This is a genomic window from Endozoicomonas elysicola, assembly GCF_000710775.1.
GTDB classification, from domain to species: domain Bacteria; phylum Pseudomonadota; class Gammaproteobacteria; order Pseudomonadales; family Endozoicomonadaceae; genus Endozoicomonas; species Endozoicomonas elysicola.
Window position 1 is genome coordinate 587,400 of sequence record NZ_JOJP01000001.1, and the last position, 57,671, is coordinate 645,070.

Annotated in this window: 45 protein-coding genes and 2 rRNA genes; 23 read left to right on the forward strand and 24 right to left on the reverse strand. The window is 46.9% G+C overall.

The window, feature by feature from the left end; translation table 11 throughout:
• The 3 genes from GV64_RS24115 (at nucleotide 1) to GV64_RS02560 (ending at nucleotide 3,512) form a co-directional block, all read left to right on the forward strand.
• Nucleotides 1-2,650: ribosomal RNA gene (locus tag GV64_RS24115) — 23S ribosomal RNA — on the forward strand.
• Nucleotides 2,651-2,773: 123 nt separating this feature from the next.
• Nucleotides 2,774-2,889 (forward strand): 5S ribosomal RNA (gene rrf / locus GV64_RS02555).
• Nucleotides 2,890-3,023: 134 nt separating this feature from the next.
• The gene (locus GV64_RS02560) at nucleotides 3,024-3,512 is read left to right on the forward strand and encodes a GNAT family N-acetyltransferase (RefSeq protein WP_020584736.1); all 489 of its coding nucleotides are present in this window, start codon (nucleotides 3,024-3,026) and stop codon (nucleotides 3,510-3,512) included.
• Nucleotides 3,513-3,554: 42 nt separating this feature from the next.
• Here GV64_RS02560 and mscS read toward each other — a convergent pair whose 3' ends face one another.
• From mscS to GV64_RS02580, 4 genes are all read right to left on the reverse strand, one after another.
• Nucleotides 3,555-4,397, reverse strand: coding sequence for a small-conductance mechanosensitive channel MscS (gene mscS / locus GV64_RS02565; RefSeq protein WP_020584735.1), 843 nt, complete (start codon nucleotides 4,395-4,397; stop codon nucleotides 3,555-3,557).
• Between the two features lie 144 nt (nucleotides 4,398-4,541).
• Nucleotides 4,542-5,648, reverse strand: coding sequence for a PilT/PilU family type 4a pilus ATPase (locus tag GV64_RS02570; protein WP_020584734.1), 1,107 nt, complete (start codon nucleotides 5,646-5,648; stop codon nucleotides 4,542-4,544).
• Nucleotides 5,649-5,695: 47 nt separating this feature from the next.
• Entirely contained in the window at nucleotides 5,696-6,181 is a 486-nt protein-coding gene (locus GV64_RS02575; protein WP_026258596.1) for a glutathione peroxidase, read from the reverse strand.
• Nucleotides 6,182-6,231: 50 nt separating this feature from the next.
• Entirely contained in the window at nucleotides 6,232-6,534 is a 303-nt protein-coding gene (locus GV64_RS02580) for a hypothetical protein (RefSeq protein ID WP_020584732.1), read from the reverse strand.
• Between the two features lie 229 nt (nucleotides 6,535-6,763).
• Between GV64_RS02580 and GV64_RS02585 the strand changes: the two genes are divergently transcribed.
• On the forward strand, nucleotides 6,764-7,492 hold the full coding sequence (locus GV64_RS02585; protein WP_033403655.1) for a type 1 glutamine amidotransferase: 729 nt from the start codon (nucleotides 6,764-6,766) through the stop codon (nucleotides 7,490-7,492).
• Here GV64_RS02585 and GV64_RS02590 read toward each other — a convergent pair.
• From GV64_RS02590 to GV64_RS02605, 4 genes are read right to left on the reverse strand one after another with little or no spacing between them, the layout of a single operon-like run.
• Entirely contained in the window at nucleotides 7,481-7,825 is a 345-nt protein-coding gene (locus tag GV64_RS02590; protein ID WP_152553901.1) for a hypothetical protein, read from the reverse strand. The two genes, GV64_RS02585 and GV64_RS02590, sit on opposite strands and share 12 nt — an antisense overlap.
• Nucleotides 7,826-7,878: 53 nt before the next feature.
• Nucleotides 7,879-8,391 (reverse strand): hypothetical protein, encoded by a 513-nt coding sequence (locus GV64_RS02595; protein WP_020584729.1) that lies wholly within the window; start codon nucleotides 8,389-8,391, stop codon nucleotides 7,879-7,881.
• Nucleotides 8,391-10,181, reverse strand: coding sequence for a DEAD/DEAH box helicase (locus GV64_RS02600; RefSeq protein WP_020584728.1), 1,791 nt, complete (start codon nucleotides 10,179-10,181; stop codon nucleotides 8,391-8,393). Before GV64_RS02600 ends, GV64_RS02595 begins: the two co-directional genes overlap by 1 nt.
• A 3-nt stretch (nucleotides 10,182-10,184) precedes the next feature.
• Nucleotides 10,185-10,553 (reverse strand): glutaredoxin family protein, encoded by a 369-nt coding sequence (locus GV64_RS02605; RefSeq protein ID WP_020584727.1) that lies wholly within the window; start codon nucleotides 10,551-10,553, stop codon nucleotides 10,185-10,187.
• Nucleotides 10,554-10,700: 147 nt separating this feature from the next.
• Between GV64_RS02605 and GV64_RS02610 the strand changes: the two genes are divergently transcribed.
• Together GV64_RS02610 and rsgA are read left to right on the forward strand one after the other, a co-directional pair.
• Complete coding sequence (locus tag GV64_RS02610; protein WP_020584726.1) at nucleotides 10,701-11,978, forward strand: O-acetylhomoserine aminocarboxypropyltransferase/cysteine synthase family protein; 1,278 nt, start codon at nucleotides 10,701-10,703, stop codon at nucleotides 11,976-11,978.
• A gap of 551 nt (nucleotides 11,979-12,529) precedes the next feature.
• A complete protein-coding gene (gene rsgA / locus GV64_RS02615; protein WP_020584725.1) occupies nucleotides 12,530-13,573 on the forward strand; it encodes a ribosome small subunit-dependent GTPase A in 1,044 nt (347 codons plus the stop codon).
• 93 nt (nucleotides 13,574-13,666) lie between these two features.
• Here rsgA and GV64_RS02620 read toward each other — a convergent pair whose 3' ends face one another.
• A complete protein-coding gene (locus tag GV64_RS02620; protein ID WP_020584724.1) occupies nucleotides 13,667-14,839 on the reverse strand; it encodes a MalY/PatB family protein in 1,173 nt (390 codons plus the stop codon).
• Between the two features lie 54 nt (nucleotides 14,840-14,893).
• Complete coding sequence (gene nhaC, locus GV64_RS02625) at nucleotides 14,894-16,351, reverse strand: Na+/H+ antiporter NhaC (RefSeq protein WP_020584723.1); 1,458 nt, start codon at nucleotides 16,349-16,351, stop codon at nucleotides 14,894-14,896.
• Nucleotides 16,352-16,491: 140 nt separating this feature from the next.
• On the opposite strand from nhaC, the gene GV64_RS02630 reads away from it, so the two are divergent.
• Nucleotides 16,492-17,487: a LacI family DNA-binding transcriptional regulator gene (locus tag GV64_RS02630; RefSeq protein ID WP_020584722.1), complete on the forward strand. Its 996-nt coding sequence runs from the start codon at nucleotides 16,492-16,494 to the stop codon at nucleotides 17,485-17,487.
• Between the two features lie 151 nt (nucleotides 17,488-17,638).
• A complete protein-coding gene (locus tag GV64_RS02635) occupies nucleotides 17,639-18,478 on the forward strand; it encodes a hypothetical protein (RefSeq protein ID WP_152553902.1) in 840 nt (279 codons plus the stop codon).
• Between the two features lie 109 nt (nucleotides 18,479-18,587).
• Here the strand turns inward: GV64_RS02635 and GV64_RS02640 are convergent, their stop codons facing one another.
• Both GV64_RS02640 and GV64_RS02645 read right to left on the reverse strand, forming a co-directional pair.
• Nucleotides 18,588-19,964, reverse strand: a complete 1,377-nt coding sequence (locus GV64_RS02640) for a TRAP transporter large permease (protein ID WP_020584720.1) — start codon at nucleotides 19,962-19,964, stop codon at nucleotides 18,588-18,590.
• Entirely contained in the window at nucleotides 19,961-20,503 is a 543-nt protein-coding gene (locus GV64_RS02645; RefSeq protein WP_033403629.1) for a TRAP transporter small permease subunit, read from the reverse strand. Before GV64_RS02645 ends, GV64_RS02640 begins: the two co-directional genes overlap by 4 nt.
• 392 nt (nucleotides 20,504-20,895) lie before the next feature.
• On the opposite strand from GV64_RS02645, the gene GV64_RS02650 reads away from it, so the two are divergent.
• Nucleotides 20,896-21,891 carry a PstS family phosphate ABC transporter substrate-binding protein gene (locus tag GV64_RS02650; protein ID WP_020584717.1) on the forward strand — a complete coding sequence of 332 codons (996 nt, stop codon included), beginning with the start codon at nucleotides 20,896-20,898 and terminating at the stop codon, nucleotides 21,889-21,891.
• A gap of 51 nt (nucleotides 21,892-21,942) precedes the next feature.
• On the opposite strand, the gene GV64_RS02655 is transcribed toward GV64_RS02650, so the two are convergent.
• Nucleotides 21,943-23,103 (reverse strand): trans-sulfuration enzyme family protein, encoded by a 1,161-nt coding sequence (locus GV64_RS02655; protein WP_020584716.1) that lies wholly within the window; start codon nucleotides 23,101-23,103, stop codon nucleotides 21,943-21,945.
• Nucleotides 23,100-24,083 (reverse strand): PLP-dependent cysteine synthase family protein, encoded by a 984-nt coding sequence (locus tag GV64_RS02660; protein ID WP_020584715.1) that lies wholly within the window; start codon nucleotides 24,081-24,083, stop codon nucleotides 23,100-23,102. Before GV64_RS02660 ends, GV64_RS02655 begins: the two co-directional genes overlap by 4 nt.
• 433 nt (nucleotides 24,084-24,516) lie before the next feature.
• Here GV64_RS02660 and GV64_RS23540 point away from each other — a divergent pair, with 433 nt between their 5' ends.
• The 3 genes from GV64_RS23540 to GV64_RS02675 all read left to right on the forward strand — a co-directional run bounded on the left by GV64_RS23540 (nucleotide 24,517) and on the right by GV64_RS02675 (nucleotide 26,701).
• Complete coding sequence (locus GV64_RS23540) at nucleotides 24,517-25,074, forward strand: outer membrane beta-barrel protein (RefSeq protein ID WP_020584714.1); 558 nt, start codon at nucleotides 24,517-24,519, stop codon at nucleotides 25,072-25,074.
• Nucleotides 25,075-25,238: 164 nt separating this feature from the next.
• Nucleotides 25,239-25,847 (forward strand): outer membrane beta-barrel protein, encoded by a 609-nt coding sequence (locus GV64_RS02670; protein ID WP_152553903.1) that lies wholly within the window; start codon nucleotides 25,239-25,241, stop codon nucleotides 25,845-25,847.
• 92 nt (nucleotides 25,848-25,939) lie between these two features.
• The gene (locus GV64_RS02675) at nucleotides 25,940-26,701 is read left to right on the forward strand and encodes a hypothetical protein (RefSeq protein ID WP_020584712.1); all 762 of its coding nucleotides are present in this window, start codon (nucleotides 25,940-25,942) and stop codon (nucleotides 26,699-26,701) included.
• Nucleotides 26,702-27,089: 388 nt separating this feature from the next.
• Here GV64_RS02675 and GV64_RS23545 read toward each other — a convergent pair whose 3' ends face one another.
• The 3 genes from GV64_RS23545 to GV64_RS02690 all read right to left on the reverse strand — a co-directional run bounded on the left by GV64_RS23545 (nucleotide 27,090) and on the right by GV64_RS02690 (nucleotide 31,110).
• Nucleotides 27,090-28,211, reverse strand: a complete 1,122-nt coding sequence (locus GV64_RS23545; RefSeq protein ID WP_020584711.1) for a phosphatase PAP2 family protein — start codon at nucleotides 28,209-28,211, stop codon at nucleotides 27,090-27,092.
• A 236-nt stretch (nucleotides 28,212-28,447) separates the two neighbouring features.
• On the reverse strand, nucleotides 28,448-29,746 hold the full coding sequence (locus tag GV64_RS02685; protein ID WP_020584710.1) for a C45 family autoproteolytic acyltransferase/hydolase: 1,299 nt from the start codon (nucleotides 29,744-29,746) through the stop codon (nucleotides 28,448-28,450).
• An 83-nt stretch (nucleotides 29,747-29,829) separates the two neighbouring features.
• Nucleotides 29,830-31,110 (reverse strand): serine hydrolase domain-containing protein, encoded by a 1,281-nt coding sequence (locus GV64_RS02690; RefSeq protein ID WP_020584709.1) that lies wholly within the window; start codon nucleotides 31,108-31,110, stop codon nucleotides 29,830-29,832.
• A 310-nt stretch (nucleotides 31,111-31,420) separates the two neighbouring features.
• Between GV64_RS02690 and GV64_RS02695 the strand changes: the two genes are divergently transcribed.
• The gene (locus GV64_RS02695) at nucleotides 31,421-32,299 is read left to right on the forward strand and encodes a LysR family transcriptional regulator (protein ID WP_020584708.1); all 879 of its coding nucleotides are present in this window, start codon (nucleotides 31,421-31,423) and stop codon (nucleotides 32,297-32,299) included.
• Nucleotides 32,300-32,365: 66 nt separating this feature from the next.
• On the opposite strand, the gene GV64_RS02700 is transcribed toward GV64_RS02695, so the two are convergent.
• Entirely contained in the window at nucleotides 32,366-33,685 is a 1,320-nt protein-coding gene (locus tag GV64_RS02700) for a Na+/H+ antiporter family protein (protein WP_020584707.1), read from the reverse strand.
• An 836-nt stretch (nucleotides 33,686-34,521) separates the two neighbouring features.
• On the opposite strand from GV64_RS02700, the gene GV64_RS02705 reads away from it, so the two are divergent.
• The 6 genes from GV64_RS02705 to GV64_RS02730 all read left to right on the forward strand — a co-directional run bounded on the left by GV64_RS02705 (nucleotide 34,522) and on the right by GV64_RS02730 (nucleotide 44,296).
• The gene (locus GV64_RS02705; RefSeq protein WP_020584706.1) at nucleotides 34,522-36,822 is read left to right on the forward strand and encodes an ABC transporter permease subunit; all 2,301 of its coding nucleotides are present in this window, start codon (nucleotides 34,522-34,524) and stop codon (nucleotides 36,820-36,822) included.
• A gap of 31 nt (nucleotides 36,823-36,853) precedes the next feature.
• On the forward strand, nucleotides 36,854-38,542 hold the full coding sequence (gene pstA, locus GV64_RS02710; RefSeq protein ID WP_020584705.1) for a phosphate ABC transporter permease PstA: 1,689 nt from the start codon (nucleotides 36,854-36,856) through the stop codon (nucleotides 38,540-38,542).
• Between the two features lie 5 nt (nucleotides 38,543-38,547).
• Nucleotides 38,548-39,588, forward strand: coding sequence for a phosphate ABC transporter ATP-binding protein PstB (gene pstB / locus GV64_RS02715; protein ID WP_034843960.1), 1,041 nt, complete (start codon nucleotides 38,548-38,550; stop codon nucleotides 39,586-39,588).
• A 58-nt stretch (nucleotides 39,589-39,646) separates the two neighbouring features.
• Nucleotides 39,647-40,381: a phosphate signaling complex protein PhoU gene (gene phoU / locus GV64_RS02720; protein WP_020584703.1), complete on the forward strand. Its 735-nt coding sequence runs from the start codon at nucleotides 39,647-39,649 to the stop codon at nucleotides 40,379-40,381.
• 273 nt (nucleotides 40,382-40,654) lie between these two features.
• Nucleotides 40,655-42,823, forward strand: a complete 2,169-nt coding sequence (locus GV64_RS02725) for a type I secretion system permease/ATPase (RefSeq protein WP_020584702.1) — start codon at nucleotides 40,655-40,657, stop codon at nucleotides 42,821-42,823.
• A gap of 9 nt (nucleotides 42,824-42,832) precedes the next feature.
• Complete coding sequence (locus GV64_RS02730) at nucleotides 42,833-44,296, forward strand: HlyD family type I secretion periplasmic adaptor subunit (protein ID WP_020584701.1); 1,464 nt, start codon at nucleotides 42,833-42,835, stop codon at nucleotides 44,294-44,296.
• A 30-nt stretch (nucleotides 44,297-44,326) separates the two neighbouring features.
• Here GV64_RS02730 and GV64_RS02735 read toward each other — a convergent pair whose 3' ends face one another.
• The 4 genes from GV64_RS02735 to GV64_RS02750 all read right to left on the reverse strand — a co-directional run bounded on the left by GV64_RS02735 (nucleotide 44,327) and on the right by GV64_RS02750 (nucleotide 49,220).
• Complete coding sequence (locus GV64_RS02735) at nucleotides 44,327-45,490, reverse strand: pentapeptide repeat-containing protein (protein WP_020584700.1); 1,164 nt, start codon at nucleotides 45,488-45,490, stop codon at nucleotides 44,327-44,329.
• A 58-nt stretch (nucleotides 45,491-45,548) separates the two neighbouring features.
• Nucleotides 45,549-47,735: a zinc/cadmium/mercury/lead-transporting ATPase gene (locus GV64_RS02740; RefSeq protein ID WP_201772459.1), complete on the reverse strand. Its 2,187-nt coding sequence runs from the start codon at nucleotides 47,733-47,735 to the stop codon at nucleotides 45,549-45,551.
• A 213-nt stretch (nucleotides 47,736-47,948) separates the two neighbouring features.
• Nucleotides 47,949-48,818: an amidohydrolase family protein gene (locus GV64_RS02745; RefSeq protein ID WP_034843961.1), complete on the reverse strand. Its 870-nt coding sequence runs from the start codon at nucleotides 48,816-48,818 to the stop codon at nucleotides 47,949-47,951.
• Between the two features lie 72 nt (nucleotides 48,819-48,890).
• Nucleotides 48,891-49,220 carry an ArsR/SmtB family transcription factor gene (locus GV64_RS02750; protein WP_020584697.1) on the reverse strand — a complete coding sequence of 110 codons (330 nt, stop codon included), beginning with the start codon at nucleotides 49,218-49,220 and terminating at the stop codon, nucleotides 48,891-48,893.
• Nucleotides 49,221-49,475: 255 nt separating this feature from the next.
• Between GV64_RS02750 and GV64_RS02755 the strand changes: the two genes are divergently transcribed.
• Nucleotides 49,476-50,399, forward strand: coding sequence for a DMT family transporter (locus GV64_RS02755; RefSeq protein WP_020584696.1), 924 nt, complete (start codon nucleotides 49,476-49,478; stop codon nucleotides 50,397-50,399).
• A 56-nt stretch (nucleotides 50,400-50,455) separates the two neighbouring features.
• Here the strand turns inward: GV64_RS02755 and GV64_RS02760 are convergent, their stop codons facing one another.
• The gene (locus GV64_RS02760; RefSeq protein WP_152553904.1) at nucleotides 50,456-50,980 is read right to left on the reverse strand and encodes a hypothetical protein; all 525 of its coding nucleotides are present in this window, start codon (nucleotides 50,978-50,980) and stop codon (nucleotides 50,456-50,458) included.
• A 722-nt stretch (nucleotides 50,981-51,702) separates the two neighbouring features.
• Here GV64_RS02760 and GV64_RS02765 point away from each other — a divergent pair.
• Entirely contained in the window at nucleotides 51,703-53,385 is a 1,683-nt protein-coding gene (locus GV64_RS02765) for an NAD-dependent malic enzyme (RefSeq protein WP_051087858.1), read from the forward strand.
• Nucleotides 53,386-53,874: 489 nt separating this feature from the next.
• Here the strand turns inward: GV64_RS02765 and GV64_RS02770 are convergent, their stop codons facing one another.
• Nucleotides 53,875-54,234: a nuclear transport factor 2 family protein gene (locus GV64_RS02770; protein ID WP_034843964.1), complete on the reverse strand. Its 360-nt coding sequence runs from the start codon at nucleotides 54,232-54,234 to the stop codon at nucleotides 53,875-53,877.
• A 916-nt stretch (nucleotides 54,235-55,150) separates the two neighbouring features.
• Between GV64_RS02770 and gorA the strand changes: the two genes are divergently transcribed.
• Both gorA and GV64_RS23550 read left to right on the forward strand, forming a co-directional pair.
• Nucleotides 55,151-56,518, forward strand: a complete 1,368-nt coding sequence (gorA, locus tag GV64_RS02775) for a glutathione-disulfide reductase (protein WP_020584692.1) — start codon at nucleotides 55,151-55,153, stop codon at nucleotides 56,516-56,518.
• Between the two features lie 228 nt (nucleotides 56,519-56,746).
• The gene (locus tag GV64_RS23550) at nucleotides 56,747-57,646 is read left to right on the forward strand and encodes a LysR family transcriptional regulator (protein ID WP_020584691.1); all 900 of its coding nucleotides are present in this window, start codon (nucleotides 56,747-56,749) and stop codon (nucleotides 57,644-57,646) included.
• Nucleotides 57,647-57,671: the final 25 nt, after the last annotated feature.

The window sequence follows — 57,671 nt, forward strand, 5'->3', positions numbered from 1 at the left end:
AGTAGCGGCGAGCGAACGGGGAGTAGCCCTTAAGCAATTTTTGGTTTAGTGGAAGACTCTGGAAAGTGTCGCCATAGTGGGTGATAGCCCCGTACACGAAAGGCCAATTATTGTGAAATCGAGTAGGACGGGACACGTGAAATCCTGTCTGAACATGGGGGGACCATCCTCCAAGGCTAAATACTCCTGACTGACCGATAGTGAACCAGTACCGTGAGGGAAAGGCGAAAAGAACCCCGTTGAGGGGAGTGAAATAGAACCTGAATCCGTGTACGTACAAGCAGTGGGAGCCTACTTGTTAGGTGACTGCGTACCTTTTGTATAATGGGTCAGCGACTTAATTTCAGTAGCAAGGTTAACCGTATAGGGGAGCCGTAGGGAAACCGAGTCTTAATAGGGCGTTTAGTTGCTGGGATTAGACCCGAAACCGGGCGATCTATCCATGGGCAGGTTGAAGATTGAGTAACATCAATTGGAGGACCGAACCGACTATCGTTGAAAAGCTAGCGGATGACCTGTGGATAGGAGTGAAAGGCTAATCAAGCCCGGAGATAGCTGGTTCTCCTCGAAAGCTATTTAGGTAGCGCCTCGTGTATCACCATTGGGGGTAGAGCACTGTTTGGGCTAGGGGGTCATCCCGACTTACCAACCCCATGCAAACTCCGAATACCAATGAGTGCAATCACGGGAGACACACGGCGGGTGCTAACGTCCGTCGTGGAAAGGGAAACAACCCAGACCGTCAGCTAAGGTCCCAAAGTAACAGTTAAGTGGGAAACGATGTGAGAAGGCCCAGACAGCCAGGAGGTTGGCTTAGAAGCAGCCACCCTTTAAAGAAAGCGTAATAGCTCACTGGTCGAGTCGGCTCGCGCGGAAGATTTAACGGGGCTCAAACTGTTCACCGAAGCTACGGGTACGTAATTTATTACGTGCGGTAGAGGAGCGTTCTGTAAGCCGTTGAAGGTGTATCGGGAGGTATGCTGGAGGTATCAGAAGTGCGAATGCTGACATGAGTAACGACAAGGGGAGTGAGAAGCTCCCCCGCCGGAAGACCAAGGGTTCCTGCGCAACGTTAATCGGCGCAGGGTGAGTCGGCCCCTAAGGTGAGGTCGAAAGACGTAATCGATGGGAAACAGGTCAATATTCCTGTACCCCTTTTGACTGCGACGGAGTGACGGAGAAGGCTAGGTCAGCGCAGCGTTGGTTGTCTGCGTTTAAGATCGTAGGCTGGGGACCCAGGCAAATCCGGGTCCTCAAGGCCGAGAATTGATGACGAGGTTCTAAGGAACTGAAGTGATTGATGCCATGCTTCCAGGAAAAACTTCTAAGCTTCAGGTCAGAAGGGACCGTACCCCAAACCGACACAGGTGGTCAGGTAGAGAATACCAAGGCGCTTGAGAGAACTCGGGTGAAGGAACTAGGCAAAATGGCACCGTAACTTCGGGAGAAGGTGCGCCGGCTTTGGTGATCGGACTTGCTCCGTAAGCTGAGGCTGGTCGAAGATACCAGGTGGCTGCGACTGTTTATTAAAAACACAGCACTGTGCAAACACGAAAGTGGACGTATACGGTGTGACGCCTGCCCGGTGCCGGAAGGTTAATTGATGGGGTTATCTTCGGAGAAGCTCTTGATCGAAGCCCCGGTAAACGGCGGCCGTAACTATAACGGTCCTAAGGTAGCGAAATTCCTTGTCGGGTAAGTTCCGACCTGCACGAATGGCGTAACGATGGCCACGCTGTCTCCACCCGAGACTCAGTGAAATTGAAATCGCTGTTAAGATGCAGCGTATCCGCGGCTAGACGGAAAGACCCCGTGAACCTTTACTACAGCTTCACAGTGGATCTTGATGTTGCTTGTGTAGGATAGGTGGGAGGCTTTGAAGCGTGAACGCCAGTTTGCGTGGAGCCATCCTTGAAATACCACCCTGGCAATATTGAGGTTCTAACCCAGGTCCTGAAACGGGATCGGGGACATTGTGTGGTGGGTAGTTTGACTGGGGCGGTCTCCTCCCAAAGAGTAACGGAGGAGCACGAAGGTTGGCTAAGTACGGTCGGACATCGTACGGTTAGTGTAATGGCACAAGCCAGCTTGACTGCGAGAGGTACATCTCGAGCAGGTACGAAAGTAGGTCATAGTGATCCGGTGGTTCTGAATGGAAGGGCCATCGCTCAACGGATAAAAGGTACTCCGGGGATAACAGGCTGATACCGCCCAAGAGTTCACATCGACGGCGGTGTTTGGCACCTCGATGTCGGCTCATCACATCCTGGGGCTGAAGCCGGTCCCAAGGGTATGGCTGTTCGCCATTTAAAGTGGTACGCGAGCTGGGTTTAGAACGTCGTGAGACAGTTCGGTCCCTATCTGCCGTGGACGTTGGAAGTTTGAGAAGAGCTGCTCCTAGTACGAGAGGACCGGAGTGGACGGACCACTGGTGTTCGGGTTGTGTCGCCAGACGCATTGCCCGGTAGCTATGTTCGGACGGGATAACCGCTGAAAGCATCTAAGCGGGAAGCCCCCTTCAAGATGAGACTTCCCTGGGCACCAGATGCCCCTGAAGAGCCGTTAAAGACTATGACGTTGATAGGTTGGGTGTGTAAGTGCTGTGAGGCATTGAGCTAACCAATACTAATGACTCGTGCGGCTTGACCATATAACGCCAAAGCGATTTAGAGTGTAGAGATACACAGCCATACGCAAGAGTGTGAAGCAAGAAGCAGCTTAAGACAGGATTCCGGAACTGAGAGCCGATAGGCTTTGAGTTCAACCAGTTAAGCCTGGCGACCATAGAAGGTTAGAACCACCTGATCCCATCCCGAACTCAGCAGTGAAATGACCGATCGCCGATGGTAGTGTGGGGCTTCCCCATGTGAGAGTAGGTCATCGCCAGGCACTAATTAGAGAACCCCGATAGAGCAATCTGTCGGGGTTTTTGCTATCTGAAATAATACAAATGATTTTCACGCATATTTCAAATATGCTGCCACTACTTCACTTTATTAAATTCATGGACAGGCAGTATATCAATGATAAGAAAGGCCATTGCAAGCGATTGTGAGCAGATAGCGGATATCTACAACAACTATGTCCTGAACACTACTGTTACCTTTGAAGTTGACCCAGTTACTGCTGAAGAGATTGCCGAAAGACAGAAGAAATCCCTTTGTTTTCTGGTTTATGAACAGGATGGGTGTGTGCTCGGCTACGCTTATGCTGCAAATTATCATTCACGGGCAGCTTATCGCTATACGGCTGAAGGGTCGATTTACCTGAAAAATGGAATTGAAGGCCGTGGAATGGGTACCTTGTTATATGAAGCGTTATTCATTGCTGCAAAAGAGCTCGGTATTCGAGAAATGATTGGTGTGATTGCTCTACCCAATCAGAGTAGTGAGGCGTTGCATCAGAAGTTGGGGTATAGAAAGGTGGGAGTAATGAAGCGCTGTGGCTTTAAGTTTGATCAAGCTGTTGATACATCAATCTGGCAGCGCTCGTTATTGAGAGAGCATGGATAAGTTGTTGTGCAGCAGGCAATTACCTGCCGCACAGTTCCATTCTTAGGCCGCTGCTTCTTTCTGGATAAGATGAACGTCTCTCTGAGGGAATGGGATTTCAATACCTGCTTCATCAAGAGCCATTTTTATATTTTCATGAAGGCTGAAGTATACATCCCAATAGTCACTGGATTTTGCCCATGGGCGAACAGCAAAATTAACTGATGAATCTGCCAGAGCCAAGACTCCAATAGTCCATGCAGGGTCTTTAAGTACTTTATCATTGGATTGAAGTACTTGCTCAATGATGGCCCGAGTCTTTTTTAGGTCGGCTGAGTAGCTGACACCAATAACAAGGTCAATTCTTCTTTGTCCGGTTCTTGTGTAATTGATAATGTTATTACTTAAGACGTTGTTGTTGGGCACAACCACCATTTTGTTGTCTGGTGTTATAAGCACGGTCGTGAAAATCTGAACAGACTCAACAGAGCCGGCCACACCGGAAACTTCAACAAACTCTCCTTTTTTAACTGGGCGGAAGATGATTAATAAAACGCCGGCAGCAAAGTTTGAGAGTGAGCCTTGTAAAGCTAGGCCAATGGCCAAACCTGCGGCACCAATGATGGCAACCAGCGAGGCCGTTTGAATGCCAACACGACTCAGTGCCGCAACAGTGACAAACGCCAATATCAGGTATTTGGTCATGTTGCTGGTGAAGCTGGCAACAATTCCATCGACCTGTTTCTTTAACATAATTTTGTGGAGGGCATTACTGACCATACGGGCAATAACAATACCAATGACCAGTGTCAGAAGCGCTGAGACTATATTTACGAAGTACTCAATAAATAACGACTGGTTATTCTGCAGCCAATCTGCAGACTGGTTGAGAAGATCAACACTCATGTATGACTCCTTATTTAAGCTGGAGGCGAGAAAGAATATTTCGGGTGAAGAGAGTATCAGAAATCTAGGGGACGTCAGTCGTTTTTGACAACTTACCTGAAAATAGGTATGACGAAGTGACTCTCATCAGCAATTGGAAGAGATTCAGTCTGAAGCGATCGTTAACTCAAGGTCATCATCACCACCCTGATGCCCATCCATTTTAATCAGCAGTCGCATATTATTTGAAGAGTCTGCGTACTGCATAGCCTGCTGAGCAGAGATTTTTCCACTTTTGTATAGTTTGAATATCGACTGATCAATGGTTTGCATTCCTGATTCTTTAGAGCGTTCCATTAAATCAGGGATTTCGTCAACCTTACCCTTCTTGATGAGATCTGCCAGTGCCGGTGTATTGAGCAGAATTTCATGAGAAGGGCTGACACTGCTCGCATCTTCAGAGGCAATCAGCTGTTGCCCCATTATGCCATGCAGGCTCAGGGATAAATCCATGAGAATCTCTTCATGCTGTTCCTGGGGGAAAAAGTGAATAACCCTTTCCAGAGCCTGGTAAGCCGTATTTGCATGAAGTGTTGCTATACAAAGATGTCCGGTCTGAACAAACTCAATAGTATGTTTCATCACCTGTGGAGAACGGATTTCCCCGATAACGACAAGGTCTGGAGCTTGACGAAGGGCATTAGAGAGCCCTTCTTCATAAGTTTTTGTATCAAGGCCAACTTCACGCTGGGTAACGATGCAATTATTGTGGGTGTGGATAAACTCAATAGGGTCCTCAATGGTAATGATATGGCCTTTGCCCATTTTATTCCGGTGGTTTACCAGCGACGCCATGGATGTTGTTTTACCTGCTCCAGCGGGGCCTGTGATCAGTATCAAGCCGCGCTCCTGAAGAATCAGGTCGCAAAAAACATCGGGTAGGCCAAGCTCATTAGGCTCAGGTATGTGATGATGGATACGCCTGATCACCATTCCCGGCTCACTCTTCTGAAAAAAAGCACTGATACGAAAACGTCCTGACTCCGGGTTTTGGATAGCGTAGTTACACTCACGGGTTTCGCGGAACTCCTGAAAGCGTTTCACTCCCATCATTTTTTCGAAGATATGATAAGCCTGATCGCTGGTAAGAGCGGCTTTTGCTATGGATACCAGCTGACCATTGACTTTCAGGCAGGGAGGGTAGCCGACCGTTAGAAACAGTTCTGATCCGTTACGGTCAGCCAGTAAAGAGAGCGCTTTATTGATATCCACTGTAATAAGAGTTTCAAGTTGCCGGGACTCTTATTTTGTCGGCTTGATTAGCCCTCTCTTAATGCCTGACAGATATCTTCTTCCATATCTTCTGGCTTGGTTGTTGGGGCATATCGGTCAATAATCTCGCCCTTACGATTGATCAGAAACTTGGTAAAGTTCCATTTTATCTTCTGAGTGCCCAGCAACCCGGGGGCTTCAGATTTTAAATCTTTATAGATTGGAGCTGCAGCATCACCATTAACATCAATTTTTTCAAAGACTGGAAAGGTAACTCCGTAGTTCTTCTGACAGAAAGTACCAATCTCTTCACTGTCTCCAGGTTCCTGGCGACCAAATTGATTACAGGGAAAGCCCAGAATTACCAGCCCCTGATCCTTGTATTTATTGTATAACTCTTCAAGGCTCTGATACTGAGGGGTGAAGCCGCATTTACTGGCGGTATTGACGATTAAAATGACCTTGTTCTCATAGTCAGCGAGTTCTTTTATTTCCCCGCCTAGCAAGGGCATTCTGTACTTCTGTAGTTCCATGGTTGAACCTCGGTAGCGGCTCTTCTTATGATTAGACCCATGCAGCAAAATCACCATACAAACGGTATTGGATGACTAATGCTGTGCTGCACACTCAACAAGTAAATTTTCAGCTTATCAATAATGGACAGAATCTGATCGAGAAACAATAAAAAAACGGCCTGATATTCAGGCCGTAAAGATGAGGATTTGCGAATCACTGGCGTTAGCCAGTTAGTCAGGTCTGAAATTTCGTCGATGGCAGTCCCTCCATAGGTTGGCTGGTTAAGTGCTTGGGATGGCTCAACAAGGGCTTGGGGAGAGTCGGGTTGAGCCGAGAGTTTATTTTTAACCTTAATGAGAATGGTTATCATTCTAGTATTAAAATCCGGAGCAGTGCAAGTAACGAATGCAAATAAAAATGATTTTTGGTTAAAGTTTGTGCTCGGCGTCTTTTTAATACGATGATTTTGTTGGGTGGAAGTGACTTTGCCAGAAATCTCTTCTACTCGATCTAAGGCCTCAGAGGTCTATTTATGGCAAGTCGCCCATGGCTGTGTATGCTTTAAATAATGATGGTTAACAAAAAAACAGTTTATGGAGATGGTTTTGAAAAGGCGGCTGGGTATTTTATTGTGTGATGAGCATCATCCCGATTCCATTAAGAACTATGGTGCTTACGATGACGATTATAAGTCTATGATTGAGGCTGTGATGCCGGGACAGTGGCAGTATTCGGTCTGGCGGTGTTACGAAGGGGACTTCCCACCATCGGTGGATTGCTGCGATGTATGGATTATCAGTGGCAGTAAGTCCGCCGCTTACGACGAGGATCCCTGGATACAGACAATAAAATCTCTGGTTGTCGAACTGGATAAAAGTCAGGCGTTATTGGTTGGCATTTGCTTTGGCCATCAGCTGATTCATCAGGCACTGGGTGGAGAGGTTCAAAAATTTCATGGCGGCTGGGGGTTGGGAGCTTACCCCGTAAAAGCTACTGTAGCATTTGGAGGCTTTCAGCTTGGTGATACCATTCGTATTTTGGCAGTACACCAAGATCAGGTGATAAAGGCGGCTCCTGGTTTCTCGCTATTGGCGACATCTGATTTTTGTGAGAATGCCATTACCCAGAAAAGTTCTAGAATTCTTACATGGCAAGCTCATCCAGAGTTTGTGGATGGCTTTTTCAGGGATGTTTGTTCAAGACTTCGCGAGACCGTTGATAGTAGCTTAATTAGTAAGGCTCTGAATGAAGTTGGTTTACCGGATGATCGTGTGCAGGCAGGTAAGGCTATTGTTCATTTTCTTGCAGGTAATGGTTTAATGCTCTAGCAGCTCAAGTAATGTCAATTTGCCATAAGGATCCCTGTAGAGTTCAGCCTGCCAGTTTTGGCCACTACTCATCTGAAAAGCCAGCATATAACAGGTACCAAGGATATTTTGTATCTTGGCATCCGTTACCTTTAGAACTGAGTCTTGTTGAAAATCTTTGGCCGCAAATTTAGCGAGCTCCAGAACTTCCTGGTTTGGTCTCAATACCTGCCAGCCTCCAGCGTATTTTCTGTGGCCACCGTTTTTGCCTAACCAGTTTCCCGATGTTGAGCTTCCAGCCATACAGGCTGATAGCAGAACTGATAATACGACGATGGTAATCAGTTTGAACATCTTGATGAGCCAGCTGGAAATCATACAATAGAATTGTAGATCAGCTTTGTCACTCAAGAAGAGGTTTTGAGTTTTTTTCCTGCTTTATTGCAGAGTTCATTCAGTAATAGCCCGCAATTACCTTCAGTTACATAATCCCTGGGAATCATTTCGAGCCAACCACTTTTTCCTGATACCACAATAATATTGTCTTCTACCGTGATCATCTTTACTTGCTTATAGGGGCGAAATGCTGGTTTCAGCAATGAAGAGCTGATTTTGATGCCTCTCTCTTCAAGGATAAGGGTTCGGGTTTCCAGATCAAGGTCTGGTTGGTAGTGGAGACTAAAGCGCTTATGAACGGCATACTTGAGACCGAGATTCAGTATCCAGAAGGTAATGAAGGCAGAGCCAAATAGCCCGGAAAGAAGAATGGTACTCAGACTATTCCGAAAAATCAGTAGCGGGAAAAACAGGCAGGCAAGCGAAGCAACCCAGATCACCAAAGTATGCTTCGGGCTGTATTTAAGCATCAACTGATTGATGCGATTCTGGGCTTGCCCGGTAATGTGATAAGTAATATGCATCAGAGCGCTTTGCGGTATTTACCTTCGTAGTCAAACAGCTTATCAATGATCTTCCAGTAATGTTTTTCTTTCTGAGCAATGACAAAGTCAGGTTTGCGAAATTTCTTCCTGCTGTGGATAACATTATCCACAGTTGACGCCCTGAATGGCTCCGCACGATTAATCAAGGCATGCTTGCCAAAATGATGGTAGAAGGCACCTTGTTGGGATGGCGTATCCAGTCTGAAAAATTCATTAATTTCGGCGCCATCTTCATCATGGTAGGTGATCTTGATTCTCTGTTTGCCCTGAGGATCTTTATCAGCACTCATTTCCATACCAGAACACCGGATCACCATGCAGTTCTTAAGGTTCAGAGCCTCTCGAAGTTTTTTATCCGGGTCTACCAGTCCGTTCTGGCAGCTGTGGCACTTTCTGGCAGCAATATCATTTTCAGCACCACACTGATTGCACTCTTTAAAACGGTAGCGGAACTCACATTGTTCTTTTACTTCTCTACCGTTGTCATCCAGAAACGCTTCAAAGCCCTGGCAGCGCCGACCATAGTGTTCAACCAGATCGCCGTCACTATCGGTAACGCCCCAGAAATTATTCTCGTGTCCACAGGCCGGACAGGGAACCGTTACCGGTACAGCTTTGGAGTCCGGTTTGGGTTCACCGACTTCCGGGCTGTATAAACTGAAGCGGTTGCCAGCATAATCAATAATCAGGCAGTCTTTTTTATCGGGCGCGAGACGCAGCCCCCGACCAGCTATCTGCTGATAAAGGCTGACGGACTCTGTTGGACGCAGTATGGCAATCAGGTCAACATGGGGTGCATCAAAGCCTGTAGTGAGTACTGAAACATTCACAAGGAATTTGAGCTGCTGCTGTTTGAAGGCTTCGATCAGGCGATCCCGCTCTTTTGATGGCGTATCACCAATAATCAGAGCGCTCTCATTTTCTGGAAGGTAACCCATGATCTCACGGGCATGGTCTACCGTAGACGCAAACACCATGACGCCTTTACGGGTTGTCGCTTCTCTTTTTACCTGTTCAATGATTTCACGGGTGGCCCGGGTTTTTCCTTTTAATAACTGATTCAGCTCCTGCTCCCCATAACGTCCAAAGCTGTCTCTGGATAGCTGGCTGAAGTCATAGAAAACAATAGGTGCATCAACGACCTCTGGTGTCGTGAGGTAACCATTATCAACCATGTAGGCGAGTGGCAGTTCAAACAGACACTCTTTGAAAAAACGAGGCTCTTCTGTTCTGACAGCCCCTTTGTTCTCAGAGCTTTGGTGATACTGATACAACCAACCCATCCCCAGGCGATAAGGAGTTGCTGTTAAACCGAGAACCTTAAGGTGTGGATTCAGACGTTTAAAGTGTTCAATGACTTTGTGGTAACTGGAGTTTTTTTCCATGGATACCCGGTGGCACTCATCAATAACCAGCAGGGTGAATGTTTTCTCATCCGGCGTGTTTTGAAACTGCTCCAGGTTTCTGACAACGCTTTGCACACTGCCAAATATTACCTGTTCAGAGGCCTCTTTTTGCCCAAGTCCTGCACTGAAGATAGAAGCCTTCAAGTCATAGCTTTCATACTTGGCGTGGTTCTGCTCTACCAGTTCCTTTACATGAGCCAGCACCAGAACACGACCTCGGGCGATACGGGCCAGTTCAGAGATAACAAGGCTCTTTCCTGCTCCTGTGGGCAGTACAAGCAGGGCCGGATCATCGGATTTGCGAAAATGCCGTATCACACTGTGAACGGCATCTTTTTGATAGGGGCGGAGCTGGTAGACCATTAATCAGCCAAATCTCTTTTGAAGATAGTGGCTAATATCGCCGGATTCATACATCCAGGTATCGTCTTTGCCCTCTTCCTGAATACGCAGGCAGGGTACCTGAACCTTACCTCCCATCTGTTGTAGTTCATTACGGGCCTGAGCGTCATTCATGGCATCCTTGGTCTGGATATTCAGGCCCAGTTTGTGAATGGCTCTGCGGGTTTTGATACAGAAAGGACATGCCTTGAACTGGTAGAGCGTCATATTGGCTGTTTGTGCATTCACCTGGGCTTGTTGTTCTGGTGAACGAGCCATCGCTTTAGGGCGGGTAAGCTTATCCGCAGCTGCAATACCGTAGCCTAATACATTACGAATAATTTTTAATAGCATAGGTTTCTAATACCAGTGAAAAAACTCATTGTATCAGCTAAGTCAAAGCTTATGACTGAGAACTATGAGGTTTATACGAAATCGAATACTCGGTGTATGATGTGGCACGGATAATAAATGACAATTAAATTTCTACAAGGAAATGCCATGAAGCCGGAAACCATTGCCCTGCATGCAGGCTATGAGGGGGATCCAACAACCCGTGCTGCCACAACACCCATCTATCAGACGGTATCTTACACCTTTGATGATACCCAGCACGGGGCTGATCTGTTTGATCTGAAGGTTGCGGGCAATATTTACTCGCGAATCATGAACCCAACCAATGCTGTGCTGGAAGCGAGACTGGCAGCTCTGGAAGGCGGAATTGGTGCGCTGACGGTTGCTTCCGGCATGATTGCCATCACCTATGCTCTGCAGACCATTGCGGATGCTGGCAGCAATATTGTTTCTACCAGTCAGCTCTATGGCGGGACTTATAACCTCTTTGCCCACACGTTCCCGCGCCAGGGCATTGAAGTACGTTTTGCTTCCCATGACGACTACGATGGACTGGAAGCGCTGATTGATGAAAACACCCGTGCTGTTTTCTGTGAGTCCATTGGCAACCCTGCCGGTAACATTGTCGACATCCAGAAACTGGCCGAACTGGCGCACCGTCATGGTGTACCGCTGGTGGTGGATAACACGGTTGCAACGCCTATCCTGTGTCGTCCAATCGAGCATGGTGCCGATATTGTGGTGCACTCCCTGACCAAGTACGTGGGTGGCCATGGTACAACGCTAGGGGGTGTGATTATCGACAGTGGCAAGTTTGACTGGGCTGGAAACAAAGAACGTTTTGCCATTCTCAATGAGCCTGACCCTTCTTATCACGGTGTCGTTTATACCGAAGCACTTGGAGAAGCGGCCTTTATCGGCCGTGCCAGAGTGGTTCCATTGCGAAATACGGGTGGAGCACTGGCGGCGCAGAGCGCATTCCAGTTGATGCAGGGGCTGGAAACCCTGGCATTACGGATGGAACGGCACTGTGAAAACGCAGAAAAGGTCGCTGCTTTTCTACAGAGTCACCCTCAGGTCAGCTGGGTCAATTATGCGGGTCTGGATGATAGCCCTTATCGTGCAACGGCGGATAAGATCACCGCTGGTAAGGCTTCCGGAATATTAAGCTTTGGGATTAAAGGTGGAAAAGAAGCGGGAGCCCGCTTTATTGACGCCCTACAGATGGTTCTTCGGCTGGTGAATATTGGCGATGCCAAGTCTCTGGCCTGCCATCCGGCATCCACTACCCACCGACAGCTTAACCCTCAGGAGCTGGAGTCTGCTGGCGTTTCTGAAGATATGGTTCGCCTTTCAATCGGTATTGAACATATCGACGATATTATTGCGGATGTTGATCAGGCGCTGCAGGCCAGCATGGCTTAGGCTCTGTTGACATAAGGTTGCAGGCTTAGCTCAAACCAGAGCACTTGTGGCCAGGCGCGGGAACGCAGGAATACCAACGTCTTTCAAGTTCCTGCAACAACGTCACGGGTGTTCTGGTTTGAGCCCGGAGGGTGGCTCGTATAGCCGCCTTCCAGCTTCGTTGGACTGGTTTGATGTAGAACCACTACACCTGCACCAGTCCGCCTTGTGGAAGACGGCTATACGAGCCACTGAGCCTGCAACCTTATGTCAACAGAGCCTAATGATCCTGTGCCAGACAGGCTCCTGTCTGGTTTTCCCTGCTCAGGCTTTGTACGAATTGCTTGAAGCAATATCGACGTGCTAGCGTTCGGCTTCTTTAAAAACAACGATGGAGGATGGGTTGATGATTGTAGTAACCACTTGCCGGACGCAGATGGAAATAAATCTCTAATCGAGTTTTCTGGTCCGGTCTTTTGTTACCGGGGCCTTACCGCCCTTTGATAAACAATCGTTTACAAGATGATGTCGTTTACTTTGAACCTATAAGTAACGCGTCAGGGCTTTTATTCATGTTGAATTTACTCGCATTAAACCACCTGGGCTGGCGCCCTTTCTTTCAACAGCAGTTATCACTGGATGAACTGGAAGACTGCAGTGTTGCCAGAGTGATGGAGCATCATCGCTCAAGCTATGAGCTGATGAGTGATGAGGGTTATATGGCTTTGCCGGCAAATCCCAACTATCCGGCGATGACGGTTGGTGACTGGGTACTGCTGGATAGAGAGCATCGTCTGATACGGTTATTTGAGCGACAATCACTCTTCAGTCGTAAAGCTGCAGGGTCTAGAGTGACTGCCCAGCTGATCGCTGCCAATGTGGATACCGTATTTATTGTCTGTTCAATGAATCAGGATTTCAGCCTGAATCGAATTGAGCGCTACCTTGCACTGGCACATGAAGCGGATGTAGAACCGGTGATTGTTCTTACCAAGGCGGATCTCTGTGACGAACCTGAACAGTATGTAGAGCAGGTAAGACAGCTGGATTCCCTGCTTATGGTGGAAGCCGTTAATGCACTGGATATATCGAGCGTTGAGGTTCTGATGAGCTGGTGCCGACCAGGGCAGACGGTAGCCTTTCTCGGGTCTTCCGGTGTTGGAAAGTCCACACTATTTAACTCGATCTTCCAGGAGAATAGCCAGCACACCAGCGCTATTCGAGAGGAAGACAGTAAAGGAAGGCATACAACAACATCGAGATCATTGCGGTGTGCAACGGGTGGTTTCCTGCTGATGGATACTCCGGGAATGCGTGAGCTGCAACTGGCAGACTGTGAGCAGGGAGTTGAGCAGACATTTGCTGATATCAGTGAAATTTCCAGTCAATGTCGTTTTTCTGACTGCCAGCATGACGGTGAGCCAGGTTGTGCCATCAATGCTGCCATTACCAATGGTAAGCTTGATCCTCGCCGGTTGAGCAGTTACCAGAAGCTGATGAGAGAGCAGGCCATCAATGGAGCCAGTATTGCAGAACGACGAGCAGCGGATAAGCAGTTTGTGAAAATGTGTAAGACCATCCAGTCAGGAAAAAAGGCAAGAAAGCATGAGATGTAAATAAGGCTTTCTTGGGACAGGGAGTAGAGTCTGAGTAACTGCTCAGACTCTACTCGTTTGTTTCAGCAGATCCGTGATAAGCCTGACAGGCTTCTATATTCTCAATGCCGTTTTTAAACGTGTCAGTTTTTCTTCCAGAATGCTCTTTGGGCAGCCAAGGTTCAGACGAATAAAACCACGGCCATCCTCACCAAAACAATACCCCATGCTTGGAATGACGCCAGCGGTGTGAACTCTCTTTTCCAGATCTTCATCGCTTAACTTTAACGTTCGGCAATCAAGCCAGGCAAGGTAAGTGGACTCTTGTGGGCGATACTGAATATGCGGCAATTCTTTTTTGATAAATTGCTCAAGAATACGACTGTTTTCGTGCAGGTAGGCAACGGTTTGATCAACCCATTCAGCTCCTTCTCGATAGGCTGCCTGGTTGGCTGCCAGACTGAAGGCACTGTAAACATCAATCCCGTATGCCTGAAGCTTGTTCTTCAGCCCGGTTGATTCCTGTTCATTAGGAATCATGGTGTTGGTCAGACGCAGTGAAGGCAGGCCAAAGGTTTTGGTACCGGCAATGCAAACCGCCATTTTCTGCTGGTGTTCTTCTCGGGTTCGAAGGCAGCTGAAGAAACGGTGTTCAGAGAAATCGATATCTGCCCAGATCTCGTCAGAGATCAGGTAAACGCCGTATTGATGGCAAAGCTCACAGACACGGGAAATTTCCCCTTCAGTCCATACCCTGCCAACCGGGTTGTGTGGGTTGCAGAAGATCATCACTTTGACGCCACTGCGGAATTTACTTTCCAGATCATCAAAGTCGATGGTGTAGTAACCGTTGTCGTTGATCAGCGAAGAAGTGGCCAGTGTTCTCTGAGTATTGGTGATGGTTCGGAAAAAAGCATGATACACCGGAGTTAATACCAGTACCTGATCACCGGGCTGGCTCCAGCTTTCGACCAACATGGCGATGGCAGGCAGGCTGCCGGGTGTTGTGTGAAACCATTCTTTCTGCAGGTGTACCTGATGCCGTTCACGCCACCAGTCAGTCAGTGATGAGAAATACTCGTCACTGCGCTCAGAGTAGCCAAAGATGCCATGATCCAGACGTTCCTGAAGAGGTTTCAGGATAAAGTCCGGTGCCTTGAAATCCCAGTCAGACACCCAGCTTGGCAGTGCTTCGCCCTTGGGGACACCCAGCCACTTTTCCATATAGTCCCACTTCAGGCAGTCCGTACCATAGCGGTTGATCACAGCATCCAGTTCAGGGTGCATAAATATACCTCAGTAAGAAAGCCCCTGCGGGGGCTTTCCTTTCACTAGCAATTGTTAAGCGGTGGCGGGGTTGGCTTTTAAACCTGGCTCTTTGGCATCGTTGTTAAGTCTGGCGATACCGATATTCATGGTGGCCAGAATCATGGCAAAGATCACGCCAGCGTAGTTCTGAATAGCCCATGGCAGGTAATCGAGGGTCGATACGCCCAGTGTGGCGGCCATGAACACACCGGCGTTTGTCCATGGGACCAGAGGCTCGATAACGGTTCCGGCATCTTCAATGGTGCGGGACAGGTTTTTGGCATCCAGTCCCATGCGCTTATAAGTATCACGAAGCAGTTCAGAAGGAATCAGTAGAGCCAGCTTGCCATCAGATGTTGTACATACCACGGTAAAGGTGGTGGCAATGGTTGCAGCAATCAGGCTGGCGGTGCCTTTGATGCCTTTTGCCAGCATGCCTACCATAACCTTCAGGCCACCGGTCAGTGCCAGGGTACCGGCGAATGAAAAGGCGCAGAACACCAGCAGAACCATGCCCATCATGGAGAACAGGCCGCCGCGGTTTACCAGAGTCATAACATCACTGATGACAGTGATATTGCCCAGACCCGCATCAGCAAACATGCTGCTGTTGAAGCCGTTCAGCATGGCGCTGAGTGCCGTTGCCAGACTGAAGCCCTGAATAGCAACCGCATTGATAATACCAACGATAATGGCTGCGATCATCAGAGGTATGGTTGGCAGCTTGCGGATAGCACCCCACAGGATAATAACCGGTGGCAGCAGCAGGAAAATATTCAGGGTAAAGAGCTGATCCAGGTTGGCCAGAATATGAATTACCTTTTCCGGGGTTTCTGAAGAAACACCGCTGGTGCCCGAGAAGAAGAACACCGTTGCTGCCAGTATGAATGCAGGCAGTGTCGTCCACAACATGTGCTGAATGTGAGAGTAAAGGTCCGTTCCTGCAACGACCGGGGCAAAGTTGGTACTGTCCGACAGTGGCGAAATCTTGTCACCAAAATAAGCACCGGAAACCACAGCACCAGCAACAGCAGCAAGGTTGGCATCCATTCCAGCGGCAACCCCCATCAGGGCAACACCGACGGTACCTGCAGAACCCCAGGAGGTGCCGGTGCAGAGAGAGACCAGACAGGTAACGAGGAAGGATGTCAGCAGAAGGTATTCCGGGCTGATAATTTTCAGGCCGTAATACACCAGCATGGGGATAGTACCACCAATCATCCAACTGCCAATCAGGCCACCAACCAGCACCAGAATGAAAACCGCTGGCAGTGTTTTTGCCAGTCGTTCAACAATGGCTTCCTGAATGTCATCCCAGCTGTAACCCTGTTTCCAGGCAACACCGGCAGCAATAATGGCAGAAGTGAGCAGCAGTGCTTCAATGGGCAACCCGTAAACACCATAGCCAACCATCAGCAACAGCAGCATGGAAAATATGGGAACAAGGGCCAGGCCCGCAGAGGTTTCTTTAACCGTTTGTGAAGTACTCATGTAATTTACACCGCCAGATGATCACTATTTCACAGATGCGCGCATCATATTCGCAATGTTGATCCCGTTTTATGATGTAAATCAATGAAATAATGTGAGGGGATTTGATGTAATTTACATAAGAAGTAGAGAGTATCTCCATGTCGACCATTAACGATGTTGCGAAAGCCGCCGGTGTTTCAACCGCTACGGTGTCCCGGGTCATCAACCGTTCCCCAAGTGTTCTGCCAGAAACCATTGCCCGTGTTGAACAGGCTATGATGCAGTTGGGTTATCAAACGAAAGATAATCGTCGTCTGTCCATAAATCAGGGCGGAGATACGATCGGTCTGATTCTCAGTAACTTCAACTCACCATTCTTTGGTTTGCTGACCCAGGGCGTAGAGAAAGTGGCCCGGAAATACGGACGTAAGTTAATTGTTGCCAGTGGCCAGTATGATCCTGAGCTGGAAGAGGAGGCACTGAATTATCTGTTGAACAAAGGCTGTCGCAATATTGTGATGCACAGTAAAGCGATGAGTGACGATCAACTGATACGAGTTGCCAGCAAGCTCCCAGGATTTGTCATTGTTAACCGCTATGTGCCGGGTATGGAAGAGCAGTGCGTCTGGCTGGAGAATCGCAAGGGCACGTATCTGGCAACCAAGCATTTGCTGGATCATGGTCATCGCAACATCGCGTATATCAGCTGTGAGCTTGAAATCGACGATAAGGCTGAGCGCTTTTTCGGGTACCAGAAGGCTTTGGAGGAGGCTGGAATTAGCGTGAACCCTGACTGGGTGGAAGAAGTGCCTTTTGGTGAGCATGGTGGTGCGTTGGCTGCAACCAACTTGCTAAATAAAGGACTTCCAGTGACTGCACTGGTTGCTTACAACGACTTTTTTGCTGCTGCAGCTATCCAGGTGTTTGCAGATCACGGCATTTCAGTACCGGACAGATTGTCTGTGGTGGGCTTTGACGATGTTCTGCCCCAGTGTTACTTCACACCCAGATTAACCACTGTTCGCAGCCCGATTGAGAGTATGGCAATTCATGCGGCAAGGTTGTGTGTGGAAGGTTTTGAAAGTGGAGTCTCAACAAGGTTTCAGCCATTGCTGGTGCGACGAGACTCTGTGGCTCAGGCAGTATCAACTTAAACAAAGCAACGGTTGAGGTTGATGAAGACTATTTAATTTGCACTTCTATTTATCGACTACCAGCAGCAGTTGCTTGGAACCAATGGTTTGAGCATGTGTCTATCGAGAGGAGCTCTATATTTATCTCTATCCAAATTCTTGGAGGTTAGCAATGTCTGTTGGATCACCTACTATTTCAGGCCCACCACCGGAATGGGGAAAAACAACAGAAAGTAAGCAAGATAATTCAGCGATACCCCAGAGTGCAGAAAGATTTTCTATCATGGACGCAGGGAGGGGAATGCTTTCATCATTACTGGGATATTTATATGCTCCAGTTGACTTAGTTACTCGCAAAGTTGTTTGTACAGAACCTATAACCAGTTTCCTTTTAAAGGGATATGTGCAAAAGCAACAACCTGAAAACATAAAGTGGATGATTGATCAGGGCATGACCTTTGACAAGCTTCATGAGCATGTAATGCCTCAATGTGAGCCATTAGTGATTAAAGCTGTCAAGGGAGGAGATTATGATTCATTGAAAATGCTGGTTGAGCATGGCGCACCTTTTAATGGTGGTTCTTTCTGGACCGGTGGGGAGTTACTGAGAGATGCATTCAATGCGAAAAAAAATCAGTCCGAGATAGTTGAATTCCTTCTAGATAGAAGTGTCTTCTCAGCAGAGAAATCGGTAAATCTTATTGATGATCCAGTGGCACAAGAGGATGTCCGAAGTGCACGGCAAGTGGCTTTAAATGATGCCATAAATGCGAGATGCAGCGACCATATACTTTGTCTTATGCTAAGAGAGGTCGGAGCCAGCGGAGTTGATAGGCCAGAGTTTACTGATGAGAAATGTAAGTCTCTATACGACAAAGGACTTGAGTTAGAACTTTTTGAAGTTTCTGAAGACTCCGGGGACTCAGAGGATGCCAAAAAGATCCTGAGGATTGCTGTTGATAAAGCACACAATAAGCTTGAAGATACACGATTAGAAAACCGGCAGTTTTGACCTTCTAAGGTTTAACTTCTCGTTACCAGAGAGGATAGCTAAGTCAGTTTCAAGCTTTCCTCCTTGGTGGTCTCCAAGACTAATAATTATTCATAGCATTAAGACATTGTCAGCCATATATCTTATCCGGTAACCAGGTTGCCAGTTCTGGCCATACAGCTAACGCACACAAAACAAGCAATTGGATGATAATGAATGGAATCACTCCTTTGTAGATATCGGAGGTAGCCACTTCTGGCGGCGCAACTCCGCGTAAATAGAAAAGAGCAAAACCGAAAGGCGGTGTCAGGAAAGAGGTTTGCAGATTGACTGCAATCATAATCCCCAGCCATACCGGGTCCAGTCCCATAGCCAGCAGCACCGGTGCAACCATGGGCACGACGACAAAGGTGATCTCGATAAAATCGAGAATAAAGCCCAGCAGAAACATCACCAGCATCACTATCAATAGGGCAGTAAATACTCCACCGGGCATGGCCTCAAAATAACTGTGAATCAGCTCTTCTCCATTAAAACCTCGAAAAACCAGGGAAAATATGGAGGCTCCAATCAGAATCAGGAAGACCATGCAGGTGACCTGTGTCGTTGATCGAACCACTGCTCTCAATGTTTTGATACTGAGCTGTCTGCGTAGAATCGCCAGCAGAATTGCGCCCACTGCACCGACACTGGCAGCTTCTGTCGGTGTTGCAGCTCCCGCCAGTATTGAGCCCAGAACAGCGACAATCAACAACAGAGGTGGTAACAGACTGAACAAGAGAGAGCTGTTACTGCTCATGGCTTCCAAGTCATCATCAGTCAGTGCCGGTGCAGCATCAGGTTTGACGCGGGCAACAATGATCAGATAAACGACATAACAAAAAACCAGCAGTAAGCCGGGAATGATGGCGCCGACAAACAGATCACCAACTGAAACCGTATCCGGTGAGAAGATGCCCATTTTGATCTGCGATTGCTGATACGCACTGGATAAGACATCGCCCAGCAGAACCAGGGCAATGGAGGGAGGAATGATCTGCCCAAGGCTACCCGTTGCACAGATAGTTCCTGTCGCCAGCGCGGGGGAATATCCCCGACGCAGCATGGTTGGCAGAGATAACAGCCCCATGGTGACGACTGTGGCTCCGACTATTCCGGTACTGGCGGCCAGCAGCATGCCAACAACGGTGACCGAGAGGCCAAGCCCCCCCCGGGTTTTACCAAACAGCCGGGCCATGCTTTCCAGGAGGCTCTCTGCCACTTTGGATTTTTCCAGCATCACCCCCATAAAGACAAACAACGGTACAGCGATCAGCGTCTGGTTGGTGATGACACCAAACAGCCGGCTAGGCAGGGCATTCATTAACGAGAGATCAAATACGCCAAACAGTGATCCAGCTCCGGCAAACAGCAGGGCCGTCCCTGCCAGTGAAAACGCTACGGGATAACCAGCCAGCAGTACCAGGCAGACGGTGGCAAACATCAGAAAAGGAATGGCATCCATCATGATCTGTCCTCCTGACCGACTTCATTATTGGTGAGGATCATCAGAGAACGCATCAGTTCGGCAACGCCCTGCAGCAGAAGGGAAACCACCATCACCAGCAGAAGGCTTTTCAGCAGATAGATAAAAGGGAGCCCACCGGGGTCCTGGGATCGCTCCAGAATTTGCCAGGAACGTGCGATATAATCCCAGCTCATGACGCCAATAAACAAACAGACTGGTATCAGCATGAAAACCGTGCCCAGGCTGTTAACCAGTGCCTGCTTTTTTGGGCTCATGGTTCGATAGAAAACATCAACCCGGACATGGCCATTGTGCTTGAGTGTGTAAGCGCTGGCTCCCAGGAAGACCATTGAGTGCAGATACATGGCCGACTCCTGCATGGCGATGGAGCCGATATTTAACAGGTAGCGCAGAACCACTACGGTACAGACGACAAATACCAGCAGTAATGTTAGCCAGCTGATCAATCTTCCGGTGTGTTCTGTGAATTGGTCGATAGTGGCTACCACTGACCTAGCGTATTTCCAGGTGGGATTCATACTGTCTTTCCCCCGGCAGCCACAGCATCGAATGTGGGCTACTTGTTATTATCATTATTTGTTGGTGTTCTGGTGCTGAAAGCTGTTCTGGCTGATTTGAACTTTAAAAACTGGGTTAAAGGATGAATTTACTGAAAAAACTACAGTAATCAGAAGGCTTTGAGCGATGCCATTATAGGCTTCCCAGTGACGGTGGATCAATTTAGCTATCTTTCTTCATGCAGCTTATCCAGATAATTCTTCTGCCTTCATAGAATTGTCATATTAGAACTCTATATTTGTTTTCCAGAAGTCAAGCAAGGAGGCTCACGCCTCAGATCAATCTTTGATAGCCCTGAATTATTAGAAGGTGCTGTTTATCGAACAGGGCGTGCAAGCCTGGAGGGCAAAAGATGAAAATAAAAAAACTCATAACTGCGCTGTCTGCTACTGCAGCGCTGGCTGGTGGCTCTGCAATGGCCAGCCAGTTGGATCCATCCCTGCCAACGTATAATAAGTCCAGTGGTGTATCCGGTAATCTGTCATCCGTTGGTTCTGACACTCTGGCTAACTTGATGACGCTTTGGGCCGAAGACTTCAAGCGTATTTATCCCAGTGTGAATGTTCAGATTCAGGCTGCGGGCTCATCCACTGCACCTCCCGCCCTGACAGAAAGTACCTCTAATTTTGGTCCCATGAGCCGGAAAATGAAGGACAAAGAGCTGGCAGCTTTTGAGAAGAAGCACGGTTACAAACCAACGCCAATTCCGGTTGCTATTGATGCTCTGGCTGTCTTTGTGAACAAAGACAACCCCATCAAAGGGCTGACCATGGCTGAAGTAGATGCGATTTTCTCATCCACCCGTAAGTGTGGCGCCAATAGTGAAATGAAGACTTGGGGTGACATCGGCCTGAGTGGTTCCTGGACCAATCGATCAGTGCAGCTCTATGGGCGTAACTCGGTATCCGGCACTTATGGCTATTTTAAGAAGAAGGCTCTGTGCAAGGGTGACTTCAAAAACAGTGTGAATGAGCAGCCTGGCTCCGCCTCTGTTGTTCAGTCAGTTTCTGCATCATTGAATGGTATCGGTTATTCCGGTATTGGCTACAAAACCTCCAGTGTAAGAACTGTTGCACTTGCCAAGAAAGAAGGTCAGGCCTTTGTAGAAGCGACAGCTCTGAATGCTGTTGATGGCAGCTATCCTCTGTCACGCTTTCTTTATGTATATGTGAATAAGCAGCCTAACAAGCCATTGTCTCCACTTGAGCGAGAGTTTGTTAAGCTGGTGCTTTCCAAGGAGGGTCAGGAAGTGGTTGTGAAGGACGGTTATATCCCACTGCCAGGCAAGGTTGTGGATAAATACCTCGCTAAGCTCGGGCTTGATAATACGACAGTTGCCAGTAAGTAATTTTATTGATGATTTTATAAAAGCCACTGTCATGAGTGGCTTTTATATTGGCTAACCCATCAACGCCTGATCAAGATCCTTTTTCAGATCATCAATATCCTCTATTCCAACAGAGAGACGGATCAGGTTGTCGTGAATACCAATCTGTCTGCGGGTCTCGGGAGGAATGCTGGCATGGGTCATAATGGCTGGTTGCTCAGCGAGGCTTTCCACACCACCAAGACTTTCAGCCAGAGTAAACACCTTCAGCGTTGAGAAAAAGCGTGAGCTTTCCTCAAGCGACCCTTTTATTAAGACTGAAATAATTCCACTAAATCCTGTCATTTGTCGTTTGGCTAAATGATGTTGTGGATAACTTTTTAAACCAGGATAAATTACTTTTTCTATCTGCTGGTGGCTTTCCAGCCATTCGGCCAATTGTTGAGCATTATCATTATGGGCTTGCATGCGTAATGCCAGCGTCTTGATTCCACGTAATGCCAGATAGCTGTCAAATGGACCAGCAATACTGCCAATGGCATTCTGCAGGAACGTCATCTGGTCATTGAGTTCAGGATTATCACCAATAATCACTGCACCACCAATGATATCTGAATGGCCGTTCAGATATTTGGTGGTTGAGTGCACGACAATGTCTGCCCCCAGGTTCAATGGTTGCTGGTTAAACGGGGTGGCAAACGTGTTATCCACAACGACCAGAATGTTTCTTTTCCGGGCCAGATCACAGATGGCTTCGATATCAACCAATTTAAGCAGGGGGTTGGTTGGGCTCTCTATCCAGATCATTCGGGTATTATTTTGAATGGCTCTCTGAAAGGCCTGTGGAGCAGACATATCAATAAAGCTGAATGACAAACCGGCACTTCTCCTGCGTACCTGGTCAAACAGACGGAAAGAACCACCATAAAGATCATCCATGGCAATGACATGATCACCGTGGTCGAGCAGCTCAAGAACGGTGGCAATAGCGGCCAGACCTGAGGCAAAGGCATACCCTTTCCGGCCATTTTCCAGGCTGGCGAGCTGGCGCTCAAGGGCAAAACGGGTAGGGTTCTGGCTTCTTGAGTATTCAAACCCGGTGTGTTGCCCGGGAGCCTGCTGTGCATAGGTGGACGAGGTCACAATAGCAGGCATGACCGCACCGGTAACCGGATCAAGCTCCTGGCCACCATGAATGGTACGGGTAGCAAAACGCATGCTTTTACTGGTCATAGGCTTTCCAGTTCTCCAGTTAGGTGATGCTGTTCAAGCCACTGATGATTAAATGCTTTAGATAGATAGCGGTTGCCAGTGTCACAGGCAAGGGTAACTACGGTTTTAGGGGTGGTCTGTTGCTGACAATATCTCAGTGCTGCCGCTAGTAAAACACCTGTTGAAGTGCCCGCCAGAATCAGTTCCCTGTTAAACAGTGCTCTTGTATGGCTGAAGGCATCTTGATCTGAAATAGTGAAGGCTTGATCCGCCAGGGACAGATCGCAGTTATCAGGGACAAAGTCTTCTCCGATCCCTTCGACCAGCCAGCTGCCGGGCGTTTTTTCTGGAGCGTTGTTGACCTTATCTGCCAGCAACGAACCTTCGGGATCTGCCAGAATCAGTTCTACTCTTGGCTTTTGAGCTTTCAGGTAGCGACCGGCACCGGTCAATGTGCCTCCGGTACCCACACCACAGACAAACGCATCTACCTTGCCTGCGGTTTGCTGCCAGATTTCCGGACCAGTGGTTTTGAAATGGGCTTCAATATTTGCCTTATTGGCAAACTGGTTGGTGTAAAAGTATCCCTTCTGCTGACTGAGCCTTTCTGCCAGATCCAGATAATAGTCAGGGTGACCACGGCTAACATCTGAACGGGTGAGAATCACGTTAGCGCCCATCATCTTGAGTAGATCTATTTTCTCCTGACTCATTTTGTCAGGTATGACCGTATTCATCTGATAACCTTTGGCGCGGCAAATGGCTGAGAGGCTTATGCCGGTATTACCTGCGGTTGCTTCAATAATCTCCTGCCCGGGCTTCAGTTCTCCCTTGCTCTCTGCTGTGTTGATAATGCTCAGTGCTGTTCTGTCTTTGATAGAGCCGTTGGGGTTGTTGCATTCCAGTTTGATGTATAGCTGGCAGCAGCCAGTATCAAAGTGGGTCAGCCGGATAAGTGGGGTATTGCCGATCAGATCTAGTATCGATGTTTTTTGAGTCATACAGGTGGTAACCAACAGTTGTACTGGCGATCACAGTATTGGCAAAAATAGAGAGTGGCTTGGAATGGATTGTTTTAACGATATAGCTGAGTAGATATTTTGTCTGATCTTTGATCAATCAGTTATGCAGAGAAAATGACGGAGTAATTATGGAAATAAATTGAAAAAGCAAGGCTGCAATAAAAAAGTGTCAGTCATTTACACGTATGGTTCTGCCATATCACGAGATTTGGTATTTTTTTGGTAGTGGTTTTTACGTAGCTTGTTGCAATAAAAAAACCGTAATGCGTACTCCGTCATAAATCAGTTACAGAGTCTGATATGACCTCTTTTTTTTAAAGTGTGAAACTAGTCTCGACTTCACAACGAAGTCAACACAAATAAAACACACACAAGTATTGAATAAACTTATAAATCTTAGTGAGGTCACACAATGAAAAAGATTACTGCTATTACTGCCGCTGTTGTTGTTGCAACTTTATCATCAACTGCCATGGCTGGTGAATGGTTTGCTGGTATCGAAGGTGGTAAAGCTTATAACAAAGCAGAAATTAAAGAGATTGTTTCCGACGATAAAGCAAAGAGTAAGTTTTATGGTGTAAGAGTTGGTAAATACCTGGATGATAATATCCGGGTTTATGGAACTCTGAGCAAGAACAAATTCAAAGAGATCAATGATAACGCGGGTGGAAAATTTATTAAGAATCAGAAAAGCCTGATGTTATCCAGTGACTATGTATTTATGGAAGATTCTTCCATTCGGCCATTTGTTGGTGGTTCTCTCGGAGCTACACGCATTGGTATTGCTGGAAAAAGCACGACGGGTCTCGCTTATGGTGCACAAGCTGGTGTGATGTTTCAGGCAGGACCGGTAGATATGGAGATAGGTGCAAAATATATTGGTAATAACGCAAAGGTAAAAAAGGATGGTATGCAAGCTAAGTTGAAAAACTCTCGACAGGCATACCTGTCTGCATCGTACCGCTTCTGATTAATTATTGTGTGGTGTGTGGGAGAGAGATGGAATTTTCTCCATTCTTAATTGACCATATTTAATGGCTGATGGAATCAATAAATTAATATTTCATATTTCGAATTTATCAAGATGTTATTTATAAAAGTATCTTGTTATTAAAACTGTATTGGGGGATTCAAATGAAAAAGATAATGACCATTGCTGCAGCTATCACTGTTGCCACTTTGTCTTCAACTGCGATGGCGGGTGACTGGTTTGTTGGTTTGGAAGGTGGTAAAGCTAATAACAAAATTTCAGCCAGTGGAACTGTACATGATTTCATTTCAGAAAAAGATTTATCAGGATCTGTATCTGATAAAAAAGCCAAAAGTAAGTTTTACGGTGTGAGAGTAGGTAAATACCTGGATGATAATGTCCGTGTATATGGAACATTGAGTAAAAACAAGTTTAAAAATTCTAAAGTGGATGGCGATCGGGTTGTTAACAGTCAGAAAAGTCTGATGTTATCCAGTGACTATGTCTTTATGAAAGATTCTTCCATCAGGCTTTTTGCAGGTGTTTCCCTTGGTGCGACAAGGGTTGGTGCCTTCGGGAAGAACAAAACAGCACTGGCTTATGGCGCCCAGGCTGGCGTCATGTTTCAGGCCGGACCAGTGGATATGGAACTTGGTATGAAATACCTTGGTAATAACGCCAAAGTGAAGTTAGATGCAGGAGAGTTTGGCAATGGGGAAGTAAAATTTAATAACTCTCGCCAAGCTTACCTCTCTGCATCCTATCGCTTCTAATAGAGGCTCTACAAGAAAGTCAGAGAGAAAAGGATTTCTCTCAATGGCTATATCTTATTTCATAGTGTTAGCATAAATAAAGATTATTCATTATGAATCTTAAAAAAGCCACTGTTGTGGTTATTGCCTTATATGTATTAGTTTCCTGCTCCCTGTTACACGCTGATCAGCAGCCAAGTCCTGATCCTGCGGATTTGACCAGTGCCCAAAGTTTTATATGGGCGCAGGGAGGAATGTCCAGTTCCAAGGCAGAAGACAATCGCACCAGTATGGGTGTTGGTAAATTAACAGGAGGGATTTCAGGTGCTTTCAATGAGAGTTCACAATACCTTGGTCTTCTTGAGCAGGGTTTTAATAATGATGGCACTGCCGATACTCGGGGTCGTCTTTTTACTGTGTTTGATACAGGAAGTCATCTGGTTTCTAATATAGGCGTGTCAGTTGACTATATTCGTAATGCCAAGTCAAAAGATACCACTACCGCATTTGGCATTATTGGAAAAGTTGAGACTCCCGTTGACTGGATGACAGTGTTTCCAAACTTGGCACTGGTGGAATCAAAAATAAAAGGCGAAGGCCAAGTGTTGAAAAGTAAAGGTTATCAGTTTAATCTGTTTAACAGCTTTTATATCGGCGATAGCGGATTGTACTCAATGGTTTCTCCTCAATATACAAAGCTGAAAGACCTTTCCACAACAAAACTGGAAATTTCTTTTGGTGGACCATTAACAGACAGCGGGAAAACCTGGTGGGATATAAAAGCTGGATACACAAAGCTTAAAGGTAAAAAATTATTACGAGGCGCGAGAGCAGAAGAAGCTGATGTAATGGTTGGTGTAAGTCATTACTTCTAACATTAATCGGTTTTTACTTAACCTTAATTTGTTTATAGATTCTATTCAGTTTGTTATTAAAGGGCTTTGTCATAGTAATGATAAGGCCCTTTTTTTATTTTCAAATATGAGTATGTAATAAAAATCAGTATGCGTCTTTTAAGAGTTGATGGAATAAGTAGAGGAAAAAGTACTGTGTTCATAATTGAACGTCTTAAAGCTAAATTGACCTCATTTTTTCATAATCATTAATCACTATTAGAATGAAAAATTGTATTTTTGCAGTGGGGTTTTCTCTATTTTACGCGGAGGGATTAGTCTGGATACTCTTGAATCAATCGCTTTGAATATCAGGTTAGAACAACCACTGACTCGCAGCTTTTCTAACCTGTATATCTCTACGCTTGATTCAAAACCGATAGCCAGCCTTAACATAATAGTTATCGAATTCAATATGACGAAAGGATGAACTGTCGGGTTGGTCTCGTTCATACCAGTTATAGCCAGCCCCTACATCCCAGCGTGGGTCGAATCGATAATTTACCTCCATAGATGCATCACGAATCTTACCTTTACTGTTTTTCCCCCAGGAGCCACTGGCCGTGAGGCCAATTCCATTGCCAAACTGATACTCAAGTGATCCGGAGATCATGGGATAGAAAAACCACTCACTCTTATCAGCCTGGGTAGATCTGCTTGTCGGGCTTTTATAGATTTCTGCTTCTGTATACTGAGCAACCAGTGAGACTCCCATCTTTCCAGGAAACCGATAAGTTAACGGTAAATGGTGCAACCAGCTCACACGAAAATCATTAGCCATAAAGCGGGAATGGTACTGCTCACCAGAGACTTCACCTAGTGCCCTTATCTCATAAGGGTGCCAGAAGAAAGAGAGATGATTAAGGCTATCAGCCTGATAACTCCAGCGGACGGCTGATGTCATTATTTCATTTTCAGCATGTTTATAGTCAATCCCGGTTCCACCGCCAGCAAAATCATTGGAAGTGAAGTGGCTGATTGAAGGGTAGAATTCGAAGTAGTATTTACCTTCAAAGTCAGTGTTATATCTCTTCTTCTCTTGACTACTCCTGCTGTCAAAGACCGCAGATGACATAACGATGTTAACACCAAGCCCATCACTGCATGGCAGAAAGGCAATATCGTCATTCACTGAGTTAACAAAGTACAGAGAAGATAGAGTGGCAATACTGGCTCCCGCAATTACATCATCCCAGTAGTGCTTTTCCGCATAGACCCAGCTATACCCCGTGAAGGCTGCCATTGCGTAGGCTGGCAGCCCCCATTGAGCACCATAACGAGAATAGATAAAGGATGCACCACCAAAAGCTGCGCTGGTATGGCCTGAAGGAAAAGAGTTTGGAGGATTATTGCTAGAGGAAAATTCATCGTAATTAGGGCGTCTCTTTTCGATCATCAGCTTGGCGCCATGAACCATCAACTGAGATGCAGCAAAAGACTTAACAAACTGCCATCGACCGTCCGCATCCTCATGATAATAAGTGAGTCCCAAGCTGATGAGAGGTGTTACGATTTGTGTCCAGTCACCAATGGTTTCAGTCGTATTGCCTTAACTGACAGGGCTAAACAGGCAAATGGGCAGGGCTGATGCCAAGACTTTTAAACTGTGGCTTTTGATTTTTTTCATGACTTTTTCTATTTATAAGGTAGGAATTTACTGGTTTTGGGCAGTACGGGGGTAAGAAAAAAGCCTGAGGGAATAGTTTTCCGACAGGCTTTTTTTATTTCTTATTGATATTTGAAGCGGTAGCTTTCCAGCTGGATATTCCCTGGGTTGCCCGGTGAGACATGATACTCAATATACTCATCATCTATTTCGACGACATGCCACAGGTTGGATGTCTCAATTTTCTCATCGACAGGCTTGTTGATCGGCTTTTTTGAAAACAGTGCTTCCCATTTTACCGGCGTCATTTCTTCCGGTGTTTTACCTTTTATTGCACTTGATATCATGTTATATCGAACAACACTGTCATCATTATATTGCCAATACGCTTCTGGAAGATTGTTCATATCTATCTGTTTACTGGTCAGTTTCAATGCTTCCCGATAAGAGGTGGATAAATCATTATTTACGCGAGCTACATTGGCAACCGCCATCCACTGACCACCCGTTGTTAACTCTGTTTGATGATTTGAAGAAACCTCAAAGGTACGGGTGCCATTTTTATCCGTCAGGGTATAAGCCAGGCCTGCCGCGGGCTTGATTCTTTCAAGCAGTGTGATGGCTTTATCAACGGATCCGGCTTCCAGCAGTTTGCGATAAATAAAAATTTGAGCCAATCCATTATCGATATCATGAGCCAGCTGGAACTTCGAATGGGGCGTGAAGGTATAACCGTTGCTGGCATTAATTCCGTGACCAATCAGAGTACCAGCATAGGTGGTGGTTAATAGTACAGTTCCATCGTCTAATACATGCTTGATCAGTGTCTGACTTCCTTCAAAGTGCCGGGTCCAGTCAAGCGTGTATCCGACAGTGGCTTCCCCAGCGGCCCATACCGAACCGTGAGAACAGTGGCCGGTGACCTGATCTAAGCCTGCTTTTGCTGAAGCAAGCATGGGATCAATCCCTGTCATTTTTTCCAGAACCCAGAACGTTTCGTCGAAATTCAGGTTGTAGATAAATACATCCTTGAAATCCAGGTTTGCACCATGGGCAATACCTTTAATTTCCTCAACCAGTTCAGGTGCTTCCTTTTTAGCAGTCTGGAAAAGCCCTGTATTGTCGAAAAAGAACTGTCGGTAATCTGACCAGTTATAGTCAGTACCTGCCTCTTTAAGGAAGGCTGATACCATGTCGTACTTGAATCGGTTGAGTGTCGGTCTGATTACTTTTCGTAGTGCTTCTCCATGCTGTATACCTCGCTCATAAGCACTACCTTTTACTTCGACGGTGAAAAATTCTGACTGTTCATTATTTAATTCAACCTGATACTCGACCGGAGGGACGCCCGTCAGATTCTGGGCCTGAACGCCTGAACAAAAAATGGCGGCAAAGAATATCGGAATAATGTTTTTACGCATGGGTGATCTACTTTCTATCCTTGAACAGAAACACCATCGATAGTCATGATGGTATTCCTGTTATTGAAAGAGTATTGGTTGTTTTAGATATTTTCTGCGGCCTTGATAATGGCGGGTGCCATTTCCTGAAACATCATTAATGCCATTCTTGGTGTTTCTGGCCGGGCGTAACTGCCGGCAGTAGCGATGACAGTGCCAGAATCTTTGTCCATGATCACACTCTGTCCATGTATGCCAACCATCGCGAGCATTTTTCGGCCTTTGATATTCATTACCCGGAACTGGTCTTTATACCAGGCGTCAGGAGCAAGGTGAGATTCTTTGTTGTACTTCCAGGCAGATCGAACCTCATCATTGCCTTCCATCAGGTTGTCAATAAATGCCTTGGGAATGATCTGTTCACCCTGATTGTTTTTGCCATCATTCAGGAGCATCCGGCCGACTTTTGCCAGATCTCTGGTCGTGATATTCAGACCACCGGATGCAACAACATAACCAGTGGGGTCTGATTGCCATACAGCATTGCTCTCTACACCAAGATGACTCCAGACTTTTTCAGAAAATAACTCTGGAAGCTTTTTGCCCATTGTTTTTTCAACGACTAAACCAAGAACTTCGGTATTAATGCATTGGTATTGGTAAGCCTGACCTGTTGGATATTGTCTGGCTTTTACGGTCTTGGCGTATTCGATGGTGCCTTTCAACCGCCCTTCGACGTAACCATTCCACTCCTGAGCGTGAGTCATTGCATGATCCCATGACAGGCCAGGTGCAATATTGACTTTAATGCCAGAGCGCATGTCGGAAACTTCCTGAACGGTGCTGTTGGCAAAAGCAGACCCTTTTAGCTCTGGCAGATAGTCCTGAACCTGCCGGCTCATATCCAGTTTGCCCTCCTCAACCGCTATGGCGGCCAGCATACTGGTGAATGATTTGGTTACGGACATGACCAGTGTTTTACTGTCTGGAGACAAGCCATTCCAGTAATGCTCATGAATCAGGTTATCCCCTTTGAGTACAACCATGGCATTGTTGTGAAGTCGGTCGCGCAGTAAGACCTCAAGACTTAATGGACCGTCCGCATCGTTGACCTGTATTTCTTTTAAATTCAGTTTTTCTTGTGCTTTCCATTGCTCTGACGGGTGACCAGATTTCTCAATGGTGTAGGAGTGAGTAAATTTCCAGGCATTCTGGAAGCTGGCAGTGGCCATCTCACCGCTATCCCAGTTTTCCTGGGTCAGGCCATAGTTTTTAACCTGATTGAGAAAGCTTGCATCAGGTCCATTCAGCTCAAGAGCGCTTGCAAACACTGATGTCAAGATTAGAGAAGCTAAGAGGCCTGCTTTTTTAACTTTTGTTTTCATTTTCTTCGACGCTCCCTATAAATTATGTGGCCATTTTGATGCCTTTTAATCAGAGGGGCATGTCAGACTCTGTCATGAAAAAGTTACAGGTCTCTATTATTATTTTGTTGGTCAGGAATAGAGAGTGTGAGGGGCTGTCTGTGAACGGCGATAGAAGATTCCATTCTTTGTTCTACGCTGAGCACTATAAAAAGTACCAGTTTGAGTAAGGCATCATATTAAAACTTGCGCTGCACTCATACTTTAAATGAAACGACAATGACATAATAAAAACTTTCATACATTCAAAGGTTTCTTGGGGGAGAATGTAATGAAATATAACGCGATTAAAGCGCTTGTTCTTACGCATGATACGGGCTCAATTTCTTCTGCTGCCAGAAGAATGAGAAAGCCCAGAACAATGGTCAGTAACTGGATTCAGGGATTGGAAGATGACTGGGGAATTTGTCTGTTTGATCGACAGGGTTATAAGCCAGAGCTGACCAAGGAAGGACAATCCCTGCTAGCTGTGTGCCGCTCGTTATTGGCGGACAAGGAAATGATGGAATTGAAGCTGGCCAGTATTATGCAGGCTGAAGAACAGCGTCTGTCCATAGGTATGGTCCATGGACTTGATAGCGGTTTTCTCCTGGATCTTGTTGAAGGCTTTGATCAGAAATACCCCTCTCTCAATATCACTATCATTAATGGTTTTGATGATGAAATATCATCTAAGTTATATAGCGGCGAAGTGGATTTGATTTATGCACTTCTCCGCAACCCGGATCCATCAATATTTAATTGTCATCAGACTGGGTTTTGTGATTTTGTTGCAGTCTGTCACCCTCAGCACCCTTTGGCGAAGTATGAGTCGCTGGAGTACACCGATCTCTCAAGTCACCGTCAGATCTGGCCATTGCGGCATGACTCTCACAGCCTAAACCAGTACCGATTTTCCAATATCTTCTGGCAGGTGCCTGATTATCGAACCTCAATTGATCTGGTTCGCAGGCAGTTAGGTTGGACTTTTTGTCCAAAAAATTTGGTGATGGATCAAATCAGAAATCAGGAGCTCGTCATTCTTAATCACCCCCAGGCAGTTTTTCAGGTACCGATTGGTCTTGCCTGGAGAGCAGATCGTCATCCTGGACCGGTTATGGAATACATTATTGACCGTGTTATCCATAACAAGGGGGATGAAGCTTCTTAATCAAGGGAGGCTTTATTGCCTCTGAAAATGAAAAGCGGAACGTAAATGCTCCGCTTTTCAATGCTTCTATAAAATCATCGCCGCAATCCAGGCAAATAGGATCATGGGAATGTTGTAGTGCATGAACGTTGGAATGACGGTATCACGAATGTGATCATGCTGCCCATCGACATCAAGCCCGGCGGTTGGGCCAATAGTAGAGTCCGAGGCTGGAGAGCCTGCGTCACCCAGAGCACCGGATGCACCAACAATCGCGGCAGTAGCCAGGGGCGAAAAGCCAAGGGCCAGTGCCAGAGGGACATAGAGAGTAGCAATGATGGGAATGGTTGAGAATGAAGAACCAATACCCATGGTGATCAGCAACCCGACAACCAACATTAGAAACGCAGCCAGCGGCTTGCTGCCAAAAACCAGCTCCTCAACCATGGCCACCAGGGCAGGGATATCCCCCGTTGCTCTGAGCACTTCGGCAAAGCCGGATGCAGAGATCATGATAAACCCGCAGAGAGCCATCATTCTTACGCCCCGGGCAAAGACATCATCAGCTTCCCGCCAGTTCACAATGCCACCGAGGATCATCATCATAAAGCCTGTAGCAGCACCCATAGCCATGGAGTCTGTGAACAGTTGGACACCGAGTGCTGCTGCGATGGATGCCAGAGTAATCAAGACTGCTTTTGGCTCCATGGGCTGCTGGTTTTCTTCAGCCGTTTCCAGAGCATCCTCTTCAATGTGGTAGTGACGTGGTTTCCGGTACGTCCAGAACACGGCGACAAGCAGACCAATAAACATGCCAAGTACTGGAAGAGCCATGGCAGATGGCATCAGGTCAGGGTCAATGTTCAAGCCATTATCGTTAAGGTTGCCCGCCAGGATCTGGGTCAGATAGATATTCCCGAAGCCAATGGGGACCAGCAGATAGGTCGCAATTAGTCCAAACGACAGTGTGCTTGCTACCGCCCTGCGATCAAGTTGTAAAGAACTGAAAACACCCAGTAACGGTGGAATCAGAATAGGGATAAAGGCTATGTGGACGGGTACTACATTCTGAGAGGCAAATGCCATCAAAAGGATACTTCCAAGGATTGAGACCCGGATGCCTGCAGTTTTTCGGGTTTGGGCTACTCTCTGAATAATACGGTCAGCCAGCCATTGGGGAATTCCGGATGCAGATATGGCCATAGCAAAGGCACCAAGCATTCCATAACTGATGGCGATGCTGGCACCGCCCCCCAAGCCTTCAGTAAAAGCAGTTAGAGTTGCATCAAACCCCAGTCCACCTGCAAGACCACCACCGATAGCACCTAAAAAAAGTGCGAGTACAACGTTTACACGCAAGACACTCAAGGTCAGCATGATGGCAACAGCCAAAATGACAGCGTTCATAGTAATCCAGTTTTGTTATATTGGTTTGCGATACTTCAATCCACAGCACAATCCATAGCAGATCAGCGTAGAACTCCTTAAGAGCAGTCGCATCCAGCGATTAGTTTTGCCTTGAGATCTTTTTTTCTAGTTGGAAATTTATATATTCCACATTGAGGCTAGAAGCTCAGGCGATAAAAGTAAATGTGTTCGGGTATGACCGAACCATTAGATCAATGGTGGAGATGGTGTCGGTGGGAATGCAGAGAAGAGGCAATAGAAAGGGCAGAGTTACACTGTTCTGATCGGGTGTCAGCACTTCGCATTGTTAGCAGCTTTCTGGGCAACATCGTTATTTTCTCTGGTCTTTATGCTCTTACAACAGGACTGCAAGCTCAGATATTTAATGCCTGCAGCCGTTCCTAGCAGTAGTTAAATTACAATGAACTGTTAGCTCAGGCAATGATTTTTTCTCTTTACAGTTATGAAAAACCAATCACTTTATCTCAATTTAGTTAGATACTCTGGGAAGTGCACAATCATATGGTAGGTCTTTCAAATAGGTTGATTATGGGTTGGTAAGCACTTGCCTTTATCTTACTTGGAGTGAAAGTACTCTTTGTCACATTACTGTCATATTGATTCTGTATCTTACGAGCATGATGTAGGTTCTGTTGACATAAGTTTGTGGTGCTCAGCTCACAGAGCATCCATACCGGTGTTGTAAGAACTTGAAAGACGTCAGTATTCCTGCGTTCTTGCGCCCTGGTGCTCAGTGTGGGTATTGGCCTGAGCGCTCTGGCTTGAGCTGAGCCTGACAAACTTATGCCAACAGAACCTGAAATCCGGCTTGCGCTATGTATCAAAAATCGATAAATAACAGCCCGGGTATTGATTTCAATGCACCGGCACTAAAAAAATATCGTTCTCTGCGCTTCTTAAAAGACCGTCTTGCCCGCTGGGGGGTCGCCTCTGGGGGGCTTGGCGTTATTCTGGCGATTCTCCTGATTTTCTTTTACCTGCTCTATGAGGTTCTGCCGCTATTCAAAAGCGCGGAAATTACGCAGGTTTCTTCATACCCATCGATTCAGACATCAGGCGATACGAAAAAAGTACCGATGTTTCTATCAGTCGAAGAGCAGGCTGAAGTAGCAATGAAAGCAGAGGCTTCCGGTAATCTGCGCTTTTTTTCTGCAGAAACCGGAGAGCGGCTGAAGAATGAGCCTCTGCCGGTACCCGCAGGCAGTGAAGTGGCCCAGGTGGTAAAGAGTGATTCCAGTTCCAATCTGATGGCTGCTGGCCTCTCAACAGGGGAGATCATCCTTTTTGAGCAGGGCTACAGGATTACCTGGCCTGATGACCGCCGGAAGATCACACCAGAAGTCAGCTATCCCTACGACCGCCAGCCCTTGGCAATAAGCGGTTTATCTGCCCCGGTTTCTCAGCTGGCTATCAGTGATGGTGAGGATAAGCTCTTGGTAGCGGCCAGCATATATAACCAGCTGGTGATGGAGGCTTTTAAGAAGGAAGAGGACTATTTAACCGAGTCAGTCACTATTGAGCGGCAGTCAGTTACAGTGCCGGTTGTCAGTGGGCTTTCTGCTGGGGAAGAGCTTGATATCCGTCAGTTACTTATTGACCCCGAACAAACCTGGCTTTACGTCCTCAGTGGAAGTAATCAACTGACGATGATCAATATCAACGATATTGATCGTCCTTATATCCATGAGACGCTCAATCTAACTACTCAGGGAGTAGACGTTACAGAGTTGACGTTCCTGTTAGGCGGCGTGTCCCTGCTGGTTGGCGACTCAGAGGGTAATATCGCTCAGTGGTTTATGGTTCGTGAGGATGGCAGCCTGAACTTGAAGAGAATTCGCTCTTTCAGTCTCGGTAATGATCCAGTCGACAAGATTGTTCCGGAGCACCGGCGCAAGGGGTTTCTGGCTTCGGATATTAATGGTCAGGTAGGCTTGTTTTACACGACAGCAAACCGTTCTCTGCTGGTGGAGCCCATGGCTGCTGGTCGAATTGATCAAATGGCCGTAGCTCCAAGAGGGAATTATCTGATTCTGGAAAGTCAGGGCGAGACTCAGTTCCTGAAAATTGAGAATGAGCATCCGGAAATTTCCTGGTCAGCCCTCTGGGGAAAAGTCTGGTATGAGTCTTACAGTCAGCCTGATTATATATGGCAGTCCTCTGCATCAAATAATGACTTTGAGCCCAAACTCAGCCTGATGCCTTTGTCGTTTGGGACCCTCAAGGCAGCGTTTTACGCTATGTTGCTGGCAGCACCTCTGGCGATTTGCGCGGCAATCTATACAGCTTATTTTATGGCTCCAGGCATGCGCAGAAAGGTAAAGCCGGTTATCGAGCTGATGGAGGCCCTGCCTACGGTCATTCTTGGTTTTCTTGCTGGACTCTGGCTGGCCCCCCTGATTGAAAACCAGCTGGTGGGTATTTTCGTCCTGTTGCTCTTTGTGCCTGCCGGCATACTGATATTTGCTTTCGGCTGGGATAGCTTGCCCTCAAGCATTCGTCACCGAATTCCTGACGGTATGCAGGCCGGATTGCTGGTTCCCGTGGTGTTAGTCAGTGGTGCTTTGGCCATGTCTCTCAGTTCCAGTCTTGAACTCTGGCTCTTTGATGATGATATGAGCACCTGGCTGACCACAGAGCTTGGTATTCCCTACGATCAGCGTAATGCCCTGGTCGTAGGATTGGCTATGGGGTTTGCCGTTATTCCAACCATATTTTCCATCGCGGAAGATGCGATATTCAGTGTGCCTCGGCATCTGACCTACGGTTCTCTGGCTTTGGGAGCAACACCATGGCAGACCCTGACTCGTGTGGTTCTGTTAACGGCTAGTCCGGGTATTTTCTCTGCGGTGATGATTGGTATGGGAAGGGCTGTGGGTGAAACCATGATCGTACTGATGGCGACAGGCAATACACCCATTATGGATGCCAATATTTTTGAAGGAATGCGGACGCTGGCGGCCAATATTGCCGTTGAAATGCCTGAGTCTGAAGTAGGTAGTAGCCATTACCGAATTCTCTTCCTTGCCGCTCTGGTGCTGTTCCTGTTTACCTTTGTGGTTAACACGGTGGCGGAGATGGTGCGTCATCGTCTCCGTAAGAAGTACAGCTCACTCTAGGTTGAAGAAGGGAAAGAGGATAGAAATTACCATGAACAATACCCTTCTAAGCACTAGAAAACGCTCTGTAGGTGAATGGGTTAAAAGTGGCTCCCCTTGGGTGTGGTTAAATGCTGGCGCTGTTGCCATCAGTCTTGTTCTGGTGATTGGACTGCTGGGTTTGATTGCCTTCCGAGGATTGGGACACTTCTGGCCAGGCCAGATCATTGTTGCCGATTACCAGCCCCCCGGGCAGACCATCAGAACGGTTGCGGGAGAAATTACCGACAGTGAAGAAGTGCCTGCAACCCGTCTGGAGTCATCAGGCCTCGACGTGGTTGACGGGCAGGAGCTTTATACCCGCGACTTATTGAAGCAGGGCAACCGGGATCTGAGTGGTGCTGACTTTGTCTGGATCGTTGATGAGTGGTTAAGCAGCCGGCAGTATCCTGAAAACATCATGGTACTTGAGCGTCGTGAATGGGGTAATTTTTATGGCTTCCTGGAGTCAGTTCAAGAAGGTGGAGCCACTGTTGTCACTGGTGAATCGGCCTGGACCATCTTCAATGAGCGCTTAGACCGGGCTCTCGTGATTTATGAAGCGATCTACCAGATTGAAAAGCACGACATTGGTTCAATCAACGCCTCAATAGAGCAGTTGAGGCTGGCAGAGCGCCGTCTGGAGCTGAGTGGTGATATTGATCCGGTTCGTCAGGCTGAGATTCAGGCTGAACGCAAGCTACTGAATCAGGAATATCAGCAGCTGGAAACCCAGCTGAGAGATCTTTATCGGGCCTTCAACCGTGACAGCTTTGTTGCCAGAACGGTTGATGGACAAACGCTGGAACAGCCGATTAGTAAGGTGGTTCGTGCCTATCAGCCCAATACCATGTCATTGACTGACAAAATTGGTTTTTACTTTGACAAGGTTGGTGAGTTCATTCTGGATGACCCCAGGGAAGCCAATACCGAAGGCGGTGTATTTCCTGCCATTTTTGGCACGGTGATGATGGTAATTCTAATGTCCATTATGGTGACTCCTTTCGGTGTGATCGCCGCCGTCTATCTTCGGGAGTACGCTAACCAAGGCTGGATGACCCGGGCCATTCGAGTGGCTGTAAATAACCTCGCCGGTGTTCCTTCAATTGTTTACGGGGTCTTTGGTCTTGGCTTTTTCATTTACTTCGCCGGAGCAAAAATCGATAACCTGTTTTTTGCAGAAGCATTGCCATCACCTACGTTTGGTACTCCGGGGTTGTTGTGGGCATCCATCACACTGGCTCTGTTGACCCTGCCGGTGGTGATTGTCGCCACGGAAGAGGGGTTGTCCCGTATACCCCGCTCTGTTCGGGAAGGCAGTCTGGCGCTCGGTGCGACCAAGGCAGAAACCCTGTGGCGGGTAGTGCTGCCCATGGCGAGCCCTGCCATGATGACCGGCTTGATACTGGCGGTTGCCCGTGCAGCAGGGGAGGTAGCACCACTGATGCTGGTGGGGGTTGTTAAGTTGGCACCCAGCTTACCGCTGGATGGCAACTATCCCTATCTGCATCTTGATCAGAAGTTCATGCATCTTGGCTTTCATATTTTTGACGTTGGTTTCCAAAGCCCGAATGTAGAAGCAGCCAGACCTCTGGTGTATGCCACTGCGTTGCTGCTGGTGATTGTAATTGCTGTGCTGAATCTGTCCGCCGTTGCTATTCGCAATCGGTTACGAGAAAAATACAAGAGCCTTGAGGACTGAGCACTATGGCTTATGACGTCATTGATAAAAAGTCGGAAGAGGCTCTTGATGAAAAGCTGGATGAAAGCCTGAATAAGACTCTGAGAGAGGCACTTACCGTGAAAACCTCCATAACGTATCCTGAAAACAGTCTTGAAAAGCGAGCCAGTATTTCAGTGGATAGCAGCGCCAATGCTCCTGTTCAGGCCAACAGTCCTGAACAGCCTTCCGGATTCTCCAGGGCTTTTAATCCTGACTCGCTGGGGCGCGGTCGTTCTGTACTCAATCTTGAGCATGAACCGACCAGTATGGAGGTCTCTGGCCTGAACCTGTTCTATGGCGAGAAGCAGGCACTGTTTGATATCTCCATGAAGATCCCACAAAAGCGCGTAACGGCGTTTATCGGACCTTCAGGTTGTGGTAAATCCACGTTGTTACGCAGTATGAATCGGATGAATGATCTGGTGGATGGCTGCCGTGTGAACGGCCAGATATTGCTCACCAGCTCTTCTGACGATCCGCAAAATATCTACGAGAAATCGGTTAATGTGGCCGACCTTCGTCGTCGGGTTGGGATGGTATTTCAGAAACCAAACCCATTTCCAAAGAGTATTTATGAGAATGTTGCCTATGGCCTGAGGATTCAGGGCATCAACAAAAAGCGGGTGCTGGATGAGGTTGTGGAGTGGGCACTGAAAGGGGCGGCTCTCTGGAATGAAGTGAAGGATCGCCTGCATGAAAGTGCACTGGGCCTGTCTGGGGGACAGCAGCAACGCCTGGTTATTGCCCGGACAATTGCTGTGGAACCCGAAGTATTGCTTCTGGATGAGCCTGCATCGGCACTTGACCCAATATCCACACTGAAGATTGAAGAGTTAATCAATGAGCTGAAGTCCAAGTTTACCATTGTGATTGTCACTCATAACATGCAGCAGGCGGCGCGGGTTTCTGACTACACCGCATTTATGTATATGGGGCGAATGATTGAGTATGGTGATACGGATAGATTGTTCACTAATCCCCGAAAGAAACAGACTGAAGACTATATTACTGGCCGTTATGGCTGAGTGTTGCTGATTTTCTTCCTAAATCTCAAAGACCCTGAGCAGCCTCGAAGGATTACCCATGCCCAACCAAAGCGATTTACTGACCCACCATATTTCCCAGCAGTTTAACCATGAACTGGAAGAGCTTCGTAATAATCTGCTGTCTATGGGCGGCATGGTTGAGAAGCAGGTCAGTGATGCTATTGAGTCACTTATCAATGCCGACAGTGATCTGGCCATCGTTGTCTGTGAAAAAGACAACGATGTTAATTTTATGGAAATCGCGATCGATCAGGAGTGCTCAAGAATTCTGGCTCGTCGTCAGCCTGCAGCCAGTGATTTACGTCTGGTTCTGGCATGTACCAAAGTGGCGACGGACCTGGAGCGTATTGGTGATGAGGCGGCTAAAATTGCCCGATTCGCCATAAAATTGTCGGAACAGGGTGAAGCACCAAAAGGCTATATCGAAACACGTCATATAGGCAGTCATGTCAGCCAGATGACTCAGGATGCCCTTAATGCTTTTGCCCGATTTGATGCTGAGAAAGCGCTGGCAGTAGCCAAGGAAGATAAGGCCGTTGATCGGGAGTACAAAAGTGCAACCCGTGAACTGGTCACTTATATGATGGAAGATCCCCGGTCCATCACCAGAGTGCTTAATATCATGTGGGTTTTACGCTCATTGGAGCGTATTGGAGATCATGCCAGAAATATTGCTGAGTACGTTATTTATCTCGTGAAAGGGACGGATGTCAGACATATTGGCCTTAAGCGGATGCAAGAAGAAGTATTTGATAATCACCTGAATGACTAGTTTGTGTAAGGTCGCGTATTCTTTTTATTTTATTGATGTTGTTTTTGTGGCGGATATTTTCATTTAATGAATATCCGTTTTTTTAATTTAGAATAATCTGATTTATTATTAATCTTCATGTTGTTAGATGGTTTCTTTTTTATTTCTTGTATTATTTAAATGATTTTAAAAATTAAACTAACCTATAGTTAATAATGTATTTCAGGCAATCATGCTGTTTGTTGCTGAAACGATCTCGTAAGAAAACACGGATGAAACAATCAGCAGGTAGCTATGAATCACTCCAGTACTATTCATGAGGGCTGGGATATTCCCGATGAACAACCAGCCGAGAGCGATGCTCTTCTCGAATGTCTTTCTTTGTTAACCCGCTATTACGGTAACCCGTATTCCAGAGAGTCTCTTAAATCTGGTATGCCTCTTGAAGGTGGGAAATTTACCGCTGAGGTCTTTATCAGGGCCTCTGAAAGAGCTGGGTTAGTCTGTAAAGTCCATAAACGGGGTATTTCAGAAATCTCTTCACTGGTTGTTCCCGCTGTTTTATTACTGAATAAAAGAAAAGCCTGTATTTTGACCGAAGTTGACCACTCAAAAGGTATTGCTAAAATCGTGATGCCGGAAACAGGTGAGGGAACGAGAAGTATCAGTCTTGAGGAATTAGAAGCGTTCTACAGTGGTTATGTTATTTATGTTCGTGAAAAGCATCGGTACGATCGTCGAACCCCACAGAAATTAAATGTTAAATCAAGGCACTGGTTTTGGGGTACCATTATTGGCTCATGGAGGATTTATCGAGACGTCCTTCTGGCATCATTACTCATCAATATTTTTGTTGTTGCAAGCCCGCTGTTTGTTATGAATGTTTATGATCGGGTGGTGCCCAATCAGGCGTTTGATACGCTCTGGGTTCTTGCCATCGGTGCATTTATTGTTTTTAGCTTTGATTTTATTCTGAAAATGGTGCGAAGTTATTTTATTGATTTAGCGGGCAAAAAGTCAGATATCCTGCTTTCCTCCATCATTATGGAACAGGTACTGGGTTTGAGTATGAAAGCCAAGCCCACATCAGTTGGTTCATTTGCTAAGAACCTGCAGGATTTCGAAAGTATTCGTGAGTTTATTACCTCGTCAACAGTTACTGCTCTGGTCGACCTGCCCTTCACCTGTATCATTCTTTTCGTAATTTTCATGCTGGGTGGGCCTGTTGCCATTATTCCACTGGTAGCCATGATCATTATTGGGCTCTACAGCTTTCTTATTCAGGAGCCACTAAAGCAATCCATTGATAAGACGCTTCGGTCCAGCCAGCAGAAAAATGCCACATTGATTGAAAGCCTTTCCGGAATGGAAGCGCTTAAAATTGCTCAGGCTGAGAGCGATATTCAATACAAATGGGAAAAGTCGGTTAGCCATATTGCGACCTGGAGCATTAAAACTAAGCTGCTTAGCTCTTCTGCTACCAGCTTCAGTGCCTATGTTCAGCAGATAGCAAATATCGGGATGGTCATACTGGGGGTTTATCTGATCTCCGAAGGTGAGTTGAGCATGGGTGGGTTGATTGCATCGGTGATGCTTTCAGGCCGCTGCCTGGCACCAATGGCTCAGATTGCCGGATTGGCAACCCGCTATAACCAATCAAAATCGGCTCTGGATGGTCTGAATCAGGTCATGGCCATGCCAACAGAGCGTAATGATGAGCGAGACTATGTTAATCGCCCCGACTTAAAAGGCAGCATTGAGTTTGATGGTGTCAACTTTGCTTACCCCGAGCAGGAAATTCAAGCCCTCCGGGATATTAATCTTAAGATCAAAGCCGGTGAGAAGGTTGCCATTATCGGACGAATTGGTTCCGGTAAAACGACTATCGAAAAGCTGATTTTGGGGCTCTATGAACCTGAAGAGGGTGCCGTACGTGTTGATGGTATTGATTTGAGGCAGATCAACCCAACCGATCTGCGCTCCAGTATTGGCTGTGTCAGTCAGGATATAACGCTGTTCTACGGCTCCATTAAGGACAATATCACCTTGGGCGCAAACCATGTTGAGGACAGCCAGTTACTGGAAGCAGCTGAGATCGCCGGAGTAACTGAGTTTGCCAATAAGCATCCCAATGGTCTGGATATGATTGTGGGTGAACGGGGACAGAATCTTTCAGGTGGGCAGCGACAAAGTATTGCCCTGGCGCGAGCTCTATTAATGAATCCGCCTATTCTGGTGATGGATGAACCATCCAGCTCTATGGATAACACCACAGAGCTGCGAATGAAGGAGCAGCTGAAGACTCGGTGTCAAGGCAAGACATTGATACTCGTTACTCATAAAGCCTCAATGCTGGACCTGGTCGACCGGTTAATTGTTGTAGACAGCGGTCGTGTGGTGGCGGATGGACCTAAGGATCAGGTTCATGCAGCGTTGAAACAGGGTAAGTTGAAAATTGACTAGGTTGGAAATATGAGCACCGATAGCGATGGAAAGCAAAATAGCTCAGGGAATGAGTTAGTGAATCAGCAGGACCCTATGGTTGACTCATCAGAACCTGAGAGTAATCAGGTTGAGGGTTTGTCTGAAGAAAATGAGATGGCAATGGAAGGTATGTCCGACAATATCCAGGAAGAGGATATGGAGTATATCTCTGATGCCAATGCAGCCATGCTCATGAAGACACCAAGAGGTGGTCGTTTACTGATTTATACCATGTTATTGGCTCTTTTCTCCGCCATTATTTGGGCCAGTGTTGCGCGGCTGGATGAAATTACCCGCGGAATGGGGATTGTCATTCCATCTTCCCGACTTCAGGTCGTACAGAATCTGGAGGGAGGTATTCTTGAGAAAGTTTTTGTTACAGAAGGTGAGCAGGTTCTTTCAGGGCAGCCGTTGATGCAATTGGATGATACTCGTTTTTCTTCCAGCTTTCGGGAGAGTGCTATTGAGTATCACAGTGAGTTGGCAAAGGCTGCCAGGCTCAAAGCGGAGCTCTCGGGTGATACATTAAATTTCCCGGAAGCTTTGAGTGATCATCCTGAATATATTGAGCGAGAGAGGGATATTTACAATCAGCGTGCAGACCGCTTCAGTGCCGAGCTTAATGTCGCCAGTGAGCAAGCTGCCCAAGCGCAACACGAATTGAATTCTGCAGAAGATCAACTGAAATTTTTGACGACCAGTTTTGAGTTGGGGCAGGATGAACTTGAGCTCACAGTTCCACTGGCTGAACAGGGAGTTGTATCCAAGGTTGAGCTGATTCAGTTGAGACAGCGAGTGAATGATCTGGAGTCAGAAAAACGCAGGACTGAGCTAAGTATTCCCAAGTTACGGGCAGGTTATCAGGAATCGTTGGCGCGCAAGGAAGAGGTTATCCAGAAATACCGGTCAGACATTGTTCAGGAACTGAAGGAAACTGAGGTTCACCTTGACCAACTCAATGAATCACATAACGCTATGGAAGATCAGGTAGACCGCACCCTGGTTCGTTCACCCATGGATGGCGTTGTGAAAAAAATCCATGTCACCACTGTTGGTGGTGTGGTGCAGCCAGGGATGAGTTTGATAGAAATTGTACCACTGGAAGACAATTTATTAATTGAGGCTCAAATACAGCCAAAAGACATAGGGTTTCTGCGTCAGGGTATGAAAGCCATTGTAAAACTGACCGCTTATGACTTTGCTATTTATGGTGGTCTGGAAGGTGATGTTGAGCATATCAGTGCTGATACTATCAAAGATGAAAAAGGTGAAAGCTTTTATATTGTACGAATAAGAACAAAAGATAATTTTGTTGGCTCTCCTGAAAAGCCACTGCTTATCATTCCTGGTATGAGAACGAATGTGGATATTATTACCGGGGATAAGACGCTCATGGCATACCTGCTGAAGCCAATCTTGAGAGCGAAGCAAAATGCCCTGACAGAGCGATAGCAGTTTAGTAATGAGTGAGCCTGGTATGGCTCACTCATGGCCCTCAATGATGGTTTCCGCATCAACGCCAGTCTGCTCAAGATGCCACTCTTCAAAGTCTGAATCCCGAATAACTGCACCAATAAAACGGCTTTTTGTAAAAAGCGCATTCGTCAGGTCGGTATGCTCAATAAGCAGATGATCCAGGCGACAGTGATTAAATGTTGGCGCTTTCTCAACACTGAAACAGTCGGTAAAAGAGCCTTCGCTGAAATTAACCTGGTTGAAAACAGTGTTATCCAACTGAGCATCCGTTAGATTCACCCGCTCCCAGAGGCATTCCGTTACTTGAGTGTTGGCCAGATTAGCGGACTGAAGATCGCAGTCAGTCATAGTAACTTCACTGATTCTAGCGTGTGAAAATGAGGGACCCTCATCAAAGCTTTCGCACCCTTTGAATGATGTGTTGTTGATGTTTGCGTTATTGAACGATGTTTTGGTGAGCGTGCAGTGGCGAAACTCCATATCCTGAATCTCTGACTTGGTGAAATCAGTATTATCAAAGAAGCCATGAATAATCTGGCTGTTGTATAGGCGTATTTCCTGACACGAACTGTTGTGGAAGGTCTGGGCGGCCATGTCGCAGCTTTCAATAACGGCTGTATTCAGAATGGCGTGATCAAAGTTGGCGGCAGAGAGATCCGTATCTATGATTCTGGCATTTGTCAGATTGGCATTGCGTAGATCAGCGCCATTCAGGTTACAGCCATCCAGAATGCAGTCCCGAAGGTCTGCCTGTCTGAAGTCAGCACCGCGGAGGTCACAGTTTTTCCAGTAAACCCCACGGAGTTTACTGGACCTGAACTTACAGCGTTTCATCAAACTGTTTTTGAAACGCATGCGCTCCAGGTCACGATTGATTAATGAGACACTGGTGAAATCAGCACCGTCAGGTGCCGCCCAGCCGGGATGCAGGTTCTCCAGTAACTCACGCTTTTGGGCTGCTTTTTCTTTTTCCTGCTCCAGGTGGGAGGCCAGCCCAGACTTCTCTTTGACCTGATAATTCCCAACACCTTTTACATTAATGCGCTTACTGGCTTTTAATCCGGAGGTTTTTGAGCCATCAGTATCCAGAATACTGTCTACAAAAGCATGATGACCTGGCTTGGAAGAGGTTTTTTTGTTCTTTGACGGTGGACGTTTTTTCTGTGACACAGGTGTGAATCTCCGGACGAACTCATTTCATTCTGAGTCGCCCGAGAGGGTTAAAGGTTTAGTTTTTCTTTTTATTTCTCAATAACCGAAGGGCATTGGCAGTTACCAGTGCAGTTGCTCCGGTGTCGGCGAGAACAGCAACCCAGAGGCCGGTCATACCCAGCAGAGTCGTGACCAGGAACACCGCCTTGCTCCCCACTGCCAGCACAATATTCTGACGAATGATGGCCATGGTGGAGCGTGATAAACCAATCAGTTCGGCAAGTTCTTCTATCCGGTTGTGGGTCAGTGCACAGTCGGCCGTCTCAAGTGCAACATCGGCTCCGGAACCCATGGCAATACCAATATCCGCCGCTTTGAGAGCAGGAGCGTCATTGATGCCATCACCGATCATTGCGACTCTACCAGCTTCTCTCAATGCCTCTACTTCGGTGGATTTATCACCCGGCAGTAAGCCAGCGCGGTATTCCATGCCCAATTGCCCGGCGATGGCTGCAGCTGCACGAGGGTTATCTCCAGTCAGCATGACACTGTTGATACCCATGGCTTTAAGAGAGGCAACTGCCCTCTGGGCATCGGCTCTTGGGTTATCCCGCAAGGCGATAAAACCAGCCAGAGCACCATCAACTGTGATCACTGCAATGGTATTACCCTGGGCTTCCAGCTGCTCAAGCTTTTGCTCGGCTCCGGCAATGAGATCAACACTGTCTTTCAGGTGACGTGGAGAACCAACAACAATGGTTTTACGTTCAACGACTCCCTGAACGCCCAACCCCGCCTTAGCTTCAACATCGCTTGCAGTAGGAAGGAGAATGTCTATCTCTTGCGCCTTGGCTACGATGGCTTTTGCCAGAGGGTGAGTTGAACCTGATTCAACCGCAGCTGCCAGTCGAAGGACATCCTGGTCTAAATGATCAAATGATTCTATATGGGTGACGACAGGCTTGCCTTCCGTCAGAGTGCCGGTCTTATCGAAAGCAACTGTTTTTACTGACCCTAATAGTTCCAGGGCCGCGCCACCTTTAATCAATGCGCCATTTCGAGATGCTCTGGCCAGTGCTGAGGTGACTGCTGCCGGTGTTGAAATAACCAGTGCACAAGGGCAGGCGATCAGCAGCAGAGTCAGCGCCTTATAGATCCATTCTACCCAAGGTTCTCCAAATGCAAGCGGAGGAATAAAGGCCACCAATACTGCCATGAGCATCATTAACGGTGTATACCAGCGGCTGAAAGCATCAATAAACCGTTCTACCGGCGCTTTGCGCTCTTCAGCTTCTTCGATAAGGCGAATGATGCGATCAACAGCACTTTCTCCGGGTTTTGAAATCACCTTGAGTCGTGCAACACGGTCCACAGACAGCGATCCCGCCATAACACTGTCACCAGCATCGTGCTCCACTGGGACGGATTCACCGGTTAAAGCGCTTTCATCAAAGCTGACATTCGGTGTTAATAGTTCACCATCCACCGGTAGACGACTGCCAGGCAATATCTCGATGATGTCGCCTGGTATCAGGCTATGGGCAGAAACTTCCGTCTTGTTTCCTTCAGTGTCAATCTGATAAGCGGTTTCTGGTGTCAACTCCATCAGTTTCTGGACACCTTGGCGAGCTCGCCCTGCGGCAAAAGCTTCCATATGTTCACCCACCATAAACAGAAGGAGCACCATAGCGGCTTCAACCGTTTCACCCAAGAACAGGGCACCAATAGCAGCAATACTCATCAGGGTTTCGATGGAAAAGGGAGTACCATTTTTAGCTAACTGGGATGCTTTGGCTGCAACAGGGTAAAGTCCCCATAGGGTTGCCAAATAGAAAAGCACCTCTCCTGCCATGGGAAAGACGCCCTGAATCAGAGCCGCAACCAGCATGACAATGGCCAGTGAAATGATGCGCCAGTATTTTTTCAGAAAGCCGTCAGAAGTGGATGCAGATGTACCATCTTCTTTGACAGCAAAGCCCAGTCTTCGAATAGTGTTAAGAATGTCATCGCTAATGCTGGCATTATCTTCAGCCACAACCAGCAGGCGCTCTGTTGCAAAAGTGACCCGAGCCTGGGTAACCCCTTTCAGGCCTTTTACCGCATTCTCTATTTTGGCGGCACAGCTTGGGCAGTCCATACCAGTGATAACCCAGCTCAATTGAATACCACCAGGATCCAACCTACCCTGCTTCCCGGTTTTGTATGTATCTGACGGTGTGCGGTTATTGCTGCAGCATGAGGATGCGGCGCAACCACTTTTCATTGCGTCACTTTGTGAGCTGATGCTGTGATTAGCTGAGCAAGAGGACATGACTTTACTCGCAATATATAAGAATGATTTTATATAAATATAAATTTATATGTTTGGTGCGTCAAGACTAATGAGACAGATCTGCCTTTTCTGGGTAATTTCAAGATTAGAAGATAGAGGCTTGGCCTGATAACCAGAGGTGGCTTCAGGCCTGTAAAAGGAAAATCAGCAGGGGAGGTTAAATACTTTTACCGCATTCTTACGAAGAAACTTAGGCCAGACATGGTCTTTGAATGGAACTTCAGGCATCTCCTTAAAGATACGCTCCAGTGACAGCCCCATGGGAAAGTACCCGGCATAGAGAATTTTGTCAGCACCTCGGGTATTGGCAAATTCAATGATGGACTCAGGATAAAAGCGTGGAGCAAAAGCACTGGTGGAGTAATAGAGGTTGGGATATTTCAACATCAGCTTCCAGGCGAGATCTTCCCATGGTTCAGCACCGTGGCGCATGACCACTTTCAGTTCCGGGAAGAACCAGCAGACTTCATCCAGTAGCTCTACCTTTTGGGGGGCCATTGGCAAACGGGGGCCAGGAACTCCGACACAAACACAGAGTGGCAGGTCAAGTTCAACCAGCTTGGCATAAATGGGATACCACTTCTTGTCATTAATAGGAACCTGAGGGCATAGACCGGATGGAAAGCCAGTGACGGCCTTAATACCATACTCCCTATGGAGTCGCTCAATCTTCCTTACTTCATCCATCGCGTTATTTGGGTTCGCTTCGTAGGATGCAAAGAATCGGTCAGGGTATTTTTCCAGAGCCGTCTTAGCTGACTCATTATGATCATCCAAACCAATCATTGCCCGCTCAATATTGTGCTTATCCATCTGGGTGATGGTATAGGCAATGTAGTCGTTGGTATCTGCGGCAGGAATATCTTTGAACATATACTGCGCTGGCATTTTGAACAGGTGTCGACTTTCCTCATCCAGCAGCATGGGTTTCATGTACTCATACCACTGACTGTTATCTTCTCCCGGAATGCTTAGCATCAGGTCTATAACACCGACATCTGCAGGCATTGGCATGGTTTGATCCTTTCTTGTTCTTTTGGTTATATTATTTTCAATACAGCCAAGTTTGACTGCTTGCCAGGTTAATCAATCCTGTTCCTGAACATGATTAGCCAGATCAAGGATGACATGACGGATATGGTGGTCATCCAGTTCGTAGAGTACCTGCTTACCTTTTCGGGTCGACTTTAGGATTCTGGCCTCCCGCAGGCTGCGGAGGTGGTGACTGGTTAATGGCTGGGACATGCCAGATATCTCAGACAGACAACAAACCGGCTGAGGTTCTTCCAGACAGGCGATCACCAGTTGCAGTCTCTTGGTATCACCCAATAGTTGAAAAATCTTTGCCAGTCGCACTATGTCTGTGTCAGATAGCTCTGGCAGCAGAGAACAACAAGTTTGATGCATATCGACCATAGGCTTGCCCGAATCCTGAAGAAACAATGACTGGTAATGATATTGTGCTCTAGTTACTTAGTCTATTTTCTGTTGCATAACCTCTTTTCTCCCTCTTTTCGCCAAGGAATGCTGGTGGCACAATGCTTCCACATAGAAATCAGACAATAAAAATAAACAGCGACCTGATCGCTGTACCTGTCTGAACCAATAAATAATCGGGCCCATCCAGTGTTGCTACCTGGGGGATGGCCGGCACTGATCGGGTTGTACTCTGTGAAAACCAAAGCGCTTCGAGCGGATCTTCTGTTGTTGATGGTGTCTGCTATCTGGGGTTTTGCCTTTGTCGCTCAGATCAAAGGTATGGAGCATTTAGGCCCATTTTTATTCAATGCCTGTCGATTTGCATTGGGCTTTCTCTCTTTGCTTCCTGTGTATTTTCTTCTGGAAGCGTTCTCTGCTAAAAAAAATGGCAAGAAAGAATCTGGTGTTGAGTCGGTAAAGAAATACGACAATCATCTTTTGTTAAAGTGGGGGCCTATCACGGGCATTGTGTTGTTTCTGGCTTCTTCTTTTCAACAGGTTGGCCTGTTGTACACGACAGCAGGTAATTCCGGGTTTATCACCGGGTTTTATATTATTCTGGTGCCAATCCTTGGAATTTGCTTTGGGCATAGTACTCGTCCTGTAACCTGGCTGGGCGGGGCTATTGCTTTGGCGGGGCTTTACTTCCTGACGGTAAACGATGGCCTGAGTCTGAATAAAGGGGATTTGCTTACTTTGGGCTCTGCGCTTATGTACGCTATTCAAATTCTGCTTATTGGCTGGCTGTCCCGGCATGTGCATCCGTTAAGGCTGTCACTTACTCAGTTTTTCATGACAGCCCTTTGCAGTCTGCTGGTTGCTCTTTATCTGGAGCCCATCAGTCTTGATGCCATAACGCAAAGTGTTGGGCCTTTGCTATTCGCCGGTGTTTTATCCACAGGTGTGGCCTTTACGATTCAAATCATTGCCCAACAAGATGCAGCTTCCTCCCATGCGGCAATTATTATGAGTCTGGAAGCTGTCTTTGCCGTTTTTGGAGGTTGGTTATTGTTGGATGAGCAACTTGGGTCAAGAGGTGTGGTGGGTTGCGCCTTGATGATGGCTGGCATGTTGTTATCACAACTCAGGCGACCCAGAGGACGAAGCACGGCTTAAAATAGCTTGTGGCTCAGAGTATGGATGGCCAGACACTGGGTGCCTGGCCATTTTTATCAGTCAGCCAGCTTGATGACAGAATACCCTTGTGACTTTGGGCGAAGGGCTGACATTACTATGGGTACAACGAGTATTGTTGAGAGAGCTCCGGCCCAAAAACCTTTAAAAATTGCGTAATCGAGCGGTGCAAATACTTCCACCCCGAGTACGACAAAGCTCATAAGCGGTAACGGCACCGCGACAAGCAACCCCAATAGCCCGAAGCACAAAGCACTACCAAATTTGTTGGCAGGAAGGCGATTTACCCACCTCTGAAGCCGTGATCCCGGGCCAAAGTCTATTTCTGATACTTTTCCTTTAGTCAGCTTGCGTTGGTTAACCGAAATCAGGATCAGAGAAATGATGAATGACAGCAGAAATGAAGTTGCGATCATATCCACAACAAAACTATGTTCTCCCTTCCATGCAAGGGGGCTGCCATCTTTCAGTAATAACCAGGCAATTAACATGTTTAGCAGTGTATTGGAGGATCCGCAGACCAACATTTCATGCTTCAGATATTTTTTTGCAGATACTGACATTTAGGCCTTCGCTCAGGATTTGCAGGGAAAGCATCGTCATCAAAAGTGAAGTGGGGAGGCTAAAAGGAAAACAAACAGATGGGTTTGCAAGCTGTGTGGATAATAGCTTTGTAGAACTTCCGTGTTGCCAGTAGTGCTTGGCCGCCTTTCCGATATTGCTTCGGATTTAGCTGATCTTCTAAGCTTCCTGGTATCCGTATTGGTGCTGCGTCCGCAAAAAAGCACCTTGTAAACCCATCTGCTTGTTACTGCCGACACCTTATTATTGTTTTGATGAGTCGACGCTAAACCCTGTTATTGTTTTTATTGTGGGTGATTTATTCTTGTTGTCTTTACTAATACAACTGTCGTGCCAAAAGTAGAGAAATTTATTGAACGCCTTGTGGTACGTAGTTTCCGAATGGTTGTGCGTCTTTCCGTGATCAAATAATAAGCGTTTTATATGTTGTTATTTGTTACCTGTTTCCCACAGTAGGTAGCAATGATACCTGTGAGGTAACAAATGGCTGACCTCCAGCGCCATTAAGAAGTGACAAAACCGCTTAGACAGCATATTTCTCAGACAGTTGCTGCCGACTTTATATAGATGTGATTGTTTGATTGTTTCGGTTATTCCGTTTGTTCTGCTCCTGTACTAAGGATTATCCTTTGTGCCCTTGCTGATGCAGACTGCTTTATCGACAGTTCACGTCACACACTGGCTGACAAAACGTAGGAAAAAAATGAGCGAACACGACCAATGCATCCATACTGGCTTAACAGGCCGGTTGTTGCTGGAAAACTCCCTGCTGAATAAAGGGACGGCTTTTTCTATGGAAGAGCGTAGTGAGCTGGATCTCCATGGGCTTCTGCCGCCAAGGGTGGAGTCGATGGAGGAGCAGTGTCGTCGAGCTTATAAGTCCTTCGCGATTAAGCCTACCCCTATACTTAAGCATATCTACCTGCGTTCCTTACAGGACACCAACGAAACACTGTTCTATGCCCTTTTGCAGCGTCACCTTCAGGAAATGCTGCCAATTATCTATACCCCGGTCGTCGGACAGGCTTGTCAGCGTTTCAGTGACCTCTATCGTCGACCACGAGGCATCTACATCTCATACCCCCAGCGTGAACATATTTCAGCGATGCTGGCCAACTTCAAACGTAATATTGACGTAATTGTGGTTACCGATGGTGAGCGTATTCTGGGTCTGGGTGACCAGGGTATTGGTGGCATGGGAATCTGCATCGGCAAACTGTCTCTATACAGTGCCGTTGGTGGGATTGCACCCAACAAGACACTGCCTATCGTGCTGGATTGTGGCACCAATAACCGTCAGCTATTGAATGATCCAAATTATCTTGGCTGGCGTCATGAGCGAATCGCGGATGATGAATACTTTGCTTTTGTAGAAGACTTTATTCGTGCCCTGAAGCGTCGCTGGCCAAAAGCGCTTCTGCAGTTTGAAGACTTTGCCATCAATCATGCAACGCCCCTGCTGGAAAAATACCGGGATGAACTCTGCTCATTTAATGACGATATTCAGGGAACGGCCGGTGTAACCGCAGCATCACTGCTGGCTGCTGCCAAGGCTGCTGGTAAGTCTCTAGAGGATATGAAGGTCGCCTTCCTGGGAGCTGGGTCCGCCGGTTGTGGTATTGCAGAGCAGCTGATCCGCCTGATGGTTGGTCGAGGGCTGAGTGATGAAGAAGCCCGTCAGCGGATTTTCATGGTGGATCGCTACGGTGTGCTGAATGATCAAATGGAAGACCTGAGACCATTCCAGCAGCGCTTGGTGCAGCGTAGTGAAGATCTCAGTCAGTGGGGCTGTAATGAGAACCCAGGGCTTCTGGAAGTGGTTACCCATGGTAAGCCCGATGCCATTATCGGCGTCTCTGGTCAGCCAGGGCTGTTCACTCGGGAAGTGATCGAAAAGATGGCTGAGAATCATGAGCGGCCAATAATCTTCCCTCTTTCAAATCCAATCAGTCAGGTTGAAGCAACACCTGAAGACATTATTGAGTGGAGTGAAGGACGTGCGCTGATTGCCACCGGAAGCCCATTTGATCCGGTTGAGTACAATGGTAACCGTTACCCGGTAGCGCAGTGTAACAATATCTACATTTTCCCGGGACTGGGCCTTGGTGTTCTGGCTGGTGATGCTGAAAGAGTTTCTGATGGCATGCTGGATGCAGCGGTAGAAACACTGGCCATGGCTTCACCTGCCATTATGAATCCAGAAGCGGCATTACTGCCTGAGCTGAATCGTATTCACCAGGTGACCTGTGAAATAGCGGTTGCTGTGGCCAGGAAGGCTCAGGAAGAAGGGCTTGCTCCGAAATGTGAACAAACCGCATTGGAGGCAAAGGTCAGAGCAAAGCGCTGGAGCCCTGAGTACAGCAGGATTTATCTTTCTGACTCTTGAAGGTAACGGTTAAAAGAAAGGGACTGTGGTTATAAGGAGGCGCTACAAAGAAGGGGTAAGCAGATAAGTTTACAAACTACCAGGCATCTTTATTATTGTTATTCGCTGACAGATGTCTGGTATGTTCCCGTTGCCTTCCTTTTGGTGCAGTCTTCATTGAAGACTGCGGCAATCTAATTAACATTCCATCATATCTGTCAGTTGATGACCTTCAGTATTCCGCAAACTTATCTGCTTTAATCTCCGACCTGGTATTTTTATTATTGGTGGTCAGAATTCGCCATGTTGTTGTTATTGTTTGGCGTTTTTTGTTTGCGCTTGGTCATATACAAAGGGTGTGCCAAAAATGATAAATTTCTTTTAACATTCTGATTTTCAAATAGAAAATATTTTTTGTATTTCTGTTTGTTTCATAAATCCAAGTTTGATCTGTTACTTGTTGAGTATTGAGCTGTGAAGTTTGTAACCAAGGTAACAGGCTAAAATGGTTCAAGCTTTATGCACTTCTATACGACAGATCAGTCCTTCGTTAGAGAAAAAGATCCTTTCTATGCCTGGTACATTCACCGACTCATCCGACTCAATATCAGTACCCGTTCTAACAAACTCAAGTTCTACACAACTGCCATTCAGATTTCGGTAGCTGTTGACATGCCAGTTCACGTCGGGGATTTTTGAAAAAAAAGTGGTCATCATATCGAGAATGGCACTCTTTCCCTGGAAGTCACCAAGAAATGCAGAGTAGTAGCTGGCACTTTCATCAAGCATCGGAGATATCCAGTCCAGCCTGTGGGCATTGGACAGAGCAACATAGGCTCTGGCGGCTTCAACCTGTTCATCGTTTGTCATAATGTGAGATGCCAATGGTTTGTGAGTAGATACCCAAAACTCACAACATAGCACTAACTCGACATATCGACCTGCTTCAAGTTGTCACAGGTTGGATAGTGGCTGGGAGCCTGGAGAAATTGACACTGAGCTACTACGAAAAAGCTGGGTTTAGCCCTTTTTTATGCTGCTTTTCGTTGAATAGAAGCAATATTCGCCTCAAACCAGCATAGAAAATGGCTCAAACTGGACTTTTTCTCGCTACTGTTGGCTAAGCCCGACATGCTCATAGAGAATAAAGTAGGTAGTTAATCCAAAAGGGGAGAGAAGCAGTTTATGGGATTGAGAAAATAAACAAACAGACAGGTTTACAGATACACAGAAGCTCTTTATTTCTTCCTTGTCGAATGCCCGCGCTGCCTTTTGTAGCCTGTTCCCAGGCTCAGTCAGTCTTCTCGGCTTTCTCGTTCCTGTTTGTCGGCTACCTTGAGGTACCGTGCAAACCTGTCTGCTTGAGTCACCCGACCTTATATTATTATTTTTGTAGGCTGGGAGTCGTCATTATTGTTGTTGTTATGTTTTGACGATTTTTGTTCTCGCCTGACATAATACAATTGACGTGCCAGTTTTTATAAAAAGCTTTGCAGGCCTTGGTAAATAAGGGGTAAATAGGGAATTAATATTTTATAGACAGGTGTCTGGTGTTGTTTTCCTGTTACTGCGTTTACTCACTGAACGTAACCTTCGGAATGTACGTAACACATATGGACTAGCATAGTCATACTAGTAATTTCAGGTGATCAAGAGGGTTGCTCATGTTGCGTTATAGGTATCAAATGCACATTGATACTTTAAATCAGGTAGTTTGACCTTATAGAGTAATCAGAGATTTTCCCCAGCAGGCTTTTGCCAACTCTGCAATGATCAGGACAATAAAATGACGACATCAAACCACTTTGATTATCTGGTAATCGGCGGTGGAAGCGGTGGTATCGCTTCAGCAAATCGTGCAGCTATGTACGGTAAAAAAGTGGCGCTGGTAGAGGCTAAGCACTTGGGGGGAACCTGCGTAAATGTAGGATGCGTTCCTAAGAAAGCCATGTGGTTTGCTGGACAAATTGCTGATGCCTGTCGTTATGGGCCTGACTATGGCTTTGATATCAGTATTGAAGAGCAGTTGAAATCGTTCAGCTGGAGTAAACTCGTCGAAAGTCGGGAGGCTTACATCAGCCGCATACATGCTTCATATGAGCGAGTTCTGGGTAACAATAAAATTACCGTTATAAACGGCTATGGACGCTTTGTTGACGCAAAAACCGTAGAAGTTAATGGTGAGTACTACACAGCTGACCATATCACTATTGCAACCGGTGGTGAGCCGCTGATTCCAGACGTTCCAGGAGCAGAGTACGGTATTGATTCCGATGGTTTCTTTGAATTGACCGAGCGCCCTGGTCGGGTGGCTGTTCTGGGTGCAGGTTACATTGCTGTTGAGCTGGCCGGTGTGTTACACGCACTGGGCAGTGAAACGCACCTGCTGGTTCGTAAACACAAACCTCTGCGTAATTTTGAAGAGATGCTGTCGGATACGCTGGTAGAAGTAATGGAGTCTGAAGGTCCTCAGCTACATACTCATTCAGTACCAAGAGAAGTTGTAAAAGAAGACGATGGGAGTCTGACTGTTCATTTGGAAAATGGTAATTCAGTCAATGTTGATACCGTGATCTGGGCTGTAGGCCGTAAGCCGCATACTTCTGGCATCAACCTGGCTGCAGCAGGTGTTACGGTTGATGCACGGGGTTACATTCCTGTTGATAAGTACCAGAATACCAATGTTGACGGGGTTTATGCTGTAGGTGACAACATCGGCAAGATTGAGTTGACTCCAGTTGCTGTTGCCGCAGGTCGTCGTCTGTCGGAGCGCCTGTTCAATAATAAGCCGGATGAGCATTTGAACTACGACAATGTGGCCACAGTTGTTTTCAGTCACCCCCCGATTGGCACCGTGGGTTTAAGTGAACTGGCTGCCCGTGAGGAGTACGGTGACGGGAATGTCAAAGTCTACACCAGCCAGTTTACGGCGATGTACAGCGCATTGACCAGTCATCGACAGCCATCACGCATGAAGTTGGTCACTGTGGGAGCAGAAGAAAAAATTGTCGGTATCCATGCTATTGGACATGGTGCGGATGAGATGCTTCAGGGCTTTGCCGTGGCTTTAAAGATGGGGGCTACCAAAGCTGACTTTGATAACACCGTTGCCATTCATCCAACTTCTGCTGAAGAGTTTGTCACAATGCGGTGAGCACAACGCGCTTTCGAATCGGAGAATGAGTAAATCAACGGCCATTCTCCATCACCTATGCAAATGATGACCTGAAAGCCCACATTAAGAGTTACCTGATACCTTGATGTGGGTCTGCACATGTAAGCTCCGGTATCCGCATAATAGCTAGATTTTCTCAAAGGTTTACAGGTTGGAAGGCCTTGATCTTTGTATCTCTGTTTGTGTCGGATTCGGAGAAAAAAACGAGTGCGGAGAAAGGTTCCCCCGCTGAATGCAGTCAAGGCATTTGAAGCTGTTGCAAGATATGAGCACCTTGGTCGAGCCTCTGAGGAGCTTTGTGTGTCTCACAGTGCTCTGAGTCAGCAGGTCAAACATCTTGAAGAGTGGTTTGGCTTGGATCTTTTCGAGCGCAGTGCAGGACGAATGTTATTAACAGAGCAGGGGCAACAGTTACTACCTGCGTGTAGCAAGGCAATGGATATACTGCACGACGCTTGCCTTTCGTTGCAGGAAAATAAACCGACTGATCGTCTTGTTATTCAATGTGAGCCAACGTTTGCTGCTAAGTGCCTGCGTGGTCGACTACAGGAGCTGAGAAACCGTTTTAACCTAAAAGATATTGAACTGGTCACCAGCCACTACCTGCCACCCAAGTTTCCACACCGGGTTGACCTCCTTATACACTATCAGCGTCACCCTTCCTGGAGGGAAATCCATACAACCCAATTAATGGATCTTTATGGATTTCCTGCCTGCAGCCCGCAAATTCTGAAAGACACTGAAGATAACCATATTCTGGATTTCTTACGTAATGCTCATCTAGTCCATGGCGAAGACAGAGAAACCTGGGCCGCATGGCTTACACGTTATAAAGTGGAGGGAATCGACAGTAACAGCGGTACGCTTTATGAGGACTTCAGTCTGGCCATTGAAGCGGCAGTGGAAGGTGAGGGGGTGATTATTGCGGACCCGCTGTTTTGCAAAAAAGAGCTAGACTCTGGCTTACTGACTCCGATATCCGACAAAAAAGTCTTTTGTGTGAGTTATTATATCGCTTCTATGAATGCAGTTTATCAACGCCCTTTGATTCAGCAATTGCATCAGTGGGTTTTGGATACTTATTCGCCTCTGGAAAAGTCAGCTTAGAAGGCTTCCATATAGTGATGGAAGC

What these genes read in the sequence shown, in the direction of transcription:
- GV64_RS02560 (WP_020584736.1), top strand. Translation starts at nt 3,024, where the DNA reads ATGATAAGAAAGGCCATTGCAAGCGATTGTGAGCAGATAGCGGATATC.
- mscS (WP_020584735.1), bottom strand. Translation starts at nt 4,397, where the DNA reads ATGAGTGTTGATCTTCTCAACCAGTCTGCAGATTGGCTGCAGAATAAC.
- GV64_RS02575 (WP_026258596.1), bottom strand. Translation starts at nt 6,181, where the DNA reads ATGGAACTACAGAAGTACAGAATGCCCTTGCTAGGCGGGGAAATAAAA.
- GV64_RS02580 (WP_020584732.1), bottom strand. Translation starts at nt 6,534, where the DNA reads ATGATAACCATTCTCATTAAGGTTAAAAATAAACTCTCGGCTCAACCC.
- GV64_RS02585 (WP_033403655.1), top strand. Translation starts at nt 6,764, where the DNA reads ATGGTTTTGAAAAGGCGGCTGGGTATTTTATTGTGTGATGAGCATCAT.
- GV64_RS02590 (WP_152553901.1), bottom strand. Translation starts at nt 7,825, where the DNA reads ATGTTCAAACTGATTACCATCGTCGTATTATCAGTTCTGCTATCAGCC.
- GV64_RS02595 (WP_020584729.1), bottom strand. Translation starts at nt 8,391, where the DNA reads ATGCATATTACTTATCACATTACCGGGCAAGCCCAGAATCGCATCAAT.
- GV64_RS02600 (WP_020584728.1), bottom strand. Translation starts at nt 10,181, where the DNA reads ATGGTCTACCAGCTCCGCCCCTATCAAAAAGATGCCGTTCACAGTGTG.
- GV64_RS02605 (WP_020584727.1), bottom strand. Translation starts at nt 10,553, where the DNA reads ATGCTATTAAAAATTATTCGTAATGTATTAGGCTACGGTATTGCAGCT.
- GV64_RS02610 (WP_020584726.1), top strand. Translation starts at nt 10,701, where the DNA reads ATGAAGCCGGAAACCATTGCCCTGCATGCAGGCTATGAGGGGGATCCA.
- rsgA (WP_020584725.1), top strand. Translation starts at nt 12,530, where the DNA reads ATGTTGAATTTACTCGCATTAAACCACCTGGGCTGGCGCCCTTTCTTT.
- GV64_RS02620 (WP_020584724.1), bottom strand. Translation starts at nt 14,839, where the DNA reads ATGCACCCTGAACTGGATGCTGTGATCAACCGCTATGGTACGGACTGC.
- nhaC (WP_020584723.1), bottom strand. Translation starts at nt 16,351, where the DNA reads ATGAGTACTTCACAAACGGTTAAAGAAACCTCTGCGGGCCTGGCCCTT.
- GV64_RS02630 (WP_020584722.1), top strand. Translation starts at nt 16,492, where the DNA reads ATGTCGACCATTAACGATGTTGCGAAAGCCGCCGGTGTTTCAACCGCT.
- GV64_RS02635 (WP_152553902.1), top strand. Translation starts at nt 17,639, where the DNA reads ATGTCTGTTGGATCACCTACTATTTCAGGCCCACCACCGGAATGGGGA.
- GV64_RS02640 (WP_020584720.1), bottom strand. Translation starts at nt 19,964, where the DNA reads ATGATGGATGCCATTCCTTTTCTGATGTTTGCCACCGTCTGCCTGGTA.
- GV64_RS02645 (WP_033403629.1), bottom strand. Translation starts at nt 20,503, where the DNA reads ATGAATCCCACCTGGAAATACGCTAGGTCAGTGGTAGCCACTATCGAC.
- GV64_RS02650 (WP_020584717.1), top strand. Translation starts at nt 20,896, where the DNA reads ATGAAAATAAAAAAACTCATAACTGCGCTGTCTGCTACTGCAGCGCTG.
- GV64_RS02655 (WP_020584716.1), bottom strand. Translation starts at nt 23,103, where the DNA reads ATGACCAGTAAAAGCATGCGTTTTGCTACCCGTACCATTCATGGTGGC.
- GV64_RS02660 (WP_020584715.1), bottom strand. Translation starts at nt 24,083, where the DNA reads ATGACTCAAAAAACATCGATACTAGATCTGATCGGCAATACCCCACTT.
- GV64_RS23540 (WP_020584714.1), top strand. Translation starts at nt 24,517, where the DNA reads ATGAAAAAGATTACTGCTATTACTGCCGCTGTTGTTGTTGCAACTTTA.
- GV64_RS02670 (WP_152553903.1), top strand. Translation starts at nt 25,239, where the DNA reads ATGAAAAAGATAATGACCATTGCTGCAGCTATCACTGTTGCCACTTTG.
- GV64_RS02675 (WP_020584712.1), top strand. Translation starts at nt 25,940, where the DNA reads ATGAATCTTAAAAAAGCCACTGTTGTGGTTATTGCCTTATATGTATTA.
- GV64_RS02685 (WP_020584710.1), bottom strand. Translation starts at nt 29,746, where the DNA reads ATGCGTAAAAACATTATTCCGATATTCTTTGCCGCCATTTTTTGTTCA.
- GV64_RS02690 (WP_020584709.1), bottom strand. Translation starts at nt 31,110, where the DNA reads ATGAAAACAAAAGTTAAAAAAGCAGGCCTCTTAGCTTCTCTAATCTTG.
- GV64_RS02695 (WP_020584708.1), top strand. Translation starts at nt 31,421, where the DNA reads ATGAAATATAACGCGATTAAAGCGCTTGTTCTTACGCATGATACGGGC.
- GV64_RS02700 (WP_020584707.1), bottom strand. Translation starts at nt 33,685, where the DNA reads ATGAACGCTGTCATTTTGGCTGTTGCCATCATGCTGACCTTGAGTGTC.
- GV64_RS02705 (WP_020584706.1), top strand. Translation starts at nt 34,522, where the DNA reads ATGTATCAAAAATCGATAAATAACAGCCCGGGTATTGATTTCAATGCA.
- pstA (WP_020584705.1), top strand. Translation starts at nt 36,854, where the DNA reads ATGAACAATACCCTTCTAAGCACTAGAAAACGCTCTGTAGGTGAATGG.
- pstB (WP_034843960.1), top strand. Translation starts at nt 38,548, where the DNA reads ATGGCTTATGACGTCATTGATAAAAAGTCGGAAGAGGCTCTTGATGAA.
- phoU (WP_020584703.1), top strand. Translation starts at nt 39,647, where the DNA reads ATGCCCAACCAAAGCGATTTACTGACCCACCATATTTCCCAGCAGTTT.
- GV64_RS02725 (WP_020584702.1), top strand. Translation starts at nt 40,655, where the DNA reads ATGAATCACTCCAGTACTATTCATGAGGGCTGGGATATTCCCGATGAA.
- GV64_RS02730 (WP_020584701.1), top strand. Translation starts at nt 42,833, where the DNA reads ATGAGCACCGATAGCGATGGAAAGCAAAATAGCTCAGGGAATGAGTTA.
- GV64_RS02740 (WP_201772459.1), bottom strand. Translation starts at nt 47,735, where the DNA reads ATGAAAAGTGGTTGCGCCGCATCCTCATGCTGCAGCAATAACCGCACA.
- GV64_RS02745 (WP_034843961.1), bottom strand. Translation starts at nt 48,818, where the DNA reads ATGCCAATGCCTGCAGATGTCGGTGTTATAGACCTGATGCTAAGCATT.
- GV64_RS02750 (WP_020584697.1), bottom strand. Translation starts at nt 49,220, where the DNA reads ATGGTCGATATGCATCAAACTTGTTGTTCTCTGCTGCCAGAGCTATCT.
- GV64_RS02760 (WP_152553904.1), bottom strand. Translation starts at nt 50,980, where the DNA reads ATGTCAGTATCTGCAAAAAAATATCTGAAGCATGAAATGTTGGTCTGC.
- GV64_RS02765 (WP_051087858.1), top strand. Translation starts at nt 51,703, where the DNA reads ATGAGCGAACACGACCAATGCATCCATACTGGCTTAACAGGCCGGTTG.
- GV64_RS02770 (WP_034843964.1), bottom strand. Translation starts at nt 54,234, where the DNA reads ATGACAAACGATGAACAGGTTGAAGCCGCCAGAGCCTATGTTGCTCTG.
- gorA (WP_020584692.1), top strand. Translation starts at nt 55,151, where the DNA reads ATGACGACATCAAACCACTTTGATTATCTGGTAATCGGCGGTGGAAGC.